This is a genomic window from Streptomyces sp. CBMA291 (genome assembly GCF_014596525.1).
Taxonomy (GTDB): domain Bacteria; phylum Actinomycetota; class Actinomycetes; order Streptomycetales; family Streptomycetaceae; genus Streptomyces.
Genome location: NZ_MSJP01000106.1, coordinates 1 through 56144, shown reverse-complemented (window position 1 = coordinate 56144; position 56144 = coordinate 1). Strand labels below are relative to the sequence as shown.

The following is a 56144-nucleotide window of genomic DNA, read 5'->3' as shown; positions in this document are numbered from 1 at the left end:
CGGGCCGCGGTCGTAGTTGATCTCGGAGCACGGGCCGCAGGGGCCGGGGACGCCCATCGACCAGTAGTTGTCCTTCTTGCCGAGGCGCTGGATGCGCTCGGCGGGGACGCCGACGACGTCACGCCAGATCTGCTCGGCCTCGTCGTCCTCCTCGTAGACGGTGATCCAGAGCTTCTCCGGCTCCAGCCCGTAGCCGCCGTGCTCCACCGGGGTGGTCAGCAGCTCCCAGGCGAGCTTGATGGCGCCTTCCTTGAAGTAGTCGCCGAAGGAGAAGTTGCCGCACATCTGGAAGAACGTGCCGTGCCGGGTGGTCTTGCCGACCTCCTCGATGTCCGGCGTGCGCACGCACTTCTGCACGCTGGAGGCGCGCGAGAACGGCGGCTTGACCTCACCCAGGAAGTAGGGCTTGAACGGCACCATGCCGGCGGGGACGAGCAGCAGAGTCGGGTCGTCCGCGATGAGCGACGCCGAAGGGACGACGGTGTGACCGCGCTCCTCGAAGAAGCTCAGCCAGCGGCGGCGGATTTCAGCCGACTCCATCAGTGGTCCTCATTCCGGTTGTACGGGATCGTGGGAATTACGTGCGGGGTGGGGTGCGTGGTGGAGCCGAGGGCGGCCCGCCGACGCGACGTCGGAAGCTCGCCGCCCCGGGCGGGGCCCGGCTCCGCGGGTGCGTCCAGACCGAGCGCCTCCTCCAGCTCCGCCTCCCGCTGGACCATGCCCGCCCTCACGTCGAGGGCGAAGTCCTTGAGGCGGTTGCCGGTTTCGAGCGCCTTGTTCGCCGCCTGGGACGCGAGGCTCTCGGGGGTCAGCTGCTTCAGCTTCCGGTTGACCTTGGTGGTGGCCCACACGCCGGCGGCTGCGCCGGCCGTGAACCAGAACGTGCGGCGGAACATCGCGGCTCAGCCTCTCTGCTTCCGGCGTCGCGAGGACGGCACGGTACGGCCGACGATCACAGGACGGCGCCCGGTCGGCGCCGGCGCGGCCTCGCCCCGGTCCCGGCCCAGCGCCTTGCGGACGCCGTAGCCGAAGGCCGCGACCTTGACCAGCGGGCCGCCGAAGGTGGAGGCGACGGTGGAGGAGAGCGCGGAGGCGTTGGAGGTGACCTCCTGGACGTCCGTGGCGATGGCGTCGACCCGGTCGAGCTGGGTCTGCGCCGAGCGCACGGTCGCGGAGGCGTCCGCCAGCAGGGGGACGGCCTGTTCGGTCACGTCCGCGACGAGTCGGGTGGTCGCCCTGAGCGTCTGCGCCAGCCTCACCAGCACCACGGCGAGGAAGGAGACCAGGATCGCCCAGAAGACGGCCACCAGGATCCCGGCAACCTCTCCACCGGTCACTCTGCACCGCTCTCTGCTGTCGTTGGGCCCTTGCGAAAATACGTCCTCCGACCCTATCGCGCCCGCGCTGTCCCGCCGTACCGCATTACCGCGCGTACGGCGGGAGTCACGGAATCCGCCGCCACGGAGCGCGATCGTTCCGGCACGCGGCGTGTCCCGCCGGGCCCCCGGGAACGCGGAAGCCCGCCGCTCCCCCGCCGGTGAGGGCGGGAAAGGGGCGGGCGTACACCGCGAGGGTGGTACTACGGCCGTGCTGGAATCAGCGGGCGTAGTACTCGACGACCAGCTGCTCGTCGCAGATGACCGGGATTTCCTTGCGGTTCGGGTCGCGGTCGAGGCGGAAGGCCAGGGCCTTCAGGTTGACCTGCAGGTAGCGCGGGGTCTCGCCGTCGGCGGCGAAGCCACCCTCGCGGGCCATCTCGAACAGCGGCTTGGTGCGGCTGCGCTCGCGGACCATCACGACGTCGTCGGGACGGACGCGGAACGACGGCTTGTCGACCTTGCCACCGTTGACCTGGATGTGGCCGTGGACGACCATCTGGCGGGCCTGGTAGATGGTGCGGGCGATGCCCGAACGCAGGACCAGGGCGTCGAGGCGACGCTCAAGCTCGACGACCAGCGCCTCGCCCGTCTTGCCCTCGGCCTTCTTGGCGCGGTCGTAGGCGCGGGCCATCTGGCGCTCGCTGATGTCGTACTGGGCGCGCAGACGCTGCTTCTCCAGCAGACGGACCTTGTAGTCCGAGTTCTGCTTGCGGCCACGGCCGTGCTCGCCCGGCGGGTAGGGGCGGGCCTCGAAGTACTTGACGGCCTTCGGGGTCAGCGCGATGCCGAGGGCACGCGACTTCTTGACCTTGGGACGGGACTGGTTCGGCATGAACCAACCTCTCTCATTGATACGAAAACGGCTTCACCAGGGTTAGGGGAGGTCGCATCCGCAGCCGGGAAACCCGCCTGGTCCGTACGGGACGGACCTGTCGGGCAGCCGCTCCCAGGTCTGGGCACATACGTGCAGCACGCGAACGACCCACCGTCGCTCCCGGGAATCCGGGGGATGATGGGTGGCCCGCGACACCTTCGAAGGTGCGCGACGCTCCTGGAAACCCCGCCCGAGGGCCGGGTCTCCCGCTGACTGTCCCGTTCTGGTGTGCCGACCGGGGCCGGACACGGGACGCAGCAATCCGGACCAGTGTACCGGGTCCGGTCGGCACTCTCGCACGGAGGGCCGACCGCCCTCCCGCACGGGGGCGGCCCCACTCCCGCGCGGAGAGCCGGGCCGGGGCTTCCGCACGGAGGGTCGGCCCCTCTCCCCGCGCGGAGGGTCGGCCCCCTTCTCGCGCGGCGGGTGTCAGCCGCCCTCGCCCCGCAGCCGCTCGCGGACCCGCTCCACCACGTCCGCGTACCGCGCCTCCGCCCCGTACCGGGTGGGCTCGTAGTACCGCTTGCCGTGGACGGTGTCCGGCGCGTACTGCTGGGCCGCGATGGCGCCCGGCACGTCGTGCGGGAACACATACCCCTGCGCGTGGCCCAGCTTGGCCGCGCCCTTGTAGTGGCCGTCGCGCAGATGCGGCGGCACCGAGCCCGCGAGGCCACCCCGTACGTCCGCGAGGGCGGCGCCGATCGCGGTCGTCGCCGCGTTCGACTTCGGGGCCAGGGCCAGGGCGATGGTCGCGTGGCTCAGGGTGAGCGCCGCCTCGGGGAACCCGATCAGGGCGACCGCCTGGGCGGCGGCGACGGCGATCGGCAGGGCGTGCGGATCGGCCAGTCCGATGTCCTCGCTCGCGGAGATCATCAGGCGCCGGGCGATGAACCGGGGGTCCTCCCCCGCCTCGATCATCCGCGCCAGATAGTGCAGGGCCGCGTCCACGTCGGAGCCCCGGATCGACTTGATGAGGGCGCTGGTCACGTCGTAGTGCTGGTCGCCGTCCCGGTCGTACTTCACGGCAGCCCGGTCGACGGTCTCCTCGACCGTCTGGAGGGTGATCTCCGGCTCACCCTTGGCGAGGGCGGCGCCCGCCGTCGCCTCCAGGGCGGTCAGGGCGCGCCGGGCGTCGCCGCCCGCGACCCGCAGGAGGTGGGTCTCGGCGTCCTCCGCGAGGGTCACGGCGCCGCCGAGTCCCCGCTCGTCGGTGAGCGCGCGGCCGAGCAGACCGCGCAGGTCGTCGTCGGTGAGCGGCTCCAGGGTGAGGAGCAGGGAGCGGGAGAGGAGCGGGGAGATCACCGAGAAGTACGGGTTCTCCGTGGTGGCGGCGATCAGCGTCACCCAGCGGTTCTCGACGGCGGGCAGCAGCGAGTCCTGCTGGGCCTTGGAGAAGCGGTGGATCTCGTCGAGGAAGAGGACGGTCTCCTTGCCGTAGCCGCCGACGGCGCGGCGGGCCCCGTCGATGACGGCGCGGACCTCCTTGACGCCCGCGGTGATCGCGGAGAGTTCGACGAAGCGCTTGTTGGTGGCCTTGGAGACCACGTACGCGAGGGTGGTCTTGCCGATGCCGGGCGGGCCCCAGAGGATCACGGAGGAGGCTCCTGCGGGGCCTCCGGCGCCGTCTCCCACGAGTCGGCGCAGCGGTGAGCCTGGCTTGAGCAGGTGCTGCTGGCCCACCACCTCGTCGAGGGTGCGCGGGCGCATCCGGACGGCCAGCGGGCTGCCGGCCGGATCCTTCTCCTGGCGTTCTTCTGCTGCTGCGGTAAAGAGGTCGGGCTCCACGTTCATGAAGCCTAGGTCACGGCACCGACAACGCGGGCGTCCGTCAGCTCGTCCAGAAGTCCCACCAGCGGGTCAGGATCAGCATGCCGATGATCCCGATGTGCAGGACGGGGAGGATCCAGGTGAACTCGTCGAAGAAGGTCCGCAGGCCCGAGGGGGCGGGGATCGCGCCCCGGCGCACGTTGTGCGAGGTCACGAACCAGAACATGACGATGGTGGCGACCCAGGCCAGGCAGCACCAGAGGCAGAGCGAGTTGATCTCGTACAGCGACTGGTACATCAGCCAGGTGCAGAAGCCGACGCCGAAGAGCATGCCCGCGTTGAGGCCGAGCCAGTACCAGCGGCGGTAGCGGGCTCCGGCGAGCAGGCCCGCCCCGATCGCGACGACCGCGGCGTAGGTGACGAGGCCGAGCATCGGGTTGGGGAAGCCGAAGACCGAGGCCTGCTCGCTCTTCATGATGTTGCCGCAGGAGACGATCGGGTTGAGGCTGCACCCGGGGGTGAAGTTCGGGTCTTCGAGAAGCTTGAACTTGTCGATGGTGATGACCCAGGCGGCGAGCACCCCGGCCGCTCCGGTGATCACGAGGAGCCAGGCGAGGCCCTTGCCCGCGCCGATGCCGTCCTCGCCGTTCCGGCCGGTCGCGGCCGGATCCACCGCTGCCTTCGTCATGTCGCCATTTCCCTCGCTCGCGGGCCTGTGGGGCAGGGTCATTGTGCCGTACGGGGCCGAGCGGGCACCGTTCGCGGAGGATAAGTGTGGGCGGCGTAAGGGAGACGTGGAGAGGGCCGGTCCACGCGCGCGCGTGGACCGGCCCTCTCCGACGGTGGTGGCTCCGTCAGGCCAGCTTGGCCTTGACCGCGTCGAGCAGGCCGTCCAGCGGGACCGCCTGCTGCTCGCCGGACTCCATGTCCTTGAGCTGGACGAGGCCCTCGGCGAGGTCGCGTTCCCCGGCGACGAGGGCGAGGCGGGCGCCCGAGCGGTTGGCGTCCTTCATGGCGCCCTTGAGGCCCTTGCCGCCGAAGGAGAAGTCGGCGGCGACGCCCGCCCGGCGCAGCTCGGTGATCTTGCCGAAGAGGATCCGGCGCGCCTCCTCGCCGATGGCCACGGCGAAGACGCTGGTGGCGGAGGGCAGGTCGAGCGTGACGCCCTCGGCCTCCAGGGCGAGGACCGTGCGGTCGACGCCGAGCGCCCAGCCCACCGAGGGCAGCGCGGGGCCGCCGATCATCTCGGAGAGGCCGTCGTAGCGGCCGCCGCCGCCGACGGCGGACTGCGAGCCGAGGCCGTCGTGGACGAACTCGAAGGTGGTCCGGGTGTAGTAGTCGAGGCCGCGCACCAGCTTGGCGTCGTCCTCGAAGGTCACGCCCGCCGCGGTGATCAGGGCGCGGACCTCCTCGTGGTACGCCTTGCAGGCGTCGCACAGGTAGTCGCGCAGGAGCGGGGCGTCGGCCAGCTGCTTCTGGACGGCCTCGCGCTTGTCGTCGAGGACGCGCAGCGGGTTGATGTCGGCGCGGCGCAGGGTGTCCTCGTCGAGGTCGAGGCCGCGCAGGAAGGTCTGGAGGGCCTCCCGGTAGACGGGGCGGCACTCCTTGTCGCCGAGGGAGTTCAGCAGGATGCGGAAGTTCCGCAGGCCGAGCGAGCGGTAGGCCTCGTCGGCCAGGATGATCAGCTCGGCGTCGAGCGCCGGGTCCTCCGCGCCGATCGCCTCGGCGCCGACCTGCGAGAAGTGGCGGTAGCGGCCCTTCTGCGGGCGCTCGTAGCGGTAGTACGAACCGGAGTACCAGAGCTTGACCGGGAGGTTGCCCGCCTTGTGGAGGTTGGCCTCCAGGGCGGCGCGGAGCACGGAGGCGGTGCCCTCGGGGCGCAGGGCGAGGCGGTCGCCGCCCTTGGTCTCGAAGGCGTACATCTCCTTGGTCACGATGTCCGTGGACTCGCCGACGCCGCGGGCGAAGAGGTTCACGTCCTCGAAGCCGGGGGTCTCGACGTAGCCGTAGCCGGAGCGGCGCAGCGGCGCCGAGATGGCCTCGCGGACCGCGAGGTACTTCGCCGAGTTCGGCGGGATCAGGTCGTACGTGCCCTTGGGGGCCTTGAAGGTGCTCACGTAGGTCGTCACATTCCTCGTCGGGGAGCCTTCGCGCTCCCGAGGCCGGAGGCCACGTCCCGCAGATAGGGGTTGGTGGCGCGCTCCTGGCCGATGGTCGTCTGGGGACCGTGTCCCGACAGCACCACGGTCGAGTCGTCGAGCGGCAGGCACACACGGGCCAGCGAAGCGAGCATCTCGTCCATGTCACCGCCGGGCAGGTCGGTGCGTCCGATGGAGCCGGCGAACAGCAGGTCCCCGGAGAAGAACACGGAGGGGATCTCCGCTGTCTCCGGCATCCTGAAGGCCACCGACCCCTTGGTATGGCCGGGCGCGTGGGCGACGGAGAACTCCAGACCCGCGAGGTTCAGCGCGGTGCCGTCGGCGAGTTCCCGTACGTCGTCGGGCTCCCCCACGGTCAGCTCGCCCATGAGGGGCATGCCGATGGAGCGGCCGATGCCCTTCTCCGGGTCGCTCATCATGTAGCGGTCGGCGGGGTGGATCCACGCGGGGACGTCATGGGCGCCGCACACGGGGACGACGGAGGCGACGTGGTCGATGTGTCCATGGGTGAGGACGACGGCGACGGGCTTGAGCCGATGCTTCTTCAGCGTCTCCTCGACTCCCCTGGCGGCCTGGTGGCCCGGGTCGACGATCACGCACTCCTCGCCTGCGGCGGGGGCGACCACGTAGCAGTTGGTCCCCCAGGCCCCGGCGGGGAACCCGGCAATCAGCACGTTCGTCCTTAAGTGTCGTCCGGCGGTGGGTGAGCGGGCCCCGGAAATCACGGGATCCAGCAGATCAGAGCCTACCGGCGGTGCCGCTTCCACAGCCAACCCGTATACGGTACGGGCACATCCGGCCAGGCCAGGAACACACGAACGAACAGGAGCGGATCCGGTGGTCAGCAGCGATCAGCGTCGGCGGCAGCTCGCCAGGGAGAAGTACGCACGGCAGCAGCAGCGACGGGAGGAGGACCAGCGCAAGGCGAAGCGGCGCACCACCGTCGTCGCGGCCGTCCTCGCGGTGGTCGTCGCGGCGGGCGGCGCGGTGTACGCGTCCGTGGCGCTGACGGGCGACGACGCCAAGGACAGGAACAAGGACGTCACCGCGGCGGACACGGTGGGCGACACGCCGACCTCGGCGGCTCCCTCGCAGAGCGAGTCGGCGAGCCCGGAGCCGAAGATGGCGATCGACGCCAAGGCGGCCTACACCATGGAACTCGCCACGGACCAGGGCACCGTCGCGATCACCATGGACGCGGCGAAGACCCCGCACACGGTGAACTCCTTCAAGCACCTCGCCGACAAGAAGTACTTCGACGGGACCAAGTGCCACCGGCTCACCACCGAGGGCATCTACGTGCTCCAGTGCGGCGACCCCAAGGGCGACGGCACCGGCGGCCCCGGCTACAACATCCCGGACGAGGACCTCGCCGCCCTCGGCGCACCGGGCAAGGACGGCACGGTCACCTACCGGCCCGGCACGGTGGCCATGGCCAACACCGGGCAGCCGGGCAGTGGCGGCTCGCAGTTCTTCCTGGTCTACAAGGACACCAGGCTGCCCCCCACGTACACCCGTTTCGGCACGTTCGACGCGAAGAGCCTGAAGGTCGTGCAGGACGTGGCCAAGGCAGGCGTCGAGGGCGGTGCGTCGGACGGCGCCCCGAAGACGCCGGTCACCATCGAGAAGGCGACCGTGACGAAGAAGTAGGCCGGGGGTCCTCGGCCGCGCGTCACGGCCGAATCTCGGTCGCGCTGGGAGCGGACAGCCGGGGCGCGGTTCGCCTAGATTGGCGTTGTGCAGCGTCGCGCCCTCGGGCCGCGCTGCGGAAGGCGGGCGAGGCCCGCCGGGAAACTGTGGACGATGCCCGGGGGGGACCACCCCACGACGGCATCATGGTGAGGAGGCGCTGTGAGCAGCGACCCGTGGGGCCGCGTCGACGAGACGGGCACCGTGTACGTGCGGACGGCCGAGGGTGAGAAGGTCGTCGGATCGTGGCAGGCCGGCACCCCTGAGGAGGCCCTGGCCTACTTCGAGCGCAAGTACGAGGGCTTGGTTGTCGAGATCGGCCTCCTCGAGAAGCGGGTGAGGACCACCGACCTCTCGGCGAAGGACGCCACGACGGCGATCGAGCACATCCGGCAGCAGATCGACGAGCACCACGCCGTCGGCGACCTGGCCGCGCTCGGCGCCCGGCTGGACAAGCTGGTCGGGACGGTCGACTCGCGCCGCGAGGAGCGCAAGGCCCAGAAGGCCAAGCAGACCGACGAGGCGCGTGTCGCCAAGGAGCGGCTCGTCACGGAGGCCGAGGAGCTGGCCCAGAGCGAGCAGTGGCGCTCGGCGGGCGAGCGGCTGCGGGCCCTGGTGGACACCTGGAAGGGGCTGCCCCGGCTCGACCGCAAGTCCGACGACGAGCTGTGGCACCGCTTCTCGCACGCCCGCTCGGCGTTCTCGAAGCGGCGCAAGGCGCACTTCGCCTCGCTGGACGCGCAGCGCGAGGACGCCCGCAAGGTCAAGGAGCGTCTGGTCGCCGAGGCGGAGTCGCTGTCGAACTCCGCCGACTGGGGCAACACGGCGGCCCGCTACCGCGAGCTGATGGCGGACTGGAAGGCGGCGGGCCGGGCTCAGCGCGAGCACGAGGACGACCTGTGGAACCGTTTCCGCGGCGCCCAGGACGTCTTCTTCGCGGCGCGCGGCGAGGTCTTCGCCGAGCGGGACGCGGAGCAGACGGAGAACCTCAAGCTGAAGGAGGACCTCGCCACCGAGGCCGAGAAGCTGGTGCCGGTGACGGAGCTGAAGGCGGCCCGTGCGGCCTTCCGTTCCCTCAACGAGCGCTGGGAGGCCATCGGGCACGTGCCGCGCGACGCGCGTCCCAAGGTCGAGGGCCGGATGCACGCCGTGGAGCGGGCGATCCAGGAGGCCGAGGAGGCCGAGTGGCGCCGGACGAACCCGGAGGCGCGCGCGCGTGCCGCGGGTCTGACCGGTCAGCTCCAGGACGCCGTCGAGAAGCTGCGCAAGCAGATCGACGCGGCCCGTGCGGCGGGCAACGACTCCAAGGCCGACAAGCTCGGCCGTGAGCTGGAGGGCCGTCAGGCCCTGCTCGACCAGGCGCTGAAGGGCCTGGAGGAGTTCGGCGGCTGAGGCCGTGACGACCGTGCGCGCGAGCGGCTGAGGCCGTGACCGTACGAGGAAGGCCCCCCGGTGCTCGCGCCGGGGGGCCTTCCTCGTACCGCCGTGACCGGCTCTACGGTCTGCGGGCCGAGGTGACGCGGTACACGTCGTAGACGCCCTCGACGCCCCGTACGGCCTTGAGGACGTGGCCCAGGTGCTTCGGGTCGCCCATCTCGAAGGTGAAGCGGGAGGTGGCCACCCGGTCGCGGGAGGTCTGGACGGCCGCCGAGAGGATGTTGACGTGCTGGTCCGAGAGGACCCGGGTGACGTCCGAGAGGAGCCGGGACCGGTCCAGGGCCTCGACCTGGATGGCGACCAGGAAGACGGAGGACTGGGTGGGGGCCCACTCGACGTCCAGGATGCGCTCGGGCTCCCGCGAGAGGGAGTCCACGTTGACGCAGTCGCTGCGGTGGACCGAGACGCCGCTGCCCCGGGTGACGAAGCCGATGATCGGATCGCCGGGTACGGGGGTGCAGCAGCGGGCCAGCTTCACCCAGACGTCGTCGACGCCCTTGACGACGACTCCGGGGTCGGAGTTGGCGCGGCGCTTGGAGCGGCCCCGGGCGGGCGGGGTGGCCTCGTCGATCTCCTCGGTGGCCGCCTCCTCGCCGCCGAGTGCCTGGACGAGCTTCTGCACGATGGACTGCGCGGTGACATGGCCCTCGCCGATCGCCGCGTAGAGCGAGGAGATGTCGCTGTAGCGCAGCTCGTGCGCGAGGGTGACGAGGGAGTCGCCGGTGAGGATGCGCTGGATCGGCAGGTTCTGCTTGCGCATGGCCCGCGCGATGGCGTCCTTGCCCTGTTCGATGGCCTCCTCGCGGCGCTCCTTGGAGAACCAGGCGCGGATCTTGTTGCGGGCGCGGGGGGACTTGACGAAGCCCAGCCAGTCGCGCGAGGGACCGGCTCCGGCCGCCTTGGAGGTGAAGACCTCGACCAGATCGCCGTTGTCGAGGGTCGATTCGAGCGGCACGAGCCGTCCGTTGACCCGTGCCCCTATCGTGCGGTGGCCGACCTCGGTGTGGACGGCGTACGAGAAGTCGACGGGGGTGGCGCCGGCGGGCAGCGCTATGACGTCGCCCTTGGGGGTGAAGACGAAGACCTCGTTGCGGGAGAGGTCGAAGCGGAGCGACTCAAGGAACTCGCCGGGGTCCTCGGTCTCCTTCTGCCAGTCGAGGAGCTGGCGCAACCACGCCATGTCGTTGAGGTGGTCGTCCTTGCCGCTCCTGGGCACGTCGGCGCGGACCTTGGAGGCACCGGCGACGGCCTCCTGCTTGTACTTCCAGTGCGCGGCGATGCCGTACTCGGCGCGCCGGTGCATGTCGAAGGTGCGGATCTGGAGTTCGACGGGCTTGCCGTTGGGTCCGATGACCGTCGTGTGCAGCGACTGGTACATGTTGAACTTCGGCATCGCGATGTAGTCCTTGAACCGGCCGGGGACCGGGTTCCATCGCGCGTGGACGGTGCCGAGCGCCGCGTAGCAGTCGCGGACGGTGTCCACGAGGACGCGGATGCCGACCAGGTCGTAGATCTCCGCGAAGTCCCGGCCGCGGACGATCATCTTCTGGTAGACGCTGTAGTAGTGCTTGGGGCGGCCGGTGACGGTGGCCTTGATCCGGGCGGCGCGCAGGTCCGCCTGGACCTCGTCGGTCACTATCGCGAGGTACTCGTCCCGCTTGGGGGCGCGCTCGGCGACGAGCCGGACGATCTCGTCGTACATCTTGGGGTAGAGGATCGCGAAGGCGAGGTCCTCCAGCTCCCACTTGATGGTGTTCATGCCCAGCCGGTGGGCCAGCGGGGCGTAGATCTCCAGGGTCTCGCGGGCCTTCTTCTCCTGCTTCTCCCGCTTGAGGTAGCGCATGGTGCGCATGTTGTGCAGGCGGTCGGCGAGCTTGATGACCAGGACACGGGGGTCCTTGGCCATGGCGACGACCATCTTGCGGACGGTCTCGGCCTGGGCGGCTTCGCCGAACTTGACCTTGTCGAGCTTGGTGACGCCGTCGACGAGCAGGGCGACCTGGTCGCCGAAGTCGCGGCGGAGGGTGTCGAGGCCGTACTCGGTGTCCTCGACGGTGTCGTGCAGCAGCCCCGCCATGAGGGTCGCCGGGTCCATGCCGAGTTCGGCGAGGATCGTGGTGACGGCGAGCGGGTGGGTGATGTAGGGGTCGCCGCTCTTGCGCTTCTGGCCGCGGTGCCAGCGCTCGGCGACCTGGTAGGCCCGTTCGACCTGGCGGAGCGTGGCCGTCTCGATCTTGGGGTCGTTGGAGCGGACGATCCGGAGCAGCGGTTCGAGGACCGGGTTGTACGGGGAGGAGCGCTGGACGCCGAGCCGGGCGAGGCGGGCCCGGACGCGGTTGGAGGAGCCGCCCGAGCGGGCGGGGGTGTGCGCGTGCCGTACGGGCGGGGGCGCCGGGGCCTCGGGGGCGGGGGCGGCAGGCGGGGGCCCGGTCTCCGCGGGCTTGTTCTGGGGCGTGCCCGTCCCCTGCGCGGCCTGATCGGCCTTCGGGTCGGGCTGCGCGGCGGAGAGTGACTGGGCCTCGTCTGGCAAGAGCGCTCCTCGTGCGGTTCCGGGGCCCCCGGTCAGGCCCGGAGAGCCCATCGTATCGAGCCCCCGGGTGCGCCGCTCACGCGCCTGGGCGTGAGCGGGCCGGTGCGGCCGGGGGCGCCCGCTCCGGGGTACCGGACCGGGGCATTCCGGAAAACGACGGGGGCGCTCTGGGGATTCCCCGGAGCGCCCCTTCGTACGGGCCTCGGTCCGTGTGCCGGACGGTGACCGACGGGTGTCGGTCCGTCCGTCAGACGGTGATCAGCGAGGTGAGCGGAGCCCCCTTGAGGGCGGGTTCGAGCCGGGCGCGGCCCGGCAGGAAGCCCAGCTCCATGAGGACCGCGACGCCCGCGACCTCGGCGCCCGCGCGCCGGATCAGCTCGATCGAGGCCTCGGCCGTCCCGCCGGTGGCGAGGACGTCGTCGATGACCATCACGCGGTCGCCCGCGTCCAGGTCCTCGGCGTGCACCTCGATCTCGGCGGTGCCGTACTCCAGCTCGTACGCCTGGCGGAGCGTGGCCCCGGGGAGCTTGCCGGCCTTGCGGACCGGGATGAAGCCCAGGCCCGCGCGGACGGCCACCGGGGCGGCCAGGATGAAGCCGCGGGCCTCCAGGCCGACGATCTTCGTGGCGCCGTGCGCGGAGCACAGCTCGGCGAGGACGTCGGTGAGGGCCGTGAAGGCCTCCGGGTCCGCGAGCAGCGGCGTGATGTCCTTGAACAGCACGCCCGGCTTCGGATAGTCGGGGACGTCACGGATACGGCTGAGCAGGAGCCGGGTGACGTCCTGGGCCCCGGCGGTCATCCTCGGCGCTCCTGGGTGCTGCGGCGGCCCTGCTGGGGGCCGACCACGGCGGCTTCGGCCCCTTCGTCGAGCGGGCCGTCCGCGGCGTCGAAGGACTCGCCCTTGGCCGCGGCGCTCGCCCGCTTGGCGAGGATGCGCTTGCGCAGGGCCTTGATCGACGGTTCGCGCTCCTTGAGGTCGGCGACCAGCGGGGTGGCGATGAAGATCGAGGAGTACGCACCGGCGGCGAGGCCGACGAACAGCGAGAGCGAGATGTCGTTGAGCATGCCCGCGCCGAGGACGCCGCCGCCGATGAAGAGCAGTCCCGCGACCGGGAGCAGCGCGACGACGGTGGTGTTGATCGAACGGACCAGGGTGCCGTTGATCGAACGGTTGGCCAGCTCGCTGTAGGTGAAGCGGGTCTGCTTGGTGATGTCCTTCGTCGACTCCTTGAGGGAGTCGAAGACCACGACGGTGTCGTAGAGCGAGTAGCCGAGGATCGTCAGCAGACCGATGACCGTACCCACGGTGACCTCGAAGCCGACCAGCGAGTAGACGCCGACGGTGATCGTGAGGTCGTGGATGAGGGCGACGAGGGCCGCGATCGCCATCCGCCACTCGAAGGCGATGGCCAGGTAGATCACCACGAGGATCATGAAGACCCCCAGGCCGGTCCAGGCCTTGTTGGCGATCTGCTCGCCCCAGCTGGGGCCGACCAGCTCGGCCGCGATCTTGTCCTCGGCGACGCCGAGTTCCTTGGCCAGATCGGCGCGGACCTTGTCGGACTGCTCGGTGTCGAGGCCGCCGACCTGGATGCGCAGGGAGCCGTTGCCGAGCTTCTGGACGATCGCGTCGTGGCCGGAGGCCTCTTCCGCGAACTCCTGGGCCTGGCTGACGGAGACTTCCGACTTCGGGGTGGTGAAGACGGCGCCGCCCTGGAACTCGATGCCCATGTTGATGCCGCGGACGGCCAGGGCGACGATGGCGGTGATGGTGATCAGGATGGACAGGCCATACCAGATCTTGCGGTTGCCGATGAAGTCGTAGCCGACCTCACCGCGGTGGAGCCGGGCGCCGAGATCTCCGAGCTTCGACATCTCACGCCTCCTTCGGGTCGACAGGGCCAGAGGCGGTGGCACGGCGGGTACGGCGCAGCGGCGGCTTGGCGCCGAGGCGCTTCGGGTCCAGACCGGACCAGGCGTGGCCGTTGCCGAAGAACTTGGTCCGGGCCAGGAGCGTCATGACCGGCTTGGTGAAGAGGAAGACCACGACGATGTCGAGCAGGGTGGTCAGGCCGAGCGTGAACGCGAAGCCCTGGACCTTGCCGACGGTGACGATGAAGAGCACGGCCGCGGCCAGGAACGACACGAAGTCGGAGACCATGATGGTGCGGCGGGCGCGCGGCCAGGCGCGCTCGACGGCCGGGCGGAGCGTGCGGCCCTCGCGGAGTTCGTCGCGGATGCGCTCGAAGTAGACGATGAACGAGTCCGCGGTGATGCCGATGGCGACGATGGCGCCGCAGACGGCCGGCAGGTTCAGCGCGAAGCCGATGGCCGGGCCGAGCAGGGCCATGATCACGTAGGTGAGCAGCGCGGAGACGCCGAGGCTGAGGATGGCGATCATCGACAGGCCGCGGTAGTAGGCGACCAGGTAGACGATGACGAGCGCCAGGCCGATGGCACCGGCGATGAGACCGGCTTCGAGCTGGTCGCCGCCGAGCGCGGCGGTGACGGTGTCGACGCTCTGGGTCTGGAAGGAGAGCGGCAGGGCGCCGTAGGACAGGATGTTGCCGAGGTCCTGGGCGGACTGCTGGTTGAAGCTGCCGGAGATCTCGGCGCTGGCGCTCAGCGTCTGGCGCACCGAGGGGGCCGAGACGACCTCGCCGTCGAGGACGATCGCGAAGCGGTTCTGCGGGTCGGCCTGGGCGGACAGCTTGCTGGTGATCGCCTGGAACTTCTTGGAGCCGGCGCCCGTGAAGTCCATGGTGACGATCCACATGCCGCGCTGCTGGTCGAAGACGCCCTTGGCGTCGTCGACGTCACGGCCCTCGACCTCGGCCGGGCCGAGGAGGTACTTCGACCAGACGCCGGGCTGGTCCTCGCCGCAGGCGACGGCGGGCTGCTCGGGCTTGACGCCCTGGCCGACGGCGGCGCGCTGCTTCGGGTCGAGGCAGTTCAGCTCGGTGAACTTCTTCTCCAGGGCCGCGGTGGCCGGGTCGGCCGTCGGGGCCGGGGCCGTCGGGGCGGTGCCGGTGGGGACCGGGGTCGCGGCGGCCGAGGGGGTGCCGGTGGGGCTCGGGGCCTTGAGGGCGTCGGTGAGCGCGCGGCCCTGGGTGGCGCCGGTCGTCGGGGTCTTGCCGTCGGCGGCGGCGCCGGTGGCGGAGGCGGACGGCTTCGGCGTGGCCGGAGCGGTCGTGGGGGAACCGGAGGCGGCGGGCGCCGGAGCGGGTCCGCCGTTCGTCACCGCGAGAACGGGCCGGAAGTAGAGCTGGGCGGTGGTGCCGACCTGCTCACGGGCCTGCTTCTCGTTCGTCCCGCGAGGGATGTTGACGATGATGTTCTCGCGGCCCTGCGTCTGGACCTCGGCCTCGGAGACACCCAGACCGTTGACACGGCGCTCGATGATGTCGACCGCGGTGTTCATGTTGGTCTCGTTGACCGCCGACTCCTGGCCGGGCTCCGCCTTGGCCTTGAGCGTGATCGACGTACCACCGGCGAGGTCGATGCCCAGGCGCGGGGTGGTGTGCCCCGACCAGAACATGCCGCCGGTGAGTGCGACCATGGCGATCAGGATGAGTGCCAGGGCGCGGCCCGGCCGGCTCTGTCCCCCCGCCGGCCTTCGGCCCTTCTTCGGTGCTGCCACCTGTCGTATCTCCCTGTCCAACCGCCCCGCGCCGGGTATGCGCGGGACGGCCACGAAGTGTGTGTGGGGACCATCCCCCGCAGACGTGGAACCGTTCCCGGGGGCCGCGCGCGCCGATCGGCGCGCGCGGTTCGTCCCCCGACCGCGACTACTTCGCGTCGGCCTCGCCGTCGGTCTTGCCGTCCTTCTGCCCCTCGGCGCCGGCCTCGTCCGACTTCTTCGTCAGATCGGCCTTGGGCGCCGCGTCCTCGGCCTCGGTGAGCGAGGAGGCGTCGTCCGGGACGACGGTGTCGGCGTCGGACGCCTCTTCGCTGTCGTCGTCGCCGTGGACGATCCGGTTGTACTCGGAGTCCTCGAGGACCGCGCCGATCGAGTTCTTCGCGTAGACGGCGTGCACGCCGGGCGCGACCTCAAGGAGGACGGTCTCGTCGCCGATCTCCTTGACCGTGGCGTACATTCCCCCGATCGTCCGCACGCCGGTGCCAGGCTGCATCTCGTTGCGCATCTGCGCGGCCTGCTGCTGCTTCTTCTTCGCGGAGCGGGTCATCAGGAACATCGCCCCGATGAGCACGATGAACGGGAGGAGCATGCCGATGTTATTCACGGGACGGAAATCCTTCGCACGGTCACGGAGAACCCGCGGCCTGGTCTTCGGGGGTGGGCGCGCCGACCGGAAAGGGCGGCATCGGCGGAGTCTAGGCGAGTCCGCATCGATGGAACAACGTCCAGCATCGCACCGTGGTTCCTGTCCGGGCGAGTGTCCGCACCGTCACGCCCCGAAGAGACCTTGTTGTCCGCTTCCCGGTCCCGCCGGGCCCGCTGCCTGCGGCGGAACCAGTCCGAGGTGGGCCCAGGCCGCGGGAGTGGCGACCCGACCACGGGGCGTACGGGCGAGGAGGCCCTCCCGTACGAGGAAGGGTTCGGCGACCTCCTCGACGGTCTCGCGCTCCTCCCCCACGGCGACGGCGAGGGTGGAGAGTCCGACGGGGCCGCCGCCGAAGAGCTTGAGGAGGGCTTCGAGGACGGCCCGGTCGAGCCGGTCGAGGCCGCGTCCGTCGACCTCGTAGACGCTGAGGGCGGCCTCGGAGATCTCCCGGGTGATGACGCCGTCCGCCTTGACCTGCGCGTAGTCGCGGACCCTGCGCAGGAGGCGGTTGGCGATCCGGGGGGTGCCGCGGGAGCGGCCGGCGATCTCGGCGGCGCCCGCGGTGTCGATGGCGACGTCGAGGAGTCCGGCGGAGCGGTGGACCACGCGCCGGAGTTCCTCGGGGGCGTAGAACTCCATGTGGCCGGTGAAGCCGAAGCGGTCGCGCAGCGGGGGCGGCAGGAGTCCGGCCCGGGTGGTGGCGCCGACCAGGGTGAACGGCGGGAGTTCGAGCGGGATGGCGGTGGCGCCGGGGCCCTTGCCGACGATGACGTCGACGCGGAAGTCCTCCATCGCCATGTAGAGCATCTCCTCGGCGGGCCGGGACATGCGGTGGATCTCGTCGAGGAAGAGGATCTCGCCTTCCTGGAGGGAGGAGAGGATCGCGGCGAGGTCTCCGGCGTGCTGGATGGCGGGGCCGGAGGTGATGCGGATGGGGGCGCCCATCTCGGCGGCGATGATCATCGAGAGGGTGGTCTTGCCGAGGCCGGGGGCGCCGGAGAGCAGCACGTGGTCGGCGGTGGCACCGCGCTGGCGGGCGGCCTTGAGGACCAGGTCGAGCTGGCCTCGGACCTTCTCCTGGCCGATGAACTCGCCGAGGTCCTTGGGGCGCAGGGCCGCCTCGACGGCCTGGTCGTCGCCTTCGGCGGCGGCGCCGACGAGTCGCGCCTCGGCTTCGGCGGCCTCGGCGGCGGTGTCGTCGTCCCAGTTCACGGTGGATGCCTTCTCGTTCGTGCGATGCGTACGGCCCGGTGGGGGCCGGGGCTCAGCGGGTCCGGTTGAGGGTCTGAAGGGCGGCGCGGAGCAGCTGCGGTACGGGGGCGGTGCCGGTCTCGGCGAGGGCGGCCTCGGCCTGCGGGGTGACGGCGCTCACGGCTTCCTCCGCCTCGCGGCTCGCGTAGCCCAGGCCGATCAGGGCGGCGGCCAGCTGCTCGGTCCAGGGGGCGGGTCCGGTGGCGGCGGCGCGCTGGGCGCCGACCATGCCGCTGCTGCCGAGCGGGGAGCCGAGTTTGTCCTTCAGTTCGAGGAGGAGTTTCTGCGCTCCCTTCTTGCCGATGCCGGGGACGGCGGTGAGGGCCTTCTCGTCTCCGGTGGAGACGGCGAGGCGCAGGGCGTCGGGGCTGTGCACGCCGAGCATGGCCTGGGCGAGGCGGGGGCCGACGCCGCTGGCGGTCTGGAGCAGCTCGAAGACCTGCCGCTCGTCGTCGTCGGCGAAGCCGTACAGGGTGAGGGAGTCCTCGCGGACGACGAGGGAGGTGGCGAGCCGGGCCTCCTCGCCGATCCGCAGTCCGGCGAGGGTGGCGGGGGTGCACTGGACGGCCATGCCCACGCCGCCGACCTGGATCACGGCCGTGGTGGGGGCGAGGGCGGCGACCTGGCCGCTGACGAAGGCGATCATCGGGTCCGGCCTTTCACGGCGGAGGGCTGCCGGGCGGCCGCCTGCTGGAGGCGGCTCTGGGCGACGGCCTGCTGGAGGCGGTTCTTGGCGGGGGCGCGCCAGATGTGGCAGATGGCGAGGGCGAGGGCGTCGGCGGCGTCGGCGGGCTTGGGCGGCTCGGGGAGTCGCAGGAGCCGGGTGACCATGGCGCCGACCTGGTCCTTGTCGGCGCGTCCGCTGCCGGTGACGGCGGCTTTGACCTCGCTGGGGGTGTGCAGGGCTACGGGGATGCCCCGGCGGGAGGCGCAGAGCATGGCGACGGCGCTGGCCTGGGCGGTGCCCATCACCGTCCGTACGTTGTGCTGGCTGAACACCCGCTCCACGGCTACGAGTTCGGGCGAGAAGCGGTCGAGCCACTCTTCTATGCCGCGTTCGATGCCGACCAGCCGGGGGCCGATGTCGTCGTCCGCCGCCGTACGGATCACGCCCACGCCGAGCATGGCGAGGGGGCGTCCGGCGACGCCTTCGACCACGCCGACGCCGCACCGGGTCAGTCCGGGGTCCACCCCGAGGACGCGCACGCCGCCCCCCTTTCTTCGCTCATCTGTTTGCAGGCTATCGGGTGGCACCGACAACGCAGCGGGCCGACGGGGGTGTGTCCCCGTCGGCCCGCTGCGAAACGGCCTGACCGGATGCGATCAGCCGCCATCAGACGTGATCAGGCACAGCCAGACATGACAGCCAGACATGATCGTCGCAATCACTCTCGATCGCGAGTGATCAGGCGTCGACCTTGGCCATGACCTCGTCGCTGACGTCGAAGTTGGCGAAGACGTTCTGCACGTCGTCGCTGTCCTCCAGCGCGTCGATCAGCTTGAAGATCTTGCGCGCGCCCTCCTCGTCCAGCTCGACCTGCATGGTCGGGACGAAGCTGGAGTCGGCCGAGTCGTAGTCGATGCCGGCCTCCTGGAGCGCGGTGCGCACCGCGACCAGGTCGGTGGCCTCGCTGATGATCTCGAACGACTCGCCGAGGTCGTTGACCTCCTCGGCGCCCGCCTCAAGCACCGACTCCAGGACGTCGTCCTCGGACAGCTCGCCCTTGGGGAGCACGACGACGCCCTTGCGGTTGAACAGGTACGAGACCGAGCCCGGGTCGGCCATGGAGCCGCCGTTGCGGGTCATGGCCACGCGCACGTCGGAGGCGGCGCGGTTGCGGTTGTCGGTGAGGCACTCGATGAGCACCGCGACACCGTTCGGACCGTAACCCTCGTACATGATCGTCTCGTAGTCGGCGCCACCGGCTTCGAGACCGGCACCGCGCTTGAGCGCGGAGTCGATGTTCTTGTTCGGGACCGACTGCTTCTTGGCCTTCTGGACGGCGTCGAACAGCGTCGGGTTGCCGTCCAGGTCGGCGCCGCCGGTGCGGGCCGCGACCTCGATGTTCTTGATCAGCTTCGCGAAGAGCTTGCCGCGCTTGGCGTCGATCACGGCCTTCTTGTGCTTCGTCGTAGCCCATTTAGAGTGGCCGGACATCTGCCTGTCTCCTTCGCGTAACCCACTTCATGAACGAACGGAGAGATCCTACCGGGATAGCGTCACCGTTCCGTGCTCACCATGTCCACGAAGAGTTCGTGGACGCGGTGATCGCCGGTCAGCTCGGGATGGAACGAGGTCGCGAGGATCCGGCCCTGCCGGACGGCGACGATGTGGCCCTCGTGCTCGGCGAGCACCTCGGTGCCGGCACCGACGGACTCCACCCAGGGGGCACGGATGAAGACGCCCTCGACGGGGGTGTCTATTCCCTCGACGGCGACGGACGCCTCGAAGGACTCGTTCTGGCGCCCGAAGGCGTTGCGGCGGACGATCATGTCGATGCCGCCGAAGGTTTCCTGGCCCGAACGCGGGTCGAGGATCTTGTCCGCGAGCATGATCAGACCGGCGCAGGTGCCGTAGACCGGCATTCCGGCCGCGATCCGCTCGCGGATCGGCTCCATCAGACCGAAGAGCACGGCCAGCTTGGAGATGGTGGTGGACTCGCCGCCGGGGATGACCAGGCCGTCGACCTCGGCGAGTTCCTCGGGGCGCCTCACCGGCCTGGCCACGGCGTCCGCCGCGGCCAGGGCGATCAGATGCTCCCGTACATCGCCCTGGAGGGCCAGGACACCGATCACGGGGGTGCTGCTCATCGCTGGTTACCAGCCCCGGTTGGCGTAGCGCTCGGACTCGGGGAGGGTGTCGCAGTTGATGCCGACCATGGCCTCGCCCAGGTTGCGGGAGGCGTCCGCGATGACCTTCGGGTCGTCGTAGAAGGTGGTGGCCTTCACGATGGCGGCGGCGCGCTTGGCCGGGTCGCCCGACTTGAAGATGCCGGAGCCGACGAAGACGCCCTCGGCACCGAGCTGGCGCATCAGCGCGGCGTCGGCGGGGGTGGCCACACCACCCGCGGAGAACAGCACGACGGGCAGCTTGCCCAGCTCGGCGACCTCCTTGACCAGCTCGTACGGGGCGCGCAGCTCCTTGGCGGCGGCGAACAGCTCGTTGTTGTCGTAACCGCGCAGCCGGGCGATCTCGTTCTTGATCTGGCGCAGGTGGCGGACGGCCTCGACGACGTTGCCGGTGCCGGCCTCGCCCTTGGAGCGGATCATGGCCGCGCCCTCGGCGATGCGGCGCAGGGCCTCGCCCAGGTTGGTGGCGCCGCAGACGAAGGGGGTCGTGAAGGCCCACTTGTCGGAGTGGTTGACCTCGTCGGCCGGGGTGAGGACCTCGGACTCGTCGATGTAGTCGACGCCGAGCGACTGGAGGACCTGGGCCTCGACGAAGTGGCCGATGCGGGACTTGGCCATCACCGGGATGGAGACCGCGCCGATGATCTCCTCGATCATGTTCGGGTCGGACATACGGGCCACGCCGCCGTCCTTGCGGATGTCCGCGGGGACCCGCTCCAGGGCCATGACGGCCACGGCGCCGGCGTCCTCGGCGATCTTCGCCTGCTCGGCGTTGACCACGTCCATGATCACGCCGCCCTTGAGCTGCTCGGCCATGCCGCGCTTCACACGGGCGGTGCCGGTCTCGGGAGACTGGGTGGAGGGGGAAGGCGTGGTGGACACGGATACCTCACTCGTGACAACAGGGGTTGACGACTGGATTGAGGAAACAGTCCACAAGGGGTCCACAACAAGGGCCAATACGGACCCGGTGGATCATTTTCCCAGGCCGGTAGCGTCAAGCCGGGCGATCGGCAAGGGCCACCGGCGGTTCGTCGTCCATTTCGAAGGCGAGCGGAAAGGGCGCGTGCCCCGCGAGCCGGAACCAGCGGACCTTGCGGTGACGGCGCAGGGCGCGGGCGGCCCGTACGGCGTCGTTGTGGAAACGGCGGGCCATCGGGACCCGTCGGACGGCGGCCGCCAGCTCCCCCGCGGCAGCTTCGCCGCCCGGTGCCTCCCGTACGAGGTCGACCTGCTCGGGCTCGCCGAAGACCGCCCGCAGGGCCTGGCTCAGCTCGCTCTCGGCGACCTCCCGCTGCTCCTCCTCGGCCTGCCGGGCGGCGTGCGCGGCCTCGTAGAGCACGATCGAGGCGGCCGGGTCGAGCACACCGGAGGTGGCCAGCTCCTGGGTGACCGAGGCCCGGCGCAGGAGTTGCGCGTCCAGAGCGGCACGGGCGGCGTCGATACGGGTGTGCAGCCGGTCGAGCCGTCCGGCGGTCCAGCTGAGATAGACGCCGATGAGGATCAGCGCGACGACGGTCCAGATCAGGGTTTGGGTCACGGGCGCACAGGCTACCGGGACGGCCCCGGCACACCTTCCCAAAGGTCGTGGTCATGGGCGAAGAGGACATGTGCCGGGCGTCCGCCGGCCGGCTCCGCGAGGCGCCCGAGCCAGGGCGGGCGGGAGACGGCGAACTCCCCCGCCGTGTCGCACGCCTGACCCGCGAGGACCGTCAGCCGTAGGCGGGCTCCACGCGCGCGTGGGGGCCGCCCCACTCCTCGGCGGCACGAGTGAAACGGCCGAGGTCGGGCCGCCGGACGGAGATCCTACGAAGAGCCTGCCCGGGGGTGGGCGGTTCCTTATGGGGGGGGCGGGGCCTGGGCTGTGGCGGGGCCGTATGCGGGGGAAGCCGGGGCGGGGCCAGGGTAGGGGCGGGCCGGGCCGGGGCCAGGGTAGGGGCGGGGACAGGGTCGGGGCGGGCCGGGCCGGGGCCAGGGTCGGGGCGGGGACAGGGTCGGGGCGGGCCGGGCCGGGGCCAGGGTCGGGGCGGGGACAGGGTCGGGGCGGAGACGGAGTCAAGGTGGGGCCGGGGCAGGGTCCTTCCTGGTCTCCGCGGCCTCTCCGGCCCTCGCCCGCACCTCCGGCCCCCGCCGCCCTCCCGTGCGGAGACCAGCCCTGCGTACCGCCCGCCCCTACAGCCCCAGTCTGGCCCGCAGGCCGCCCGTGCGTTCGTCGGTGTCGACGGCCGCCGCTCCGTCCGTGACCGTCTCGTAGACCGCGAGGATGTCCGCGCCGACCGTCGACCAGTCGAAGCGGCGGACGTGGGCCGAGCCCCGGGCGCTCAGTTCCGCGCGCCGCTCGGCGTCGCCCAGAAGGCGGATCGCCGCGTCCGCGAGCGCGTCCGAGTCCTCGTTGGCGAACAGTTCGCCCGCCGATCCCTGGTCCAGGACCTGGGCGAAGGCGTCCAGGTCGGAGGCGAGGACCGGCGCACCCGCCGACAGCGCCTCGACGAGGATGATGCCGAAGCTCTCCCCGCCGGTGTTGGGCGCCACGTACACGTCGACGCTGCGCAGCAGCCGTGCCTTGTCCTCGTCGCTGACCATGCCGAGGAACTCCACCCGGGAGCGCGTCTCGGGCGGCAGCGAGGCCACCGCCTCCTCCTCGTCGCCGCGCCCGGCGACGAGCAGCCGGGCGCCGGGCCGCTCCGCGAGGATCCTGGGCAGGGCCCGCATGAGGACGGGCAGGCCCTTGCGCGGTTCGTCGATGCGGCCGATGAAGCCGAGGGTCTCGCCCTGCCACTCCTCGCGGGGCTCGGCGCGGGCGAAGAAGTCCACGTCGACGCCGTTGGGGATGACGACGGCGTCGCCGCCGAGGTGCTCGACGAGCGTGCGGCGCGCGTACTCGCTGACCGCGATGCGGGCGCTGATCTTCTCAAGGGCGGGCTGGAGGATCGGATACGCGGCGATCATGGCCCGGGAGCGCGGGTTCGACGTGTGGAAGGTCGCCACGATGGGCCCCCGCGCCGCCCAGCAGGTGAGCAGTCCGAGGGAGGGCGAGGTCGGTTCGTGGATGTGGACGACGTCGAAGGTGCCGTCGTGCAGCCAGCGGCGTACCCGCGCGGCCGAGAGGAAGCCGAAGCTGAGCCGGGCCACCGAGCCGTTGTACGAGACGGGCACGGCGCGCCCCGCCGAGACCACGTACGGCGGCAGCGGGGTCTCGTCGTCGGCGGGCGCGAGGACGGAGACCTCGTGGCCGAGCCGGATCAGATGCTCGGCGAGGTCGCGGATGTGGAACTGGACGCCGCCCGGCACGTCCCAGGAGTACGGGCAGACGATCCCGATCTTCACGCGCCGTGCTCCCCGTCCCGTCCGGTCCCCGAGGCCGGTTCCCGGCGCTCCTCCAGGTCCGAGAGCCACAGTCGTTGCAGCATGTGCCAGTCCTCCGGGTGGTCCGCGATGCCCTCGGCGAAGGCGTCGGCCAGTGCCTGGGTCATCACGGAACTCTTCTCGGCGCGCGTCCCCGTGCCGGGGACCTCGATGGGCGGGTGGATCCGCCCCTTCATGACCGGCGTGTCGTCGTACCAGAGGGTGACCGGGAGGAGCAGCGCGCCGGTCTGCTGGGCGAGTATCGCGGGTCCCGCGGGCATCCGTGCCGTGTCGCCGAAGAAGGTGACCTCGGTGCCGGAGGCGGACAGATCGCGGTCGGCGACCAGGCAGACCAGGCCGCCCGCCCGCAGGCGCCGGGCCAGCGTGCCGAAGGCGGAGCCGCCCGTGTGCGGGAGGACCTCCATGCCGAGGGACTCGCGGTAGGCGACGAAGCGGTCGTAGAGGCTCTCGGGCTTGAGGCGCTCGGCGACGGTGGTGAACGGCACGCCGAGGGAGCGGGTCACCCAGACGCCCGCCAGGTCCCAGTTGGCCAGGTGCGGCAGGGCCAGGACGACGCCCCGCCCGGCGGCGAGGCCCTCCTCCAGGTAGTGGACGTCCTTGATGTCTATCCCGCGTTCGACGCGTTCCCGGCTCCAGGTGGGCAGCCGGAAGGACTCCATCCAGTACCGCATGTACGAGCGCATGCCGGCCTTCGACAGCTCGGCGAGCCGTTCGGGGCCCGCGTCGGGCACCACGCGCGCGAGGTTGGCCTCAAGGCGCAGGACGCTCTTGCCGCGCCGCTTCCACGCGAGGTCCGCGATCCGCCGTCCGAGGCCCGTGGCCACCGGCTCGGGCAGCTTCTTGACGGTGGCCCAGCCGGCGCCGTACAGGCCGTCGCTGAGCCGTTCCTTCAGGGTGCTCACCTGGTCGCACCGCCGCCCGGGGCCGCGGCGGCGTCCGCCTCCGCGGATTCCCTGCGGACGGTCACGACGCGCTGGCCCAGGGTCACGGCGCTGCCCGCCGCGACGATCCACAGGGCGATGGGGAGCAGGATCTGGACGCCGGGCACGCCGAACGCGTGCAGACCCGAGAGACCGGCGGCGACCAGCGAGATCACGAGTCGTTCGGCGCGTTCGACCAGACCGTTGACGGCGACGGGCAGGCCGATCGACTCGCCCCTGGCCTTGGTGTACGAGACGACCTGGCCGCTCGCCAGGCAGAAGATCGCCACGGCGCAGAGCACGTTGTCGTCGCCCTTGCCCGCGTACCAGAGGGCGAAGCCGCCGAAGATCGCGCCGTCGGCGACCCGGTCGAGCGTGGAGTCGAGGAAAGCGCCCCAGCGGCTGGAGGTTCCGGCCTGCCGGGCCATGTTGCCGTCGACGAGGTCGGAGAAGACGAAGAGGGTGATGACGATGGTGCCCCAGAAGAATTCTCCGCGGGGGAAGAAGACCAGCGCACCGGCCATCACCCCCGCCGTGCCGATGAGCGTGACCGCGTCGGGGCTGACGCCCCGGCGGAGCAGAAACGCGGCGAACGGTGTGAGGACACGCGTAAAGAATGCACGCGCGTACTTGTTCAGCATGGCCTTCCCGAGGTTCGGTGGGCCGCGCGGCCCCTATGACCACCGGCTCACCCATCGTAGCCACGAGCGACCCGGCACACCGGCGGGCACCCGCCCGGCCGCGTCGCCTTCCTTCCCGGAGCGCTTCCGGGAAGGCTTCCCGGACCTCTCGCGGGACCTCTTCCGGAGGTGCTTCCCGGGCCCTGCCCGGAGCCTCCGCCGCTCGTCTTCCGGCCTGTGCCGCTCGTCTTCCGGGCCCGTGCCGGGCCTCTTCACGGATGGCCGCCTCCCGGCGTCGGTGCAAAGCTCGAAGGACCACCGCGGGCAGCGCCGGAGCCGTACCGCGTCACACCACTCCCCCGCACCCGCTTCCCGCCGCAGGTCCGAGCAGTCGGGAGGACACGTCATGGGTGACAAGGGGAACGCGGCCGCCGGGGCCGCCGGACGGGCGCCGACGGCCGACCGGCCCGCGCACATACGGAACGTGGTGCTGGTCGGCCACAGCGGCTCGGGCAAGACGACCCTCGTCGAGGCGCTCGCGCAGACGGCCGGGGCGGTCGTCCGGGCGGGCCGGGTCGAGGACGGCGGCACGGTCTCCGACTACGACGAGATCGAGCACCGCACCCACCGCTCCGTACAGCTCTCGCTGGTGCCGGTCGACTGGGAGGGGTACCGGATCAACCTGCTCGACACCCCGGGGTACGTCGATTTCCTCGGGGAGCTGAGGGCCGGTCTGCGCGCGGCGGACGCGGCCTTCTTCGTCGTCTCGGCGGCGCAGGAGGCCGAAGCGGTCGCCGCCTCCAGCCGGATGGCCTGGGAGGAGTGCGCCGCCGTCGGGATGCCCCGGGCCATCGTCGTCACCCATCTGGACACGGCCCGCACCGGCTTCGACGAGCTGACCGCCGTCTGCGCCGGTCTCTTCGGCCACGACGACCCGGACGCCGTGCTCCCCCTCCAGCTGCCGGTGCGCGGCCGGGGGGCCGCCGGGGCGGGTGCGGGACAGGCGCCCGTCACCGGGCTCGTCGGCCTGCTGGCGGAGCGGGTCTTCGACTACTCCACGGGGGCCCGGCGGGAGGAGCCGCCCGACGAGAAGTCGCGGTCGCTGATCGCCGGGGCCCGTGCCCGGCTGATCGAGGGGATCATCGCCGAGAGCGAGGACGAGACGCTGATGGACCGGTATCTGGGCGGCGAGGAGGTCGAGCCGGCCGGTCTCGTGGCGGATCTGGAGTCGGCCGTCGCCCGGGGTGCCTTCCATCCGGTGCTCGCCGCCGCGCCCGCCGCCGAGGGCGGGACGCAGGGGCTCGGCACCGTCGAACTGCTCGATCTGATCACCGGCGGCTTCCCCTCGCCGCTCGAACACGCGCCGCGCGCCGTCACCACGCCGGACGGCCGACCGCGCCCGCCGGTGACCTGCGACCCCGAGGGACCCCTGGTCGCCGAGGTGGTCAAGACCGCCTCCGACCCCTACGTGGGCCGGGTCTGCCTGGTCAGGGTCTTCTCCGGGACCCTGCGCCCGGACATGGCCGTACACATCGCAGGACACGCCCCGGCCCGGCGGACGCGGGAGACGACGGAGATGCAGGAGACGCGGGAGACAGACAAGACGCGTGACACGCGTGACGCGCAGGACACGTACGAGGCACATGAGACACGTGAGGCACACCGCCCGCACGAGACGTACGACGCGCACGAGGCCGACGAGCGGGTCGGCGCCCTCACCTCCCCCTTCGGCAAGCGGCAGCGGTCGGTGACGCACTGTGTCGCCGGTGACCTGGTCTGTGTGGCGCGGCTGGGTCGGGCGGAGACGGGCGACACGATCTCCTCGAAGGACGATCCGCTCCTGATGGAGCCGTGGCCGATGCCGGAGCCGCTGCTTCCGCTGGCCGTCCGGGCGCACGGGCAGGCCGACGAGGACCGGCTCTCCCAGGGCCTCGCCCGGCTCGTCGCGGAGGACCCGTCCCTGCGGCTCGAACAGAACCCGGACACCGGTCAGGTGGTGCTCTGGTGCCTGGGCGAGGCACACCGGGACGTCGTCCTCGAACGTCTCGGGGGCCGGTACGGGGTGCGGGTGGACCCCGAGCCGTACCGCGTGGCACTGCGGGAGACCTTCGGCGCGCCCGCGTCGGGGCGGGGACGCCTGGTGAAGCAGTCCGGCGGCCACGGGCAGTACGCGATCTGCGAGATCGAGGTGGAGCCCCTCCCGCCCGGCAGCGGGGTCGAGTTCGTCGACGCGGTGGTCGGCGGGGCGGTCCCGCGCCCCTTCGTCTCCTCGGTGGAGAAGGGGGTGCGGGCGCAGGCCGCGCGTGGGGTCCGTGCCGGGTATCCGCTGGTCGACGTGCGGGTGACGCTGCGGGACGGCAAGGCCCACTCGGTGGACTCCTCGGACGCGGCCTTCCAGACGGCCGGCGCCCTCGCGCTGCGGGAGGCGGCGGCGGAGGTGCCGGTGCGGCTCCTCGAACCGGTCGCCGAGGTGGCGGTCCTGGTGCCGGACGAGTACGTCGGGCCGGTGATGAGCGATCTGTCGGGGCGGCGGGGCCGGGTGGTCGGCACGGACCAGGCCGGGGCGGGGCGGACCGTGGTGCGGGCGGAGGTGCCGGAGATGGAGATCGGGCGGTACGCGATCGATCTGCGGTCCGTTTCGCATGGCACCGGCCGGTTCGACCGTACGTACGTCCGACATGAACCGATGCCACCCCATCTGGCCGAGAAGATACGCGAACAGTCCGAAAATGACGCCTAATTGACGGGGCACCAGGGAAGGCGCCCGCTCAACACGCCTGCGAGGCATGCCATTCGGTCGTGATATCCACAGGCCGTGACGCGCGCGACACTCCCCGGCTACGCTGGGGTGCCCAGCTCGGAAGGTGTGCGGGGCGCGGCAGTTGGGAACAGCCCGCACAGGTACTCGCGCGATGGGGGCGGCAGTGGCGATGGACGGTTTCGGACCCGGGGCGCAGATCCCGCTCAGTGGTAATGGCGGCGGTACGGGCGCGACGAACGCTCTGGCGTCCGCCGCGTACCGGGACAGCCCGCTCTCCGCGATCCAGGACGCCGACAACGACCTGTACAAGACCACGATCAAGGGCGGGAAGTGGGAGAAGCTCTTCCGCCCCGACTTCGGCGAGGCCTTCGCGCGCGCCGTCCAGCTCCGGATGCTCGGCGGTGGCCGGGGCGCCCTCATCCAGTCCTTCGGCGTCGACCCGCAGCCGGTCGTGCAGCACTGTCTGGCCGCCACCCACATCCGCAGACAGCGGGACATCCGGCTGACCCTGATCACCCTCGTCTGCGGGGTCCTCTTCCTGCCCGGTCTGCTGCTCTGGCTGGGTGTCATCCATCTGCGCCGGGTCGCGGCGGGCTCGGACAACAAGCGGACCAGCGCCATCGGCACGGCCCTGCTGTGGGCGGCGGGGCTCTTCGCGGCGCTCGTACTGCTCAAGCTGCCCTTCGACGGCTTCCTGCCGAACTACGTGCGCGCGATGGTGGTGGCCCCGGTCCTCGGCTGGTTCCTCGCCCGCCGGGTCTGCGACAACGCCTCCGCGGACCTGCGCGCGCGCTGGTCCGGGCTGCTCGGCGGCGGCGGTGTCGCCGCGCACATCCCCAAGTCCGTCCCCCAGGACCCGGGGCAGAAGGCGGCCGAGGACCTCCGGGTGAACCTGGAGAAGCTCTCCGCCGAGCAGGAGTCCAACATCGCCTTCTACGCCGGTCCCAAGGGCATCCTGGGGCTCGGTACCCGCTGGGGCAGCTGGACCCTGGCCGAGGAGCTGGTGCCGCAGCCGGGCAAGGAGATCCACGACTTCCGCGCCTGGGACGTGGTCCGCAAGATCCACGACCAGCTGGCGCTCCTTGAGCGGGGCTCCCTCAAGACCGGCTTCCCGAAGCCGACGGTCAAGCACTGGATCGTCTCCTCCGTGGGCGAGGGCGCCGGCTCGGTGAGCCGCCCCGAGGGCGACAACATCGTGCACTTCCAGGTCAAGCCGCACGAGATACAGCGCATCTGCAACGACCAGCAGTTCGGCGCGGGGAACCGGCACTACCTCGGCGTGCAGTTCACCCTCTGGGACGGGAACCTGGTCCTGACGATGATGGTGACGGTGACCTCGCTGCACCACACGCTCCGGGTCGAGGTCACCGGGCACGCGCTGGGCCCGGTGCACGGTCTGTTCAGCAGCAAGCCCTCGGGCAAGTCCAAGGAGGTCGCCAAGACCATCCGCTTCTGGGAGACCCGGAAGATCGAGCAGCGGCTGCTCGGGCCCGACGACATCGTCCGGCTCGCCGTCCGCGCGCCGCTGACCTGGTATCCGCCGGTCCTGGAGTTCCTCGGCGGCAAGATGGTCCTGCCCGAGCCCTTCGGTCTGCGGCACGTCTGGGCGGGCCCGCTGTGGCGCAACCGCTTCATGGCGGACGACGCCATCCGCATGGCGACGCCGGTACTGCGCGCGGTGCACTCCGCGACGCTCAAGATGCTCGACGAGCACAACGTCGACACCGACCGCTTCACCAGCCGCTCGCTCTCGCTCAGCGGCAGCGTCCAGGAGCCGGGCCCGAAGAGGGCCGACGTCTACGACGCCTGACCCCGCTCCCCGGGCGTACCGCTCACCGCTTCCCGGGCCGTACGGTCCACCGATCCGTACGGCCCGGGAAGCGGATACGGCTCACCGGTCCGCGCGTCCCAGGGGGCGGATACGGCCCAGGCAGCGGATGGGGCTCACAGCGCGGCGGGCCAGGAGTCGGCCAGCATCTTCCGGGTGTCGGCGAGGAGCTGCGGCAGCACCTTGGTGTGGCCGACGACCGGCATGAAGTTGGTGTCCCCGCCCCAGCGCGGCACCACGTGCTGGTGCAGATGGGCGGCGATCCCGGCGCCCGCGACGGCCCCCTGGTTCATGCCGATGTTGAAGCCATGGGCCCCGGACGCCGCCCGCAGCGCGACCATCGCGCGCTTGGTGAAGTCGGCCAGTTCCGCCGTCTCCGCCGGATCCAGGTCCGTGTAGTCGGCGACGTGCCGGTAGGGGACGACCATCAGGTGACCGCCGTTGTACGGATACAGGTTGAGGACGGCGTACACGCTCTGGCCGCGTGCGATCACCAGCCCGTCCTCGTCGGACTTGGACGGGATCGAGCAGAACGGACAGCCGTCCTCGGCGCCCGGTCCCGTGGGCTTGTTCTCGCCCTGGATATACGCCATCCGATGAGGCGTCCACAGGCGCTGGAACGCGTCCGGCGTCCCCACTCCGATCTGCTGTTCCGGCTCAGTCGTCATGCTGTGCAGCATATTGCTTCGCCCGTTCGGAACGTGTCGCCGGGGCGGAAGACCCTTGCGGCGGCCATCCTGATCCGATGAGCGACAGGCCGCCGAAACCGCCCCGCCAGGAGCGCTGGGACCGCCGCATGGAGGTGCCGCTCGCCGTGGCGTCCCTCCTCTTCCTCGCCGGCTACGCGGTCCGGGTCCTCGCCCGCCACGGTCTCCCCCGGGTCTGGCTGGACCTCTGCCTGGCCCTCACCCTCGCCGCCTGGGCGCTGTTCGTCGTCGACTACGCGGTACGGCTCCGCCTCAGCGGGCTCGGCCCGTTCCGCTTTCTGCGCGCCCACCTCCTGGACACGGTGGTGATGCTGCTTCCGCTGCTGCGCCCGGTGCGCATGGTGAGCGTCTACGAGCGGATCCAGCGCCGCAGGGACCGGCCCCGGCTCGGGCTCTACGCGCGCGTGATGGTGTACTCCGGGCTCTCGGTGGCCCTGCTCGGCTTCGCGGGGGCGCTCACGGTCTACCGCCACGAGGTCGACGCGCCCGGCGCCTCGATCCGTACCTTCGGCGACGCGGTGTGGTGGACCTGCGCCACGCTCGCGACGGTGGGGTACGGGGACGTGGCGCCGGTGACGCCGGTCGGCAGGGTGACGGCCGTGGGCCTGATGGCCTGCGGTCTGGCGCTGCTCGGCGCGGTGACGGGCTCCTTCTCGTCCTGGCTGATCCAGGTCTTCACCCGGGAGGACGAGAAAAGGCCCCCGGGGAGTCCCCCGGGGGCCTGATCCGCTCACGCGGGGTTCACCGTCACACCTGGACGCGGCGCTCCACCACGTCGAGGAGCTTGGCGATGGCCTCGTCGCGCGGGATGCCGTTCTCCTGCGAGCCGTCGCGGTAACGGAAGGAGACCGTGCCCGCGTTCATGTCGTCGTCGCCGACGATGACCATGAACGGCACCTTCTGGCGCTGCTGGTTGCGGATCTTCTTCTGCATGCGGTCGGAGGAGGCGTCCACCTCGACCCGCAGGCCCTTCTTCTTCGCGTCGGCGGCGAACTCCTGGAGGTACTCGACGTGCGAGTCGCCGATCGGGATGCCGACCGCCTGCACCGGGGCGAGCCACGGCGGCATGGCGCCCGCGTAGTGCTCAAGGAGCACCGCGAAGAAGCGCTCGATCGAACCGAACAGGGCGCGGTGGATCATGACCGGGCGCTGCTTGGTGCCGTCCGGGGCGGTGTACTCCAGGTTGAAGCGCTCCGGCAGGTTGAAGTCGAGCTGCACGGTCGACATCTGCCAGGTACGGCCGATGGCGTCGCGCGCCTGCACGGAGATCTTCGGGCCGTAGAACGCGGCGCCGCCCGGGTCGGGGGTCAGCGGGAGGCCCTGCTTCTCCGCGACCTGCTGGAGGACGGAGGTGGCCTCCTCCCAGACCTCGTCGGAGCCGACGAACTTCTCCGGGTCCTTGGTGGAGAGCTCCAGGTAGAAGTCGGTCAGACCGTAGTCGCGGAGCAGGTTGAGGACGAAGGTGAGGGTCCGGTCCAGCTCCTCCGCCATCTGCTCGCGGGTGCAGTAGATGTGCGCGTCGTCCTGGGTGAAGCCGCGGGCCCGGGTCAGACCGTGGACGACGCCGGACTTCTCGTACCGGTACACCGTGCCGAACTCGAACAGGCGCAGCGGCAGTTCACGGTACGAGCGGCCGCGCGCGTCGAAGATCAGGTTGTGCATCGGGCAGTTCATGGGCTTGAGGTAGTAGTCCGTACCACCGTCGAGCTGCATGGGGGGGTACATGCCCTCCGCGTACCAGTCCAGGTGACCGCTCTTCTCGAAGAGGGCGCCCTTGGTGGCGTGCGGCGAGTAGACGAACTCGTAGCCCTCCTCCTCGTGCCGGCGGCGCGAGTAGTCCTCCATGGTCCGGCGGATGATGCCGCCCTTGGGGTGGAAGACCGCGAGACCGGAGCCGATCTCGTCCGGGATGGAGAAGAGGTCCAGCTCGTTGCCGAGCTTGCGGTGGTCGCGCTTCTCGGCCTCGGCGAGGAAGTCGAGGTGCGCCTTCAGCTCGTCCTTCGACGGCCAGGCGGTGCCGTAGATGCGCTGGAGCATCGGGTTCTTCTCGCTGCCGCGCCAGTAGGCGGCCGCGTTGCGCATCAGCTTGAACGCCGGGATGTTCCGGGTGGTGGGCAGGTGGGGACCGCGGCAGAGGTCCTTCCAGCACAGCTCGCCGGTCTTGGCGTCGAGGTTGTCGTAGATGGTCAGCTCGCCGCCGCCCACCTCGACGTCGGCGCCGTCGTCGGTGGAGGCGGAGCCCTTGATGCCGATGAGTTCGAGCTTGTACGGCTCGTCCGCCAGCTCCGCGCGGGCGTCCTCGTCGGTCACCACGCGGCGGGCGAAGCGCTGGCCGCGCTTCTGGATCTCCTGCATCTTCTTCTCGATGACCTTGAGGTCCTCGGGAGTGAAGGGCTTCTCGACGTCGAAGTCGTAGTAGAAGCCGTCCCGGACCGGCGGGCCGATGCCCAGCTTGGCCTCGGGGAACAGTTCCTGCACGGCCTGCGCCATGACGTGGGCGGTCGAGTGGCGCAGGATGTCGAGACCGTCCGGGGAGGAGATCTCGACGCCTTCGACGACATCGCCGTCGGCGAGCGCGTACGACAGGTCCTTCAGCTCGCCGGCCACGCGGGCGGCGATGACGGTGCGGTCGTCGGCGAACAGGGCGCCGGCGGTGGTGCCCGCGCTCACCGTCCTCTCCTCGGACTCCGAGGCGGACTGGACGGTCACACGGACTTCTGACACGGGTACTCCATACATAGGGGCGCAGGCAGACACGAGGTGCCGGCGTCGGCGGTGCGCGGCAGAGACGAGGTGCCGCGCACGCCCGATCCTACCGAGGGGTCCGCCCGCCCCGCGAAACGGTTTCACCCGGCACGGGGGCCGGTGCCGTCCCGGCCCGGGGACGGCCGGGGCTCAAGGGTCCTCCTCGTCCGGGTCGCCCCGTCCGGCTTCCCCGGCCCCGTCCCGGCCTCAGGAGGCGTCCTCGTCCGGGTCGGGGGGCTCCTCGAAGAAGTCGGGGTTCTCCTGGAGCGCCTTCATCAGCCGGTCCCGCTCCGTCTCGTCGACCTGGACGGGGACGAGCCCCGTCGGATCGCTCAGCCGCCGGAAGCCGCCCCGGCTCTCCAGCCTGCCCTCGACCCGGACCGGGAGCCCGACGAGATGGGCGTGGCCCGCCGTGCGGTAGGCCTCCTCGTCGAGGGTGACCCGGACGTGCGGGACCTCCGCCCCGCCGAGCACCCTCAGACGTACGGTGCCCTCGCCGCGCGGCCCCGAGCGGCGCATCCGGACCACGGCCCCGGTGAGCCGGACCGGGACGGAGGGCTCGTCGGTGAGGTAGCGGGCACCCGCCTCGCGCAGGGCGGGCAGGTCGCCCGGGGAGAACTCGACCGGTTCGGGCCGGGCGGCGCAGCCCTCGGGTGTCCCGGCGGACGGTGCCCACGCCAGGGCGACGCGGGCGCCCTCGGTGCCCCGGACCAGGGCGACGAGGGCCTCGGTGAGTTCACGGCTGACGCCCGCCGCGACGGCCGCGTCGAAGGCCTCCATGCCTCCGGTGGTCCGCTGGTAGTCGGTGGCCTCGCGGGCCGCGTGCAGGGCGTGGTGGAGCCGTACGGCGACCGGCCGGCAGGGGTCGAGCGGCAGGAAGGCGGTGAGACCGTGCCCGTCGGAGGCGGCGCCGACGACGACCGGTTCCAGGGAGGCGCGGGCGGGGCGCCGGTGGCGGGCGCCGTGGTAGCCGGCCCGGCCGCGCACCGCGAGCGCCCCGGCGAGCAGCAGGCGCCGGGCGGCGGTCGCCAACTGTTCCCGCACGTCCCAGGAGACCGTGCCCGCGGGGCCCTGGGGCACCTCGCGCCACCAGCGGATCTCGTCGCTGGGCACAGCGAGGCCGGTGAGGACCTCGCGGGCGGAGGGCGCGGCGCTGCGGGCGAGGGCGTCGAGCGCCTCGCCGAGCAGGTCGTCGCAGTCCGGGAAGGCGCGGTTCTCGGGGACCAGGAGGCTGGTGCCGGGGGCGTCGCCGGGCGGGGTCCAGCGGCCGAAGCGGCCGGGTGCGCCGCCGCGCCGCCGCCAGCCGTGGCGGGCGAGGAGCGCGCCGAGGACGCACGGGTCGACCCTGCCGGGGTCGGGGGTGTCCCGGAGAGCGGCCCAGGGTTCGCCGGGCGGGGCGGGGGCCCTGGTCCTGGGCCCGGGGAAGACGCCGGGCAGCGGATGGGGCCGATGGGACGGGGGCACGGGTCCGCGCCCGGTCCCGTACGGGCTCCGCTCCTGCCCCGGTTCTGTCCCGTACGGGTCCCGTCCGGGTTCCGAGCGGGTGCCGTAGGGGTCCCGTCCGGAGGCCCGGTCGCTCCCGTACGGGTCCCGTCCGGGGTCCGGGTTGGTCGCGCGGGGGTCGGGTCCGGGCTCCCGGTCGGTCCCGTACGGGTCCTGTCCGGGGTCCGGGTCGTCGATCGGCCGGTGCATCAAGGTCTCCCTCCCCCGCCGACCCGGGTCATGATCCCGCAGAGTGCCCGGTCGTCGAAGATCCGTGTCGTGGGGACGCGGACGGTGGTCCTGCGCCGTCCCGTGACCGGGTGTCCGGCCAGATTGGTCCAGTAACAGCAGTGCCGCAGGTCGAGCCGGTCGTGGTCCGCCCTGAGCCAGTCCTCGGGGTTCCGGGGGACGAGCATCACGACCAGGATCTTGTGGACGGCCACCGGGGTCCTGGCGAGCTTCACCAGGTGGTCGTTGTCGAGGGTGAACGAGAACGCCCCGGACGCGTTCCCCGGGGTGCGCGGCGGTATCTGGTAGGTGCACTTGAGCTGCACCTTGATGGTCACTTCGTCGTCGACGGTGTGGCCGGGAGCGCTGTGGCTCACATGCCAGTCGATGCCGTTGTCCGGAAAGGGCTGGGAGAGCGAGCAGCCGGCCGCGGCGGCGACGGCGTGCAGGTATCCCACTTGGAGGGTCTCCATGCAGGCGGTGGTGGCGAGTGAGCCGCGCGTCGGAGTGGTCCGCTGGGACGGCAGCCCTCCCGACTCGGGCTGGGCGAGCGCCATGTGTTCTTCCTTCCCCGTCCCTTCTGTTGTGACCGGTCCGCGTACGGCGCAAACGGTCCGGGTATCACCCTTTCGGGCAGGGGGTTGGCCATCTGCCGCACGTGTGCAGGGAGTTCAGGGATGACGTTGCACTGGTTCGAGGGGCCCCTGGCCGCTTTCGACACGGAGACCACGGGAGTCGACGTCGAGGGCGACCGGATCGTGTCGGCCGCTCTCGTCGTGCAGGACACGGCGGGGGCGCGGCCGAGGGTGACGCGCTGGCTGGTCAATCCGGGCATACCGGTACCCGAGGGAGCCACGGCCGTCCACGGTCTGACGGACGATCACCTCCAGCGGAACGGGCGCTGGCCGTCCCCGGTGATGGAGGAGCTGGGCCGGGCGCTGGCCGAGCAGTCGGCGGCGGGTCGGCCGCTGGTGGTGATGAACGCGCCGTTCGATCTGACGATCCTCGACCGCGAGCTGCGCAGGCACCGGGCGTCCTCGCTCGGCGCCTATCTGGGGGGCGCCCCGCTGTGCGTGCTGGACCCGAGGGTCCTGGACAAGCATCTGGACCGGTACCGCAAGGGCCGTCGGACGCTGACCGACCTGTGCGACCACTACGAGGTGGAGCTGGCGGGCGCCCACGACGCGGCGGCGGACGCCACGGCGGCGCTCGATGTCGTACGGGCGGTGGCGCGGCGTTTCTCCTCCCGTCTGGAGCGGCTGACTCCGCCGGAGCTGCACACCCTTCAGGCGGTGTGGCACGCGGCGCAGGCACGCGGGCTCCAGGCGTGGTTCACGCGCCAGGGGACGCCGGAGACGGTGGACCCGTCGTGGCCGCTGCGGCCGGAGCTGGGGACGGCGGCGTGAGGGGCCGAGGGGGCCGTCGCGGCGGCACGGCCCGGCGCCGTGACGGCCTGGCGGCACGATGATCTGACGACATGACAGAGGCCGGTCCGTCTTTCGACGGACCGGCCTCTCCCGGTGGGCGATACTGGGATCGAACCAGTGACCCCTTCGGTGTGAACGAAGTGCTCTCCCGCTGAGCTAATCGCCCGGGAACGGGTTGAACCATACAGGCCCGCGCGCCCTCCGTTCAAACCGATGACAGCCGGGCGGCGAGTCCCCGTCGCCCGCGGCGCATCATCCAGGCGTGGTTGGCGCGGAAGAAGGGCCTGCCGGGGAAGGCGAGGGCCCGCAGGAGGCGCGCGCGGACCTCCACCTCCTGCTCGTAGAGCGCCCGGGTGCCGGTCCCCTCCGGGGCGAGGGTCCAGCGGGCCCAGCCCTCCAGGTCTCCGCCGAGGGCGGCTTCCAGGACCCGCGCCCCGGGGTCGCGGCGCACGGCGCGGACGGTGACGTGGAGGTCGTAGGGAAGCAGGGAGCGGAAGCGGGCGGCGCCGGTGGTGTCGTCGAGGGGGACGACCTCGCGGACCTGGGGCCACCAACGGGGGTACTCCTCGGCGTGGTCGAGGACGGCCCAGACCGCCTCGGGCGGGGCGGCGAGCCGCCAGACGCTGCGGAAGCGGTACCGGCACCAGTCCATGCCCCCAGTGTGGACGTACTCAGATGGCGCGGGCCGGGGAAATGAGTACCGGGACGCATTCCCCTCTTCTATGGCGGGGGCCACACTCCGACGCATGGACACTTCCCTGCCGCCCGCGGACGAACTGGTGCTCGTCGATCGCGAGCTGGCCCGACTCGACGCGCGCCGCTCCCAGTTGCTGGCCCGGCGCGCCTGGCTCCTCCAGGTCCTCCGCCCGCCGGTCGCGTCGGCGGCGCCTCTCCCGTTCGCGCCGGTGGCGGATTCCACTCCGCGCGGTACGCAGAACGTGCTGCTGACCCTCGGCGGCACGCTGCTGACCATCGCCGCGGTCGCCTTCACCCTGGTGAGCTGGGGTTCGATGGGGATCGGCGGCCGGGCGACGGTGCTCGCCGCGGTGACCGCGGCGGCCTTGGCGGCGCCGGTGGTGCTGTCGCGCAAGGGGCTCGGGTCGACGGCCGAGTCGGTGGCGGCCCTCGGGCTCGCCCTGACGGTGCTCGACGCGTACGCCCTGCACCGGGTGGCGCTGCCCGGCGCGGACGGTCTCGGGTACGCGGCGGCGGCCTCGGCCGTCCTCGCGGGCGCCTGGGCTGCGTACGGGATGGGGCTCCCCCGGCTGCGGGGGCCGTTGCCCGCAGCGATGGCCGCCGGGCAGCTGCCACTGCCGCTCGGGGTGCTGGCGGCGGGCGGCGGGCCGACGGCCTTCGCGTGGGCGGCCCTGGTCACGGCGGCGGCGGACGGCGCGGTGGCGTCGTGGAACCGTCCGGCGGACTCGGTACGGATCACGGCCGTGTCCGGGGCGACGGTGCTGGGCGGCTGGGCGCTGCTCATGGGCGGCTCGCTGTCGCTCACGGCTCCGTGGAGCGGCGCGGCGCTGCTCCTCGCCTGTACGGCGGTGGCGCTTCGCGCGGTCCTGCGGACGCCCTCGCTGACCCTGGCGGGCGGTCTTGTCGCGGGAGTGGCGGTGGCGGCGGCCTTCGGCGGGCTGCTGCGTGCCGGGCTCCCCTCCGACTGGACGGTGCCGGGGTACGTGCTGTGCGGTCTCGCGCTGGCGTCGGTGTGGCGCGCGGGCGTCTTCGGTGCCCGGCTGCCGGACGGGATACGCGAGGGGCTCGCGTACGCGGGAGGCACCGTGGGCGCGCTCGGGCTGCTGTGGGCGCTGCCGCCGGTCGTGACGGGGGCGCTGGGGCCGCTGGGGCGGCGGACGGAGGTCTGGTCGGGCGAGCACTCCGCCCCGCTCCTCCCCGCGCACCCGGGAACGGCCCTCCTGGTCCTGGCGGTGAGCGCGGCGGCCCTGATGTGGGTCCCCCGGGTCTGGGCCCGGCGCGGCGGCCTCGTCCTGACCTGGGGCCTGCTGACGGCCGTCCCGGTCACCCTGGGGTGGGGGTACGCGCCGACGCTCGTCCTGCTGCTCCTGACGGCGGCGGGCTCCCTGTGCGGCGCCGTGTGGCCGGAGGCGCTGACCCGGGGGCTCACGCGACCGGACGACGGGACGGCGCCGGAGGTGGCCACCAACGGTGCGGCGCCGGACGGGACGGTTGGGGACGGTGCGTCGCCGGGTACGACGGCGGCGGACGTACGGACCGCGGGGGCGGCGGCTCAGGACGGGATCGCGGGGGTCACGGCTCCGGGCACGGCGGCTCACGGCGGGGCTCCGATGGGGGCGGCCCCGGGCGCCGGGGCCCCGGCGGCGGACGTGGTTCTCGGGTGGACGGCGTTCGCCGGGGGGCTGGTGTCCGCCGTGGGGGCGATGGCGCTCTCGCTGGACGTCCGGGGGGCCACGTTCGCCGTGCTCGGTGTGGTGTGCGCGCTGCTCGTGGGCGTGGCGGTGCGCGCGGGGGACGAGCGCCGGGTGGTCGCGGCCTGCGGCGCGGTGCTCGTGGCGGCCGGGCTGGTGGGGGCGGGGGCGGCGGCATGCGGGGTCGGGGCCCGGGGGACGGCGCTCGCGCTGCTGCTGGTCCCGGCGGCGACGGCGTACGTCGGCGCCAAGGCCCGGCCGGTGGCACTGCCGGTGGAGATCACCGGTGGCGCGGTGGGTCTGGTGGCGGTGGGGCTCTCGGCGTCCCGGCCCGCGTTCCACGCGCTCGTCCTGGCGCTCGGCGGGGTGATCGCGGCGGCGACGGCGCTGCGGCCCGAGCGGCGGCGGTTCGCCTCGTGGACGGCGGCGGCGCTGTTCCTGCTCGCCGCGTGGATCCGGCTCGGGGTGTGGGGGGTGACGGCCCCGGAGGCGTACACGCTGCCGGTGACCGTGCCCGCGCTCGCGGTCGGCTTCCTGCGGCGGCGGCGGGACCCGGAGGCCTCCTCCTGGACGGCGTACGGCCCCGGGCTCGCGGTGACGCTGCTGCCCTGTCTCGCCGCCGCCTGGGCGGATCCGGACTGGCCGCGACCGCTGCTCCTGGGGGTGGCCGCGCTGGTGGCGACCCTGCTGGGGGCGCGGTTCCGGCTCCAGGCGCCGCTGCTGATCGGCGGGGCGGTGCTGGTCCTTGACGGGCTGCACGAGCTGGCGCCGTTCGTGGTGCAGGCGGTGGGCGCGCTGCCCCGCTGGCTGCCGCCGGCCCTCGCCGGGCTGCTGCTGCTCGCGGTGGGCGCCACGTACGAGCAGCGGCTGCGGGACGCACGGAGGCTGCGGGACCGGGTGGCGCGGATGCGGTGAGCGGGAACCGGGTGGCACCGGGGTTTCCCGGTGCCACCCGGCAGCACCCGGCAACACTGGAAAATGCCGGGAAACGCCGAAGGCCCGGAGACGTTTTCCGTCTCCGGGCCTTCGGTCCGGGGTGGGCGATACTGGGATCGAACCAGTGACCCCTTCGGTGTGAACGAAGTGCTCTCCCGCTGAGCTAATCGCCCCGGTGCACCGCAAACATTACCGCATGTCAGCGGTGCTCCCGAACCACCTTCAGGTCACTCGTCGATCTTCCACGGCATGACGAGGCCGAACTTCCAGAGGTAGACGCCGAGCAGGACGCCGATGATCACCAGGCCGATGGCGGTGAGGATGATGTTGCGGCGCCGGACCCGGGGGTCGAGCGCGCGCTGTGCGGCTTCGGTCACCTTGCGCTTGGTCCAGCGGAGCACGAGTTGTGCCCAGACGAACTCGGTGGCCCAGATCGCCATGCCGGCGAAAATGACCAGCCAGCCGGGGCCCGGGAGTGGGAGCATGACCACCCCCGCGGCGACCACGGCGAGTCCCACGATGAAGACACCGACCTGCCAGCTCAGGTGCAGGGTCCGCCGGGACTTGATGAACTCCGGTGCGCGGGATCCCAGTTCGGCTGCCTGGCCGTCTGCGGATTCCCCCCTGCGCTCGTCACTCTCCGCATTCATGGCCCCAACTTACCGGACGGCGACCTCTCGCCGGGAGGGCGCTATTACCCCAGGTCACACGCCACCATCCGAGCTACCTGAACGATCACAAAACCGACAGAGGGGTTTACAACGACCCCAGAGGTGGCATGTCGATTTCGCCGACGTGCGAATCCCCGAGCGCACACTGAGCGAAAGGCCCTGGCGCTTATGAACACCACGGTCAGCTGCGAGCTGCACCTGCGCCTCGTTGTGTCGAGCGAGTCCTCACTGCCTGTACCCGCGGGCCTGCGGTATGACACGGCCGATCCCTATGCCGTGCACGCCACCTTCCACACCGGAGCCGAGGAGACGGTCGAGTGGGTCTTCGCCCGCGACCTTCTCGCCGAGGGGCTGCACCGGCCCACCGGCACGGGCGACGTCCGAGTCTGGCCCTCCCGCAGTCACGGGCAGGGAGTCGTCTGCATCGCACTCAGCTCTCCCGAGGGAGAGGCCCTGCTCGAGGCCCCGGCGAGGGCCCTGGAGTCGTTCCTGAAGCGGACCGACGCCGCCGTGCCACCGGGCACCGAGCACCGGCACTTCGACCTCGATACGGAGCTCTCCCACATCCTGGCCGACAGCTGAGCCAGGCAGAGAGCCGCACGGCGCCGTCCGACTCGGGGCGACGGCACCGTACGGGCAGTCACAGAGGCATGACGACGGCGCTCTCCACCGCGCAGCCGGCGCGGTGGAGAGCGCCGTTGTCCGTTTCCCGGTCGCGCTAAAGTCAGCGCCACTCCGCGGGCGCCCGCCCGTGGCCGGCCAGGGAGCGAAACGTGCTGATCCCCCACGACACCCGGATCGCCCTCGACACCGTCGTCGATCTGATGAACACCGCGTCCCAGGGCGACCGGGCCGACGGGCTCGCCGATCTCGCGGGGCTGTACGTCTTCCTGGGGGCCCACAAGGTCAGCGATGTGGGCGAGCTGGGCCCCGACGATCTGCGGGCCGTCCGCCGGGTGCGGGAGAAGTTCGCGGCGGTCTTCTCCGCGCCCGAGGCCCGGATCGCGGCGCCGCTGATCAACCAGCTGGTGGCGAGCGCGGGCACCACGCCCCAGCTCACCGATCACGACGGCTACGACTGGCATGTGCACTACTTCGCGCCCGGCGCCTCCGTAGCGGACCATCTCGCGGCGGACTGCGGGATGGCCCTCGCCTTCATCGTCGTGGCGGGCGAGCAGGAGCGGCTGCGGCGCTGCGAGGCGCCGGACTGCGGCCGTGCCTTCGTCGACCTCTCCCGCAACCGCTCCCGCCGCTACTGCGACAGCCGCACCTGTGGAAACCGACTGCATGTGGCCGCCTACCGCGCACGCCGCAAGGAAGCGGCGGGCTGACGCCCACCGGACACGGGGTCACGGCACGGGCGCGGCGCGAGACGAGACCGCCGGGCGGACCCCTCCGCGCGGGTCGCGTTACGGAACCACGGCACCGGGACCACGACACCGGAGCCGGGACCGGGGCGCGGCACGGGACCACGGCATGGCGCGGCGCCTCAGCGCTGGTCACAGCATGAAGAGGTCGTGCACGGCGGCCGCGAGGAGCAGACAACCGATCACCCCGAGGAAGATCATGAGGGGTGGCTGGGAGAGGGCGAACAGACAGCCCCGGGGCTCTTCGGCGGGGGCATCGGCACGAAGGCCGACGGTGGCGTCGACAGGGGCGTCGGCGACGGTATCGGTGGCGGCGGGGGCGGTCTCCCGCGAGGTATCCAGCATCTCGGAGGGATGATCGCGCACACCGAGGGCGGGACCTCCCCAATACGCCCCCTGTCAGGGGCTGTTCACTCCTTCCCGTGGATCACCAGTCCGGGACGGACACCGGAACCGCCAGAAGTGATCAGATTCCGTGCTTCTTCAGAATCGCCTCGATATCGCTGAAGTCGTCGCCCGCGCTCTGTCCCGCAGCGGGCTTGGCCTGCACGGCACGCGGCGCCGAAGCCGCCGGAGCCGCGGCTCTCCCCTTCGTCGCCCCTTCGACGGGCTCCGCGCGGCCCTCCCGGCGCCGCTCGACGGCCCGGGTGGCCAGGAACAGCAGCCACGAGGCGCCGAGCACGCCGAAGCCCGCCCAGGCGACCGGGCTGAACGCCGTCTGCGTGGCCCACCGCACGGCGCCCGTCATCACGAGGCCGAGGGGCACCAGGGCGTAGGCCGCGGTCCGGGCGGCGGACAGGAAACGCTTCCGGTACGCCGCGATGGCGGCAATGCCCAGGCCCGCCGCGGAAACCGCGGCGCAAAGGGTCTCGGCGAGCATGCGGTCCTCCAGATCACGGGTGATACGTCCCTTCCATCCTGCACCGACCCGGCGGTCCGAGGCCATGCCTCCCGGCCGGTCTCAGGGAGATCTCCGGGTCGTCCCCTCCGGATCTCCTCCCCAGGTCCCGGTGAGGGAGACTGCTCCCATGAGTGACACCACCACCGCGTCCCCCTCCCCCGTCGTCCTGGAGGCGTGGTTCGACCTCCAGTGCCCCGACTGCTTCCGGGCGCTCGACGACGTCCGCGCGCTCCGCGAGAAGTACGGCGACCGGCTCGACGTACAGCTGCGCCACTTCCCGCTGGCGAAGCACAAGCACGCGTACGCCGCCGCACAGGCGGCGGAGGAGGCCTTCGAGCAGGGCAAGGGCTGGCCGTACACGGAGGCGCTGCTCGCCAGGACCGACGACCTCGCCGACCGGGGCGAGCCGGTGCTCCTGGAGATCGCCGGTGAACTGGGCCTGGACGCCGAGGAGTTCGACACGGCCCTCATCGACGGCCGGCACCTCCTGACCGTCGACGCCGACGAGGCCGAGGGCAAGGCGATCAAGGTCACCGGCACCCCGACGTACGTCGTCGACGGCGAGCGGCTGGACGGCGGCCAGAGCCAGGAGGGGCTGCGGGAGCGCATCGAGGAGATCGTCGACCGCCTCCTGAAGAGCTGACGCCGGTCCGGTCTCCGGGGCCCCTGGCCAAGGCCCCGGAGACGGGACCGCCCCCTACAGCAATTCCTTCGCGCTGTTGACGTAGGTCGTGCGGTAGCCCAGGGACTCGTAGAGCCGGATCGCCGGGGTGTTGCCCGCGAAGACGTGCAGCCCGAGGCGGGTGTCCCCGGCCTCCCGGGCGACGCGCTCGGCGAGGAGCATGAGCGCCCGTCCGTAGCCGCGCCCCCGGTACTCCTCCTCGACCTCGATGTCGTACACGAAGGCCGCCCACCGCCCCGGTTCGAGTTCGATCCGTCCGGTCCACAGGAAGCCGGCGGACCGCCCGTCCGCGACGACCACGTGGATGGCGACGCCGGGCGTGGCCAGGCCCTCGGGGAGGTACTTGCGGTGGCTGTCCTCGGCCTTGGCGCGTGCCTGGTCCTCGGGGACGCCCCGGTCGATCCAGCTCTGCGCGAAGACGTCCCCGGCCCGCGCCTTCCAGACCTCGAACTCGTCCGCGTCCATCGGCCGGACCTCGACGCCCCCGGGCAGGGCCGGGGGCTCGGCGGGCAGTTCCTTGACCATGTTCCGGCTGCGCTCGGTGTAGCCGAGGGAGCGGGCCGTCCGCAGCCCGGCCTCGGCGTCGGCGGGCACCGATATCTGCACCTCGACGCAGCCCCAGGAGCGCAGCACCTCCTCGGAGGCGAGCGCCGCGACGGTGCCCCGGCCCCGCCGCCGGTCCGGCTCGTCGATGGCGAGGCGCTCGATCAGCCCCGAGGCGGCGCCGAATCCGGGGTCGGTGGCGAGATGGACGGAGCCGACCCGGCGGCTGTTCACACACACGTCGTAGGTGCGGGAACGGCCACCGTCGGGCCTCTGCTGAAGCGGCTCGGCCGGCCGCAGGGTGGTGGTCATCAGAGGAGTTCTACCCACCCCGGGCCGGTCCGTCATCCGGTTTTACGGCGGATCCGGGTCCCTTCAGGGGCGCGGTCCCGGTCCTCTCAGGGGCGCGGTCCCCGGCTCCCCTAGGGGTCGTGGGTCCCGTCCTCTCAGAGGCGCGGGTCCCGGTCCGCCGCCGCGCGCTCCTCGAAGGTCCGCATGGCCTTGGCGGTGACGGGCCCCGGCGCCCCGGGCAGTTCGCGTCCGTCGACCCGGCGCACCGCCTGGACGTCCCGGAGCGTGGAGGTGAGGAAGATCTCCTCGGCGCTCTCCAGGACCTCCAGCGGCAGATCGGTCTCCACGGCGCCGGTCCACTCGACGGCGAGGGCTCGGGTGATGCCCGCGAGGCAGCCGGAGGAGACCGGCGGGGTGAGGATCCGCCCGTCGACCACGACGAAGACATTGGATCCGGTGCCCTCGCAGAGCCGCCCGACCGTGTTGGCGAAGAGCGCCTCGGACGCGCCCGCCTCCCGCGCCCTCGCCAGGGCGACGACGTTCTCGGCGTACGAGGTGGTCTTGAGGCCGGTGAGGGCGCCGCGCTCGTTGCGCGTCCAGGGGACGGTGACCACGGCCGTGGTGTCGGGACGGCGGGCGGTCTCGCCGAGGGCGACGACGAGGCTGGTGCCGGATTCGCCGCGCTCGGAGCCGAGCGGGGAGAGCCCGCCGGTGTACGTGATGCGGAGCCGCCCCAGGGGCATCGGGTTGGCGTCCAGGACGGCGGCGCAGGCGCGGCGGACCTCGTCGAGGTCGGGGTCGGGCAGCCCGAGACCGCGTGCGGAGCGGGTCAGGCGCTCCAGGTGAAGGGTGAGAGCAAACGTTTCTCCTCGTTCGGCCTTGACCGTCTCGAAGATTCCGTCGCCGACGGTCAGCCCGTGGTCCAGTACGGAGACCCGGGCGGCCTCCTCGTCGTACAGTCCGCCGTTGACCCAGAGTTTCATCGAGAGATGGCCTTTCCGCTCGCCCCGAGGGCGCCCGATTCGTAGGCGCCCGACGCTATCGCGACGAGCCGGGCCGCCTTGAGTTCGGTCTCCTCCCACTCGCGCTCGGGGTCCGAGCCCCAGGTGATCCCCGCGCCGGTGCCGAAGCGCAGCACGCCCTCCGGGTGGTCGATCCAGAAGGTGCGTATGCCGACGGCCAGCTCGGCGGTGCCCGCGTCGGCGTCCACCCAGCCGATCCCGCCGCAGTAGGGGCCGCGCGGGGCGGTCTCCAGGGCTTCGATGATCCGCAGCGCGCTCGACTTGGGCGCGCCGGTGACGGAGCCGGGCGGGAAGGTGGCGGCGAGGAGTCCGGGCCAGCCCGCGTCCTCGCGCAGCAGTCCGGTGACCGTGGAGACGAGGTGGACAAGGCCCGGGTGCTCCTCGACGGCGCAGAGGGCGGGGACGGCGACGGAGCCGGTCTCGCTGACGCGTCCCAGGTCGTTGCGGACCAGGTCGACGATCATCACGTTCTCCGCGTGATCCTTGGGGAGGAGGTCGGCGGCGGTCCTGCCCGTTCCCTTGATGGGGCCCGAGGAGATCAGCGCCCCCTCCTTGCCCAGATACAGCTCGGGGGAGGCGGTGGCGATCTCCACGCCGTGCGCGGGCAGCCGGATCGTCCCCGCGTAGGGAGCGGGGTTGCCGCGCGCGAGGAGCGAGGTGAGGGCGTCGACGTCGGCGGAGGCGGGGTCCGGCAGCGGCGCGGTCAGCACCCGGCAGAGGTTCGCCTGGTAGACCTCGCCGCGCGCGATGTGCTCGCGCACGCGCCGGACGCCCGCGACGTACGCGGCGCGGTCGAGCGAGGACGTCCAGTCACCGGCGGCCGGTCCACGCCAGGCGCCCGGGACGGGCGGCGGGACCGGGTCGGGCCGTACGTCTCCGAAGCGGGCGCAGGTCAGACGCCCTTCGAAGTCCGCGCAGACGGCCCAGAAGCCGGCGGAGTCCAGGGCCTCGGGGTCGTGGGTGACATCCCGGAGGTCGGTCGCGACGAGGCCGCCGAAGCGGGCCAGAGGAGCTAGGTCGTACACGCGTCGAGTCTAGGTCGGCCACGGGAGCGGCACGGGAGGCCGGGGCGTGGCCCTCGGGCGGGAGGCCGCGCCGGGCGCCTGAGCCGGGAGGCCGTGCCGGGGCCGGGAGGCCGTGCCGGGGCCGGGAGACAAGGTCGGGGGTGGGAGCCGGAGACGGGGCGGGGGACGGAGCCGGGGAGGTGGCCGGGGGCGGCGGCTCCCCGCCACCCCGGGAACACGCCGGGTGAACGCCTCGCGAACCCCGTGGGACCCCCGGCCGGGCGGGTGGATCGGCGCGCAGGTCAGCACGCTGCGGAAACGCGTTTTTGTGCTGGCCCAGGAATCCGCTAGAGTTCAACACGTCGCCGGGACGCGCAAGCGAAACGGAAACGACAAGCGGACGTGGCTCAGTTGGTAGAGCATCACCTTGCCAAGGTGAGGGTCGCGAGTTCGAATCTCGTCGTCCGCTCGATGTGGGGGATCTTCCCGAACCCCTGTATTCACACTCCTGGTGGAGTGGCCGAGAGGCGAGGCAACGGCCTGCAAAGCCGTCTACACGGGTTCAAATCCCGTCTCCACCTCCAAGGACGATTAGCTCAGCGGGAGAGCGCTTCCCTGACACGGAAGAGGTCACTGGTTCAATCCCAGTATCGTCCACTGGACCTTCGGGTCCTGGATCTTCGGATCCCCCGCGCGATTAGCTCAGCGGGAGAGCGCTTCCCTGACACGGAAGAGGTCACTGGTTCAATCCCAGTATCGCGCACGCAGTACGCAGTACCTTCGGGTAGCTCGTGTGCACCCCGCGCGATTAGCTCAGCGGGAGAGCGCTTCCCTGACACGGAAGAGGTCACTGGTTCAATCCCAGTATCGCGCACCACCAAGAAGCCCCCGGCCGCATTTCGCGGCCGGGGGCTTCGTCGTTCCTCCGGTCAGGAGGAGAAGAGCAGCCGTCCGAAGCCGCGTTGACGGTAGTGACCGCCGCCGTGGTGACCGCCGTGGTGCGGGGCACCCCAGGCGGGAGCCGCGGGGGCGGGCTGCGCCGGGTAGGCCGGCGGGGCGGGCGGAGCCTGCTGGACCCACTGGGACTCCAGCCGGGTCAGGGCCTCCAGCTCGCCGTAGTCCAGGAAGATGCCCCGGCAGCCGCTGCACTGTTCTATCTGGACGCCGTTGCGGTTGTACGTGTGCATGGCCGCGTGACACTTGGGGCACTGCATGGTCGGCTCAACTCCCTGGCTACGCCGTTCGAATGGTGGCTTCACCTTACGTGGACGCCGAAGGGCCGCCGTCGGTTCGGGAACCGGCGATACGGGCGCAGGTCTCGATCATCACTTCCTCCACCTCGTCGAGCGCCCGGCCCTCGGCGGTCGCCTTCGCGAGGGCCAGTGCCGCCGTCTGGACCGTCAGGGCGCGGGCCGGGACGTCGAGTCGGGCCCAGGGGTCGGCGCCCACGGCGGGACCTTCCGCTTCCTGGTACGCGCCGAGGAACCGGGACCAGACCTCCGGGGGCAGCAGACCGGCGGCGAACCAGGCGGCTGGACGGGCGAGATCCCAGGCCGGGTCGCCGAGACCGAGGTCGTCGACGTCGATCAGCCGCCAGGATCCGGCGGACGCGGGCCGGACGTCACGGACCAGTTGGCCCAGGTGGAAGTCGCCATGGCAGAGGAACCGGGGGCCCGAGGCCTCCCGCTCCCCGGGGACGGTGCGCCAGGCGGCGCGGACCGTCGCGGCGGCCGGATGGTCCGGGGCCGCCGCCTCCATCCGCCCGACCGCGAGGGCCGCCTTGAGCGGCGCCCGCATCCCCGGAAGCCGGAAGCCCCCGCCGGGCGGCGGCGTGCGATGCAGCCGGGCCAGCAGTCCGCCTGCCTCCTCCCAGGGCGCGGCATCGGGATCCACCGGGTCGACGGGCGGGCCGTACGGCCAGAGGGAGACGGGGCGCCCGTCCAGCTCAGGGGGCGGAAGCGGGCGACCACCGGGCAGGAAGGAGCCGCCGTCGGGTGGGGTCGGGCCATCGCCGGGTGGGGTCGGGCCATCGCCGGGCAGGAGAGGGCCGTCGGATACGGCCGGCCCCTCGGGCAGGGCGAGTCCTCCGGGTCCGGCCGGGTCCCCGGGCCGCCCCTCCGGCCCCTCGGGCGCGCCCGGGTCCCCCCGGAAGGGACGGAGCGGCGGGAGGAGGGTGCCCGAGAGGGACGGGTGGGCGGCCAGGGTCAGACGGGCACGGTGCGCCCCGGGGTCGGTGTCGGGGGCGTGCGCCTTGGCGACCACTCCCCCGTGACGTACGACCGTGCCGTCGTCCCGGTCGGCGAGCACCCCGATCCGCCCCTCGGGGCAGTGGCAGGGGGCGCCGGGCCGGTGGGCGACGGCGCGCGCGACGCCCGCGAGGCGCTCCGGCAGAGACGTGCGCGGGCGGGGCGAGGCGGTGGGTTCCACCCGGGGAGCGTACGGAACGGGGCCGGGAACGCGCGAGGGCAGGTCACGGCTCCCGGCCGAGACAGGGCGTGGACGCGCGAAGGCACGTCACGGCCCCCGGCCGAGACAGAGCGTGGACGCGCGAGGGCCGGTCGGCTCCGTCGCGAGGCAGGGTGTGGACGCGCGGGCGGCCGTCGGCTTCCCGGCGTACGGAGGGGGAATGCGCGAGGGCCGGTCAGCTCCCCAGCTGACCGGCCCTACGCTGCCGTCCGCCGCACCCCCGTCCCCACGGGGCTGATGGCCGGATGATTCGACCCGGGCCGCTCTCCCGGGTCCGGGGCGCCGTCAGCGCCCCAGCATCACGCCCACGGACGACGCCTGTGTGACCACCGCGTCCCAGCCGCCGAAGACGACTACGAGCAGGGCCGCGAGAGGAAGGACCATGGCGGTGGCCACCAGGGGGTGACGGCGGCCCGAAGGCCGGGGGGTCGTCCGCGGTGCCGTGAAAGCCATGGTTCCTCTCCAGTCAGTGAATGAGCGGCGGGTGCTTGACCTCGGGGGACGAGTGCCGCACCCGCCGCTTGACCTCAAGATTAGGGAGCGGGGAACCCGGGGACGTCATGCCCGCGTACCGACTTGCGGGCCTCCAGGAGGATGACACCCGTCCCCCCGATGTACTCCCATGGGTGGAGACCGGGAGTGCCGAAACCCGGGTCTTCCCGGAGGGGTCGCGGGACGAAGCCCCCATGGGGTGACATCGGTCACTCCCCGGGGCCGCGTACGCCCGTCCCGCTCCCCCGGGGGCGCCGGGCTCGCCCTCCGGGGCCCGTCCCCGTTTCCGACCGCACGTCAAGTGACGTGCGAGGGAGGGCGGTTGACCCGGAGTGCCGGAGCGGGCCCCGGGAGGCCTCCGCCCCGGTGCCGATAATCGATCCGGTGCGAGGGCGCGGCCTATGAGCACGTACGGGCGCCCTTACGTAAGCTGTGCCACGTCGAACGGACGAGGGGACGGACATGGCGATGATGCGGCTCCGGCGCGAGGATCCGCGGATCGTCGGGTCGTTCCGGCTCCACCGCAGGCTGGGGGCCGGAGGGATGGGTGTCGTGTACCTGGGCTCCGACCGGCGCGGACAGCGGGTGGCGCTCAAGGTGATCCGGCCCGATCTCGCGGAGGACCAGGAGTTCCGGTCGCGGTTCGCCCGTGAGGTGTCGGCCGCCCGGCGCATCCGGGGCGGCTGTACGGCCCGGCTGGTCGCCGCCGATCTGGAGGCCGAGCGGCCCTGGTTCGCCACCCAGTACGTCCCCGGGCCCTCGCTGCACGACCGGGTCGCCGAGGAGGGCGGGCTGCGCGCCGCCGACGTGGCCTCGATCGGGGCGGCGCTCTCGGAGGGGCTCGTCGCGGTCCACGAGGCGGGAGTGGTGCACCGGGACCTGAAGCCCTCGAACATCCTGCTCTCCCCCAAGGGCCCCCGGATCATCGACTTCGGCATCGCCTGGGCCACCGGGGCCAGCACCCTCACCCATGTCGGCACGGCCGTCGGCTCGCCCGGATTCCTCGCCCCCGAGCAGGTCCGCGGCGCGGCCGTCACCCCGGCCACCGACGTGTTCTCGCTCGGCGCCACCCTGGCGTACGCGGCGATGGGCGACTCCCCCTTCGGGCACGGCAGTTCCGAGGTCATGCTCTACCGGGTGGTGCACGAGGAGCCGCAGCTGAACGGGGTGCCGGACGCGCTGGCGCCGCTGGTCCGGGCCTGTCTGGCGAAGGATCCCGAGGACCGTCCCAGCACGCTTCAGCTGTCGATGCGGCTCAAGGAGATCGCGGCGCGCGAGGCGCAGGGGCTGCCGGTCTCCCGGCCGCCCTCGCAGCGGGAGCGGGCGGAGGAGCGGCACACCAACCGGCTGACCGAGCGTTACACGGAGCGGGACACCCGGGGCCGGGACGGAGAGCGGCCGACCGAGCGGGAGCGCGGGCGTGGCCCCGCCGCGGCGGTACGGCCCTCGGCCGGTCCCCGTACGGGGGGTGCGCGGGTGCCCGCGTCCCGGCCCGGCACCCGGCCAGGGGCGCGGAGCACGTCGACCGGCCGGCGGCCGGCCAACCCCCGGCTGCTGCGGCAACGGCTCTTCGTCTTCGTGGTCGTGACGCTGATCGTGGCCCTGGGCATCGCCGCCGCGCAGGCACTCCAGGGCTGACCCGGCGACACGAGGAGAGCGGGCCCCCTTCCGGGTGGGCCCGCTCTCTTCGCGTCCGGAGTGGTGCGCGGGTGCCGCTACGCCTCGGGGCGGCCGGTGGCGACGGCGTAGAAGGCGACGGCCGCCGCCGCTCCCACGTTCAGCGAGTCGACGCCGTGGGCCATCGGGATGCGGACCCACTCGTCGGCGGCGCGCAGGGCCTGGGTGGAGAGGCCGTCGCCCTCGGCGCCCAGCATCAGGGCGACCCGGTCGAGCCGGTGCGGGGCCGCCTCGTCGATCGAGGTCGCCGTCTCGGCGGGGGTCAGCGCGAGCAGCTTGAAGCCCGCTTCCCGTACGGTCTCCAGACCGCGCGGCCAGCTCTCCAGACGGGCGTACGGGACGGAGAAGACCGCGCCCATCGACACCTTGACGGAGCGCCGGTAGAGCGGGTCGGCGCAGTCCGGGGAGAGCAGGACGGCGTCCATGCCCAGCGCGGCGGCGCTACGGAAGATCGCGCCGATGTTGGTGTGGTCGTTCACCGACTCCATGACGACCACCCGGCGGGCGCCGCCCAGCAGGTCGGCGGCGTCCGGGAGCGGCTTGCGCTGCATGGAGGCGAGGGCGCCCCGGTGCACGTGGTAGCCGGTGACGCGCTCGGCGAGGTCCGGCTGGACGGCGTACACCGGAGCGGGGACCTCGTCGATGACGTCCCGCATCACGTCGACCCACTTGGCGGAGAGCAGCATGGAGCGCATCTCGTACCCCGCCTGGCGGGCGCGGCGGATGACCTTCTCTCCTTCCGCGATGAACAGGCCTTCGGCCGGTTCGCGTCTGCGGCGCAGTTCGACGTCGGTCAGGCCGATGTAGTCGCGCAGGCGCGGGTCGTCGGGGTCGTCGATCGTGATGAGTTCGGCCACGAGGTGATACTGCCTTGTCCGGGGTGGGGTGCCAATGGTGTGCGAGGGGTCCTGTTACCCCTGGTTACTCCTGGGTGGGCGTCGTGGTCACCGCGTCCTGCGGTCGGGGCCCTCGGCGACCACCGGGCCGATCACGATGACGGCGGGCGGGCGGACCTCCTGCGCGACGACGGTCTCCGCGACCGTCGCCAGGGTGGCGTCCACCCGGCGCTGGGCCGCCGTGGTGCCTTCCTGGACGAGGGCGAGCGGCGTCTCGGGGTCCTTGCCGTGGGCGATGAGCGCCTCGGCGATCCTGCCTATCTTGTCGACGCCCATGAGGATCACCAGCGTGCCGGTCAGCTTGGCGACCGAGGCCCAGTCGACGAGGGAACGCGGGTCGTCGGGGGCCACATGGCCGCTGACCACGGTGAACTCGTGGGCCACGCCCCGGTGGGTGACCGGGATGCCCGCCGCACCCGGCACCGAGATGGAGCTGGAGATGCCCGGCACGACCGTGCAGGCGATGCCCTCGGCGGCCAGCGCCTGCGCCTCCTCCATGCCCCGGCCGAAGACGAACGGGTCGCCGCCCTTGAGGCGGACCACGGACTTGCCCTGCTTGGCGTGCTCCACCAGGGCGTTGTTGATGGCCTCCTGGGCCATGAACCGGCCGTACGGGATCTTCGCCGCGTCGATCACCTCGACGTGCGGGGGCAGTTCGTCCAGGAGGTCGCGGGGGCCGAGGCGGTCCGCGATGACCACGTCCGCCTCGGCGAGGAGCCGCCGTCCGCGCACGGTGATCAGGTCCGGGTCGCCGGGACCGCCGCCGACCAGGGCGACGAAGGGGATCCGCGCGCGCTGCTGCGGCGCCGCGAGGGAACCGTCCCGCAGCCCCTCGACGATCGCGTCCCGCACGGCGGCGGAGCGGCGGGGGTCGTGGCCGGTGAGGACGGCCACGGTCACGCCCTCGCCGCGGCCGGTGGCCGGGGTCCAGGCGGTGGCCGCCTCGGCGTCGTCCGCGCGGACGCACCAGGTGCGGTTCCGCTCGGCCTCGGCGGAGGCGGCGGCGTTGGCCGCCGGGTCGGTGGTGGCCACCAGGGCGTACCAGGCGTCGGCCAGGTCGCCTTCCTCGTAGCGGCGCCGGGTCCAGGTGATCTCGCCCGCCTCGGCCATCGCCTCCACGGAGGGGGTCGCGGACGGGGAGATCAGGGTGAGGTCGGCGCCCGCGGCGATCAGGGCGGGCAGCCGCCGCTGGGCGACCTGGCCGCCGCCGAGGACGACGACGCGGCGGCCGGCGAGGCGCAGTCCGACGGGGTAGGCGGGGTGCGTCGCGTTCTCGGCGCGGTCGGCGTGCTCGGCCATGGGTGAGCGGCTCCTCGGGGATGGCGTGGGCGGGCCGCTGCGGCTCTGAAGCGGCTGGTGGGACACGGTGTTCGAGTCCCACGATATCCGTGACCCGGGGGCGTCACTCCGCGACGGACGTCCCGGTGGCGGGAGTGCCGGGCGGCGCCGGGAAGCCGGTGTGCCTCCCGCCCCGGTCGGGCGGGAGGCACAGGGGTCCGGGCGGCGCGCCGGGGCGGGCTACTTCTCGGTGACGCCCGCCGAGTCGAACGTGGCCACGTCGTGCATCGCACGGGCCGCGCTCTGCACCAGCGGCAGGGCGAGCAGCGCGCCCGTGCCCTCGCCGAGGCGCAGGTCCAGATCGACCAGGGGGCGCAGGCCCAGCTTGTTGAGCGCGGCCACGTGGCCGGGCTCGGCGCTGCGGTGCCCGGCGATGCAGGCGGAGAGCGACTCGGGGGCGACGGCCCGCGCGACGAGCGCCGCCGCGCCGGTGGAGACGCCGTCGAGGATGACCGGGGTACGGAGCGAGGCCCCGCCCAGGATCAGCCCGACGAGGGCCGCGTGCTCCAGACCGCCGACCGCCGCGAGGACGCCGATCGGGTCCTCCGGGTCCGGCTTGTGCAGGTCGAGGGCGCGCCGGACCACGTCGACCTTGCGGGCGTGGGTCTCGTCGTTGATGCCCGTGCCCCGGCCGGTGACCTCGGCCGGGTCCACTCCGGTGTAGACCGAGATCAGGGCGGCGGACGCGGTGGTGTTCGCGATGCCCATCTCGCCGGTGAGGAGCGCCTTGTTGCCCGCGGCGACCAGATCGCGGGCGGTCTCGATGCCGACCTCGATCGCGGCGAGCACCTCCTCGCGGGTCATCGCGGGGCCGGTGGAGAGGTCTCCGGTGCCCGCGCGGACCTTGCGGGGCAGCAGGCCCGGGGTGGCCGGGAGGTCGGCGGCGACGCCCACGTCGACGACGCAGACCTCGGCGCCCACCTGGTTGGCGAAGGCGTTGCAGACCGCTCCCCCGCCGAGGAAGTTGGCCACCATCTGGGAGGTGACCTCCTGCGGCCAGGGGGTCACGCCCTGGGCGTGCACCCCGTGGTCACCGGCGAAGATCGCGACGGCGGCGGGCTCGGGGATCGGCGGCGGGGAGACCCGCGAGAGGCCCGAGAGCTGCGCGGCGATGATCTCCAGCATGCCGAGGGCGCCGGCCGGCTTGGTCATCCGCTTCTGGCGTTCCCAGGCCTCGCCGAGCGCCTTGGCGTCCAGCGGGCGGATGTTGGCGACGGTCTCCTGGAGCAGGTCGTGCGGCTCCTCGCCGGGCAGGGCCCGGCGGCCGTACGTCTCCTCGTGGACGACCCAGGCCAGCGGGCGGCGCTTGGACCAGCCCGCCTGCATCAGCTCGGGCTCCTCGGGGAACTCGTCGACGTAGCCGACGCAGAGGTACGCGACCACTTCGAGGTGCTCGGGGAGGCCGAGGGTGCGGACCATCTCGCGCTCGTCGAAGAAGCTGACCCAGCCGACGCCGAGGCCTTCGGCGCGGGCGGCGAGCCAGAGGTTCTCGACGGCGAGCGCCGAGGAATACGGGGCCATCTGCGGCTGCGTGTAGCGGCCGAGGGTGTGCCGGCCGCCCCGCGTGGGGTCGGCGGTCACCACGATGTTGACCGGGGTGTCGAGGATGGCCTCGATCTTCAGTTCCTTGAACTGCTTCGCCCGTGCCTTGGGCAGCGACTTGGCGTAGGCCTCGCGCTGACGCTGGGCCAGTTCGTGCATCGTCTGCCGGGTCTCGGCGGAGCGGATGACGACGAAGTCCCAGGGCTGCGAGTGGCCGACGCTGGGGGCCGTGTGGGCGGCCTCCAGGACGCGGAGCAGCACCTCGTGCGGGATCGGGTCGGAACGGAAGCCGTTACGGATGTCCCGGCGCTCCCGCATGACCCGGAGCACGGCCTCACGCTCGGCGTCGTCGTAGCCGGGGGCCGGAGCGGAGTCCACGGCGGGGGTGGGCTCTTCGCCGGGGGTGGACTCGGCGCCGGGGGTGGGCTCGGTGTGGGGGGTGGGCTCGGTGTGGGGAGCCGTCTCGGCGTCGGGGGCGTTCTCCGCGTCGAGGGTGTTCTCCGCGTCGGCGGCGGGAGCGGTTACGACGGCGGGAGCGGTTACGGCCTCGGCGGCGGTCGCCGGGGCGGGCTCCGCTTCGGCGGCGGGGGCGTCGGGGTCGGCGTCGGCGCCGGAAGCAGCGGTGACGGCTTCAGGGGCCGGGGAGGTCTCGGGGGCCTCGGTGTTCTCCGGTGCCTCGGTGCTCTCCGTGGCCTCAAGGGTCTCCGTGGCCCCCGAGGTCTCCGTGATCTCGGAGTTCTCGGTGGACTCGGTCGCCCCAGGGGCCTCAGGAGTCTTGGTGGACTCGGGAGTCTCAGCGGCCTCAGGGGCATCGGCAGCCGCAGGGGCCTCAGCCGTCTCGACAGCCTCGGCCATCTCAGCCTTCTCAGCCGTCTCGACAGCCTCGGAGGTCTCCGTGGCCTCGGCAGCCACAGGGGCTTCAGAGAGAGCCGTGGCCTCAGAGGTCCCAGCACCCTCGACCGCCACAGCACCCTCGGCGGTCACAGCGACCTCATGAGCCTCAGGGGCCTCAGACTTCCCAAGGGCCTCGGAAGGCTCCACGCCCTCCGTGCTCTCCACGCCCTCCGTAACCTCCGTGCCCTCAGGAGACGCGGAAGCCTCCGGAGTCGCCTGACTCTCCGGCTCCTCCGCAGCCACCCCCGGGGCCTCGGCACCGGTCTCGGCCTCAGGCTCGGTCCCGGTCTCGGCGGCCACGGCGGCAGGCTCGGCCTCGCCCGGCACATCGGCGGCCTCGGCGTCCGGTGCGGACTCCGCCTCCGCCGGGGCCTGTTCGGCCTGCGGCTGCCCGGTCCCGGCCACGGGGTCCGACTTCTCCGGCGCGGACGACGGCTCCTCGGCCACCGCTTCGGCCGGAATCGCGCCGGGCGTCCGCGTCTCGGCTTCCGGCAGTGCCTCGGGAGCGGCCGTCTCGGCGGCGGGCTCCCCCGGCTCCTCGGCCGTCTCCGCGGACTCCGGCTCGGCCGCCGAAGTCCCGGTGGTCGCCGCGGACTCGGCGGGCTGTTCCGGCTCCGCCGCGACGGCGGGCCCGGCCACGGCTTCCGCCGACACGGCGGCGGCAGGCTCGGCCGCGCGCGGCGCGGGGACGGTGACGACGGTGACCTCGGGCGCGATGACCTCGGCGGG

51 protein-coding genes and 7 tRNA genes (1 of these 58 running past the window's edge) are annotated in these 56144 nt (G+C 72.4%); 16 read left to right on the top strand and 42 right to left on the bottom strand.

The features are described 5' to 3' along the window. From alaS to BU197_RS26215, 8 genes are all read right to left on the bottom strand, one after another. Nucleotides 1-540: the beginning of an alanine--tRNA ligase gene (gene alaS / locus BU197_RS26250; RefSeq protein WP_188270778.1), read on the bottom strand. It extends 2130 nt beyond the left edge of the window; only the first 540 of its 2670 coding nucleotides appear in the window; it begins with the start codon at nt 538-540; the stop codon falls past the left edge of the window. Continuing rightward, nucleotides 540-896, bottom strand: a complete 357-nt coding sequence (locus tag BU197_RS26245; protein WP_188270777.1) for a DUF6167 family protein — start codon at nt 894-896, stop codon at nt 540-542. The genes alaS and BU197_RS26245 overlap by 1 nt, the downstream gene beginning before the upstream one ends. Nucleotides 897-902: 6 nt before the next feature. Further along, nucleotides 903-1337: a DUF948 domain-containing protein gene (locus tag BU197_RS26240; protein WP_188270776.1), complete on the bottom strand. Its 435-nt coding sequence runs from the start codon at nt 1335-1337 to the stop codon at nt 903-905. A gap of 259 nt (nt 1338-1596) precedes the next feature. Further along, on the bottom strand, nt 1597-2211 hold the full coding sequence (gene rpsD / locus BU197_RS26235; protein WP_015032311.1) for a 30S ribosomal protein S4: 615 nt from the start codon (nt 2209-2211) through the stop codon (nt 1597-1599). Nucleotides 2212-2682: 471 nt separating this feature from the next. Next, nucleotides 2683-4038 carry a replication-associated recombination protein A gene (locus tag BU197_RS26230; protein ID WP_188270786.1) on the bottom strand — a complete coding sequence of 452 codons (1356 nt, stop codon included), beginning with the start codon at nt 4036-4038 and terminating at the stop codon, nt 2683-2685. 43 nt (nt 4039-4081) lie between these two features. After that, complete coding sequence (locus tag BU197_RS26225) at nt 4082-4708, bottom strand: vitamin K epoxide reductase family protein (RefSeq protein WP_188270775.1); 627 nt, start codon at nt 4706-4708, stop codon at nt 4082-4084. 166 nt (nt 4709-4874) lie between these two features. Beyond that, nucleotides 4875-6137, bottom strand: a complete 1263-nt coding sequence (hisS, locus tag BU197_RS26220; protein WP_188270774.1) for a histidine--tRNA ligase — start codon at nt 6135-6137, stop codon at nt 4875-4877. Between the two features lie 8 nt (nt 6138-6145). Then, nucleotides 6146-6853: an MBL fold metallo-hydrolase gene (locus BU197_RS26215; RefSeq protein ID WP_188270773.1), complete on the bottom strand. Its 708-nt coding sequence runs from the start codon at nt 6851-6853 to the stop codon at nt 6146-6148. Nucleotides 6854-7016: 163 nt separating this feature from the next. Here BU197_RS26215 and BU197_RS26210 point away from each other — a divergent pair, with 163 nt between their 5' ends. After that, nucleotides 7017-7829 (top strand): peptidylprolyl isomerase, encoded by an 813-nt coding sequence (locus BU197_RS26210; protein WP_188270772.1) that lies wholly within the window; start codon nt 7017-7019, stop codon nt 7827-7829. A gap of 201 nt (nt 7830-8030) precedes the next feature. Beyond that, nucleotides 8031-9260, top strand: coding sequence for a DUF349 domain-containing protein (locus BU197_RS26205; RefSeq protein WP_188270771.1), 1230 nt, complete (start codon nt 8031-8033; stop codon nt 9258-9260). Between the two features lie 103 nt (nt 9261-9363). Here the strand turns inward: BU197_RS26205 and BU197_RS26200 are convergent, their stop codons facing one another. From BU197_RS26200 to pgsA, 15 genes are all read right to left on the bottom strand, one after another. Next, the gene (locus BU197_RS26200; RefSeq protein ID WP_188270770.1) at nt 9364-11835 is read right to left on the bottom strand and encodes a RelA/SpoT family protein; all 2472 of its coding nucleotides are present in this window, start codon (nt 11833-11835) and stop codon (nt 9364-9366) included. 247 nt (nt 11836-12082) lie between these two features. Continuing rightward, on the bottom strand, nt 12083-12634 hold the full coding sequence (locus BU197_RS26195) for an adenine phosphoribosyltransferase (RefSeq protein ID WP_188270769.1): 552 nt from the start codon (nt 12632-12634) through the stop codon (nt 12083-12085). Then, nucleotides 12631-13710: a protein translocase subunit SecF gene (secF, locus tag BU197_RS26190; protein WP_188270768.1), complete on the bottom strand. Its 1080-nt coding sequence runs from the start codon at nt 13708-13710 to the stop codon at nt 12631-12633. Before secF ends, BU197_RS26195 begins: the two co-directional genes overlap by 4 nt. A gap of 1 nt (nt 13711) precedes the next feature. Then, the gene (secD, locus tag BU197_RS26185; RefSeq protein WP_188270767.1) at nt 13712-15475 is read right to left on the bottom strand and encodes a protein translocase subunit SecD; all 1764 of its coding nucleotides are present in this window, start codon (nt 15473-15475) and stop codon (nt 13712-13714) included. A gap of 148 nt (nt 15476-15623) precedes the next feature. After that, nucleotides 15624-16064 carry a preprotein translocase subunit YajC gene (gene yajC / locus BU197_RS26180; RefSeq protein WP_188270785.1) on the bottom strand — a complete coding sequence of 147 codons (441 nt, stop codon included), beginning with the start codon at nt 16062-16064 and terminating at the stop codon, nt 15624-15626. A gap of 180 nt (nt 16065-16244) precedes the next feature. Next, nucleotides 16245-17333 carry a Holliday junction branch migration DNA helicase RuvB gene (gene ruvB / locus BU197_RS26175; protein WP_188270766.1) on the bottom strand — a complete coding sequence of 363 codons (1089 nt, stop codon included), beginning with the start codon at nt 17331-17333 and terminating at the stop codon, nt 16245-16247. 52 nt (nt 17334-17385) lie between these two features. Continuing rightward, on the bottom strand, nt 17386-18018 hold the full coding sequence (gene ruvA, locus BU197_RS26170) for a Holliday junction branch migration protein RuvA (protein WP_188270765.1): 633 nt from the start codon (nt 18016-18018) through the stop codon (nt 17386-17388). After that, nucleotides 18015-18578 (bottom strand): crossover junction endodeoxyribonuclease RuvC, encoded by a 564-nt coding sequence (ruvC, locus tag BU197_RS26165; protein WP_188270764.1) that lies wholly within the window; start codon nt 18576-18578, stop codon nt 18015-18017. The genes ruvA and ruvC overlap by 4 nt, the downstream gene beginning before the upstream one ends. Nucleotides 18579-18777: 199 nt before the next feature. Further along, on the bottom strand, nt 18778-19530 hold the full coding sequence (locus tag BU197_RS26160; RefSeq protein WP_188270763.1) for a YebC/PmpR family DNA-binding transcriptional regulator: 753 nt from the start codon (nt 19528-19530) through the stop codon (nt 18778-18780). A gap of 62 nt (nt 19531-19592) precedes the next feature. Further along, on the bottom strand, nt 19593-20183 hold the full coding sequence (gene pdxT / locus BU197_RS26155) for a pyridoxal 5'-phosphate synthase glutaminase subunit PdxT (RefSeq protein ID WP_188270762.1): 591 nt from the start codon (nt 20181-20183) through the stop codon (nt 19593-19595). A gap of 6 nt (nt 20184-20189) precedes the next feature. Then, nucleotides 20190-21104 carry a pyridoxal 5'-phosphate synthase lyase subunit PdxS gene (gene pdxS / locus BU197_RS26150; RefSeq protein ID WP_188270761.1) on the bottom strand — a complete coding sequence of 305 codons (915 nt, stop codon included), beginning with the start codon at nt 21102-21104 and terminating at the stop codon, nt 20190-20192. Between the two features lie 115 nt (nt 21105-21219). Continuing rightward, nucleotides 21220-21762, bottom strand: coding sequence for a hypothetical protein (locus tag BU197_RS26145; RefSeq protein ID WP_188270760.1), 543 nt, complete (start codon nt 21760-21762; stop codon nt 21220-21222). A gap of 632 nt (nt 21763-22394) precedes the next feature. Continuing rightward, complete coding sequence (locus tag BU197_RS26140) at nt 22395-23549, bottom strand: glycosyltransferase family 4 protein (RefSeq protein ID WP_188267104.1); 1155 nt, start codon at nt 23547-23549, stop codon at nt 22395-22397. Beyond that, entirely contained in the window at nt 23546-24481 is a 936-nt protein-coding gene (locus BU197_RS26135) for a phosphatidylinositol mannoside acyltransferase (RefSeq protein WP_223183509.1), read from the bottom strand. Before BU197_RS26135 ends, BU197_RS26140 begins: the two co-directional genes overlap by 4 nt. Nucleotides 24482-24486: 5 nt before the next feature. Next, complete coding sequence (gene pgsA, locus BU197_RS26130; protein ID WP_188267102.1) at nt 24487-25149, bottom strand: phosphatidylinositol phosphate synthase; 663 nt, start codon at nt 25147-25149, stop codon at nt 24487-24489. A gap of 385 nt (nt 25150-25534) precedes the next feature. Here pgsA and BU197_RS26125 point away from each other — a divergent pair, with 385 nt between their 5' ends. Both BU197_RS26125 and BU197_RS26120 read left to right on the top strand, forming a co-directional pair. Beyond that, nucleotides 25535-27868 carry an elongation factor G-like protein EF-G2 gene (locus BU197_RS26125; protein WP_188267101.1) on the top strand — a complete coding sequence of 778 codons (2334 nt, stop codon included), beginning with the start codon at nt 25535-25537 and terminating at the stop codon, nt 27866-27868. 172 nt (nt 27869-28040) lie between these two features. Further along, on the top strand, nt 28041-29699 hold the full coding sequence (locus BU197_RS26120; RefSeq protein WP_223183504.1) for a hypothetical protein: 1659 nt from the start codon (nt 28041-28043) through the stop codon (nt 29697-29699). A 134-nt stretch (nt 29700-29833) separates the two neighbouring features. On the opposite strand, the gene BU197_RS26115 is transcribed toward BU197_RS26120, so the two are convergent. Continuing rightward, nucleotides 29834-30397 (bottom strand): HIT family protein, encoded by a 564-nt coding sequence (locus tag BU197_RS26115; protein WP_188267100.1) that lies wholly within the window; start codon nt 30395-30397, stop codon nt 29834-29836. A 65-nt stretch (nt 30398-30462) separates the two neighbouring features. Between BU197_RS26115 and BU197_RS26110 the strand changes: the two genes are divergently transcribed. Then, nucleotides 30463-31149 (top strand): potassium channel family protein, encoded by a 687-nt coding sequence (locus BU197_RS26110; protein WP_188267099.1) that lies wholly within the window; start codon nt 30463-30465, stop codon nt 31147-31149. 22 nt (nt 31150-31171) lie between these two features. Here the strand turns inward: BU197_RS26110 and thrS are convergent, their stop codons facing one another. From thrS to BU197_RS26095, 3 genes are all read right to left on the bottom strand, one after another. Beyond that, nucleotides 31172-33148 carry a threonine--tRNA ligase gene (thrS, locus tag BU197_RS26105; protein ID WP_188267098.1) on the bottom strand — a complete coding sequence of 659 codons (1977 nt, stop codon included), beginning with the start codon at nt 33146-33148 and terminating at the stop codon, nt 31172-31174. 228 nt (nt 33149-33376) lie between these two features. Further along, on the bottom strand, nt 33377-34864 hold the full coding sequence (locus tag BU197_RS26100) for a hypothetical protein (protein WP_411158536.1): 1488 nt from the start codon (nt 34862-34864) through the stop codon (nt 33377-33379). Further along, nucleotides 34861-35436 carry a DUF4365 domain-containing protein gene (locus BU197_RS26095; protein WP_188266165.1) on the bottom strand — a complete coding sequence of 192 codons (576 nt, stop codon included), beginning with the start codon at nt 35434-35436 and terminating at the stop codon, nt 34861-34863. Before BU197_RS26095 ends, BU197_RS26100 begins: the two co-directional genes overlap by 4 nt. Before the next feature lie 120 nt (nt 35437-35556). Here BU197_RS26095 and BU197_RS26090 point away from each other — a divergent pair, with 120 nt between their 5' ends. Beyond that, complete coding sequence (locus tag BU197_RS26090; RefSeq protein WP_188266166.1) at nt 35557-36285, top strand: 3'-5' exonuclease; 729 nt, start codon at nt 35557-35559, stop codon at nt 36283-36285. 115 nt (nt 36286-36400) lie between these two features. Here BU197_RS26090 and BU197_RS26085 read toward each other — a convergent pair. Next, a tRNA-Val gene (locus tag BU197_RS26085) sits at nt 36401-36472 on the bottom strand. 39 nt (nt 36473-36511) lie between these two features. Further along, a complete protein-coding gene (locus BU197_RS26080; RefSeq protein WP_188266167.1) occupies nt 36512-36958 on the bottom strand; it encodes an SRPBCC family protein in 447 nt (148 codons plus the stop codon). A 94-nt stretch (nt 36959-37052) separates the two neighbouring features. Between BU197_RS26080 and BU197_RS26075 the strand changes: the two genes are divergently transcribed. Further along, nucleotides 37053-39608 carry an SCO7613 C-terminal domain-containing membrane protein gene (locus tag BU197_RS26075; protein WP_188270759.1) on the top strand — a complete coding sequence of 852 codons (2556 nt, stop codon included), beginning with the start codon at nt 37053-37055 and terminating at the stop codon, nt 39606-39608. 122 nt (nt 39609-39730) lie between these two features. Here the strand turns inward: BU197_RS26075 and BU197_RS26070 are convergent. After that, nucleotides 39731-39802: transfer RNA gene (locus BU197_RS26070), tRNA-Val, on the bottom strand. 54 nt (nt 39803-39856) lie between these two features. Next, a complete protein-coding gene (locus BU197_RS26065) occupies nt 39857-40279 on the bottom strand; it encodes a TIGR02611 family protein (protein ID WP_188270758.1) in 423 nt (140 codons plus the stop codon). A 189-nt stretch (nt 40280-40468) separates the two neighbouring features. Here BU197_RS26065 and BU197_RS26060 point away from each other — a divergent pair, with 189 nt between their 5' ends. Together BU197_RS26060 and BU197_RS26055 are read left to right on the top strand one after the other, a co-directional pair. Beyond that, nucleotides 40469-40882, top strand: a complete 414-nt coding sequence (locus BU197_RS26060; RefSeq protein ID WP_015032345.1) for an SsgA family sporulation/cell division regulator — start codon at nt 40469-40471, stop codon at nt 40880-40882. Nucleotides 40883-41073: 191 nt separating this feature from the next. Continuing rightward, on the top strand, nt 41074-41631 hold the full coding sequence (locus BU197_RS26055) for a CGNR zinc finger domain-containing protein (protein WP_188270757.1): 558 nt from the start codon (nt 41074-41076) through the stop codon (nt 41629-41631). A gap of 168 nt (nt 41632-41799) precedes the next feature. Here the strand turns inward: BU197_RS26055 and BU197_RS26050 are convergent, their stop codons facing one another. Together BU197_RS26050 and BU197_RS26045 are read right to left on the bottom strand one after the other, a co-directional pair. Then, on the bottom strand, nt 41800-42012 hold the full coding sequence (locus BU197_RS26050) for a hypothetical protein (protein ID WP_188270756.1): 213 nt from the start codon (nt 42010-42012) through the stop codon (nt 41800-41802). A 121-nt stretch (nt 42013-42133) separates the two neighbouring features. Then, nucleotides 42134-42547 (bottom strand): hypothetical protein, encoded by a 414-nt coding sequence (locus BU197_RS26045; protein ID WP_188270755.1) that lies wholly within the window; start codon nt 42545-42547, stop codon nt 42134-42136. A 148-nt stretch (nt 42548-42695) separates the two neighbouring features. Here BU197_RS26045 and BU197_RS26040 point away from each other — a divergent pair, with 148 nt between their 5' ends. Then, nucleotides 42696-43211 carry a DsbA family protein gene (locus BU197_RS26040; RefSeq protein ID WP_188270754.1) on the top strand — a complete coding sequence of 172 codons (516 nt, stop codon included), beginning with the start codon at nt 42696-42698 and terminating at the stop codon, nt 43209-43211. Nucleotides 43212-43265: 54 nt separating this feature from the next. Here BU197_RS26040 and BU197_RS26035 read toward each other — a convergent pair whose 3' ends face one another. The 3 genes from BU197_RS26035 to BU197_RS26025 all read right to left on the bottom strand — a co-directional run bounded on the left by BU197_RS26035 (nt 43266) and on the right by BU197_RS26025 (nt 46131). Then, a complete protein-coding gene (locus BU197_RS26035; RefSeq protein ID WP_188270753.1) occupies nt 43266-44105 on the bottom strand; it encodes a GNAT family N-acetyltransferase in 840 nt (279 codons plus the stop codon). A 134-nt stretch (nt 44106-44239) separates the two neighbouring features. After that, nucleotides 44240-45067 carry an aminotransferase class IV gene (locus tag BU197_RS26030; protein ID WP_188270752.1) on the bottom strand — a complete coding sequence of 276 codons (828 nt, stop codon included), beginning with the start codon at nt 45065-45067 and terminating at the stop codon, nt 44240-44242. Continuing rightward, nucleotides 45064-46131, bottom strand: coding sequence for a chorismate-binding protein (locus BU197_RS26025; RefSeq protein ID WP_188270751.1), 1068 nt, complete (start codon nt 46129-46131; stop codon nt 45064-45066). The genes BU197_RS26030 and BU197_RS26025 overlap by 4 nt, the downstream gene beginning before the upstream one ends. Before the next feature lie 375 nt (nt 46132-46506). Here BU197_RS26025 and BU197_RS26020 point away from each other — a divergent pair. The 5 genes from BU197_RS26020 to BU197_RS26000 all read left to right on the top strand — a co-directional run bounded on the left by BU197_RS26020 (nt 46507) and on the right by BU197_RS26000 (nt 46987). Further along, nucleotides 46507-46579: transfer RNA gene (locus BU197_RS26020), tRNA-Gly, on the top strand. Nucleotides 46580-46620: 41 nt separating this feature from the next. Then, nucleotides 46621-46694, top strand: a tRNA-Cys gene (locus BU197_RS26015). A gap of 1 nt (nt 46695) precedes the next feature. After that, nucleotides 46696-46767: transfer RNA gene (locus BU197_RS26010), tRNA-Val, on the top strand. Between the two features lie 34 nt (nt 46768-46801). Beyond that, nucleotides 46802-46873: transfer RNA gene (locus BU197_RS26005), tRNA-Val, on the top strand. Nucleotides 46874-46912: 39 nt separating this feature from the next. Then, a tRNA-Val gene (locus BU197_RS26000) sits at nt 46913-46987 on the top strand. A 52-nt stretch (nt 46988-47039) separates the two neighbouring features. On the opposite strand, the gene BU197_RS25995 is transcribed toward BU197_RS26000, so the two are convergent. From BU197_RS25995 to BU197_RS25985, 3 genes are all read right to left on the bottom strand, one after another. After that, on the bottom strand, nt 47040-47324 hold the full coding sequence (locus BU197_RS25995; protein ID WP_188270750.1) for a zf-TFIIB domain-containing protein: 285 nt from the start codon (nt 47322-47324) through the stop codon (nt 47040-47042). A gap of 46 nt (nt 47325-47370) precedes the next feature. After that, nucleotides 47371-48537 (bottom strand): aminoglycoside phosphotransferase family protein, encoded by a 1167-nt coding sequence (locus BU197_RS25990; protein ID WP_317452311.1) that lies wholly within the window; start codon nt 48535-48537, stop codon nt 47371-47373. Between the two features lie 324 nt (nt 48538-48861). Continuing rightward, nucleotides 48862-49029 (bottom strand): hypothetical protein, encoded by a 168-nt coding sequence (locus BU197_RS25985; protein ID WP_188270749.1) that lies wholly within the window; start codon nt 49027-49029, stop codon nt 48862-48864. Nucleotides 49030-49530: 501 nt separating this feature from the next. Between BU197_RS25985 and BU197_RS25980 the strand changes: the two genes are divergently transcribed. Further along, entirely contained in the window at nt 49531-50706 is a 1176-nt protein-coding gene (locus BU197_RS25980; RefSeq protein ID WP_188270748.1) for a serine/threonine-protein kinase, read from the top strand. A gap of 77 nt (nt 50707-50783) precedes the next feature. Here the strand turns inward: BU197_RS25980 and BU197_RS25975 are convergent, their stop codons facing one another. The 3 genes from BU197_RS25975 to cobT all read right to left on the bottom strand — a co-directional run. After that, nucleotides 50784-51602: a TrmH family RNA methyltransferase gene (locus BU197_RS25975; RefSeq protein ID WP_188270747.1), complete on the bottom strand. Its 819-nt coding sequence runs from the start codon at nt 51600-51602 to the stop codon at nt 50784-50786. 87 nt (nt 51603-51689) lie between these two features. Continuing rightward, nucleotides 51690-52940: a uroporphyrinogen-III C-methyltransferase gene (gene cobA, locus BU197_RS25970; protein ID WP_188270746.1), complete on the bottom strand. Its 1251-nt coding sequence runs from the start codon at nt 52938-52940 to the stop codon at nt 51690-51692. 219 nt (nt 52941-53159) lie between these two features. Further along, the coding region (gene cobT, locus BU197_RS25965) for a nicotinate-nucleotide--dimethylbenzimidazole phosphoribosyltransferase (RefSeq protein WP_223184135.1) at nt 53160-56144 on the bottom strand (2985 nt) is incomplete at its 5' end.

Excerpts from the sequence above, each read along its gene's own strand:
- BU197_RS26245 (WP_188270777.1), bottom strand. The coding sequence starts at position 896 with ATGTTCCGCCGCACGTTCTGGTTCACGGCCGGCGCAGCCGCCGGCGTG.
- rpsD (WP_015032311.1), bottom strand. The coding sequence starts at position 2,211 with ATGCCGAACCAGTCCCGTCCCAAGGTCAAGAAGTCGCGTGCCCTCGGC.
- BU197_RS26225 (WP_188270775.1), bottom strand. The coding sequence starts at position 4,708 with ATGACGAAGGCAGCGGTGGATCCGGCCGCGACCGGCCGGAACGGCGAG.
- BU197_RS26195 (WP_188270769.1), bottom strand. The coding sequence starts at position 12,634 with ATGACCGCCGGGGCCCAGGACGTCACCCGGCTCCTGCTCAGCCGTATC.
- secF (WP_188270768.1), bottom strand. The coding sequence starts at position 13,710 with ATGTCGAAGCTCGGAGATCTCGGCGCCCGGCTCCACCGCGGTGAGGTC.
- yajC (WP_188270785.1), bottom strand. The coding sequence starts at position 16,064 with ATGCTCCTCCCGTTCATCGTGCTCATCGGGGCGATGTTCCTGATGACC.
- ruvA (WP_188270765.1), bottom strand. The coding sequence starts at position 18,018 with ATGATCGCCTTCGTCAGCGGCCAGGTCGCCGCCCTCGCCCCCACCACG.
- BU197_RS26160 (WP_188270763.1), bottom strand. The coding sequence starts at position 19,530 with ATGTCCGGCCACTCTAAATGGGCTACGACGAAGCACAAGAAGGCCGTG.
- pdxT (WP_188270762.1), bottom strand. The coding sequence starts at position 20,183 with ATGAGCAGCACCCCCGTGATCGGTGTCCTGGCCCTCCAGGGCGATGTA.
- pgsA (WP_188267102.1), bottom strand. The coding sequence starts at position 25,149 with ATGCTGAACAAGTACGCGCGTGCATTCTTTACGCGTGTCCTCACACCG.
- BU197_RS26125 (WP_188267101.1), top strand. The coding sequence starts at position 25,535 with ATGGGTGACAAGGGGAACGCGGCCGCCGGGGCCGCCGGACGGGCGCCG.
- BU197_RS26120 (WP_223183504.1), top strand. The coding sequence starts at position 28,041 with ATGGGGGCGGCAGTGGCGATGGACGGTTTCGGACCCGGGGCGCAGATC.
- BU197_RS26115 (WP_188267100.1), bottom strand. The coding sequence starts at position 30,397 with ATGCTGCACAGCATGACGACTGAGCCGGAACAGCAGATCGGAGTGGGG.
- BU197_RS26110 (WP_188267099.1), top strand. The coding sequence starts at position 30,463 with ATGAGCGACAGGCCGCCGAAACCGCCCCGCCAGGAGCGCTGGGACCGC.
- BU197_RS26095 (WP_188266165.1), bottom strand. The coding sequence starts at position 35,436 with ATGGCGCTCGCCCAGCCCGAGTCGGGAGGGCTGCCGTCCCAGCGGACC.
- BU197_RS26090 (WP_188266166.1), top strand. The coding sequence starts at position 35,557 with ATGACGTTGCACTGGTTCGAGGGGCCCCTGGCCGCTTTCGACACGGAG.
- BU197_RS26080 (WP_188266167.1), bottom strand. The coding sequence starts at position 36,958 with ATGGACTGGTGCCGGTACCGCTTCCGCAGCGTCTGGCGGCTCGCCGCC.
- BU197_RS26075 (WP_188270759.1), top strand. The coding sequence starts at position 37,053 with ATGGACACTTCCCTGCCGCCCGCGGACGAACTGGTGCTCGTCGATCGC.
- BU197_RS26065 (WP_188270758.1), bottom strand. The coding sequence starts at position 40,279 with ATGAATGCGGAGAGTGACGAGCGCAGGGGGGAATCCGCAGACGGCCAG.
- BU197_RS26060 (WP_015032345.1), top strand. The coding sequence starts at position 40,469 with ATGAACACCACGGTCAGCTGCGAGCTGCACCTGCGCCTCGTTGTGTCG.
- BU197_RS26050 (WP_188270756.1), bottom strand. The coding sequence starts at position 42,012 with ATGCTGGATACCTCGCGGGAGACCGCCCCCGCCGCCACCGATACCGTC.
- BU197_RS26045 (WP_188270755.1), bottom strand. The coding sequence starts at position 42,547 with ATGCTCGCCGAGACCCTTTGCGCCGCGGTTTCCGCGGCGGGCCTGGGC.
- BU197_RS26040 (WP_188270754.1), top strand. The coding sequence starts at position 42,696 with ATGAGTGACACCACCACCGCGTCCCCCTCCCCCGTCGTCCTGGAGGCG.
- BU197_RS26035 (WP_188270753.1), bottom strand. The coding sequence starts at position 44,105 with ATGACCACCACCCTGCGGCCGGCCGAGCCGCTTCAGCAGAGGCCCGAC.
- BU197_RS26030 (WP_188270752.1), bottom strand. The coding sequence starts at position 45,067 with ATGAAACTCTGGGTCAACGGCGGACTGTACGACGAGGAGGCCGCCCGG.
- BU197_RS25995 (WP_188270750.1), bottom strand. The coding sequence starts at position 47,324 with ATGCAGTGCCCCAAGTGTCACGCGGCCATGCACACGTACAACCGCAAC.
- BU197_RS25985 (WP_188270749.1), bottom strand. The coding sequence starts at position 49,029 with ATGGCTTTCACGGCACCGCGGACGACCCCCCGGCCTTCGGGCCGCCGT.
- BU197_RS25980 (WP_188270748.1), top strand. The coding sequence starts at position 49,531 with ATGGCGATGATGCGGCTCCGGCGCGAGGATCCGCGGATCGTCGGGTCG.
- cobA (WP_188270746.1), bottom strand. The coding sequence starts at position 52,940 with ATGGCCGAGCACGCCGACCGCGCCGAGAACGCGACGCACCCCGCCTAC.